The sequence below is a fragment of the Pantanalinema sp. genome, from assembly GCA_036704125.1.
GTDB lineage: Bacteria > Cyanobacteriota > Sericytochromatia > S15B-MN24 > UBA4093 > JAGIBK01.
This window is the reverse complement of record DATNQI010000004.1, coordinates 56,197-111,197: the sequence shown is the minus strand read 5'-3', so window position 1 is coordinate 111,197 and position 55,001 is coordinate 56,197. Positions and strand designations below refer to the sequence as shown.

Below are 55,001 nucleotides of genomic sequence, written 5' to 3'. Positions count from 1 at the left end.
TGGATGCCGTCGGCGACGATGGCCTCCAGGGGCTTGGCGACGGGCTCCATCTCATCGGTCTTTCGTCCGATGACGGCTCCGGCGACGATGGCGGAGATGCCGCCGGAAGAGATGCTCGTGTTGCCCATTGCCTTGCTCCTTAATCGCTCCGATGAGGGGCGCCTGCCTCGTCGAGGCGTCGATTATCCTTTCGAGGCGTCGGCGAACCAGACGTCCTCGGTCACCTTGGACTGGCCATTCTGGGTGAAGCTCGAGCGCATGAGGTCTTCGCCTCGCTCGTTCTGCTGCAGCTTCATGACCACCGAGATCTCCGTGATGCCCAGATCCCGCAGGCTCTTAAGCTCGCCCTGGCCGAGACGGGCATCCCCGTCGTCCACCCAGACCTTGAGGCCGTTCAGCTCGGCTCCGGTCAGCTTGCCGTCCCCGTCCTTGTCGAAGCGCTTCAGCTTCTCATAGCCGTTGTCGAACTTGCCGCCTTGATCCCCGAAGAGCCGGGTGCCGTCGATCTCGCCGTCCGTGTTGAGGGCCTTGGTCGCGCCGCCGTCCGAGTCATCGACGAGCATCCCGTCGCCGTCGCCCTTCATCCACTCGATGTTGTCCTTGGTGCCGTCGCCGTCGATGTCGAACTGGACGGTCTTGCCGATCTCGCCGGTCATGCGCTCCTTGGCGGTCGAGACGCCGGTGGTCCCGAGCTTTCCGTCGCCGTTGAGATCGAGCATGATGGGCGAGACGGTCTTCGAGGCGGTCTGGTAGCACTGCTTGGCGCCCGCGATGTCGCCCGCGCAGAGCTTGTCGTAGGCTTCGCTCAGGTGCATGCCGCCAAAGGGGCCCGCCGCGTTGCGAGGATTGGTGTTGCGCCCGATGCCGTGGAATTTGCCGAACTCCGCCTCGAGGGCGTCCATCTTGTAGCCGGGGATCGCGCGCTGCCTGTCGCTGCCCTTCGCGCCCGGGCCATAGAGGCCGCTGCTCTTCCAGTTGTCGTTCTGGCGGGGGGCTGCCTTGTTGGCGGTGATGGGCGAGGTATCGACCTCGCCCTTGAGGGCCGCATCGCGCTTGCGGTAGATCTGCGCGAGCAAGTCGGAATCGACGTTCGGAGCCGGCGCGCCGCCGAGCAGCGTGTCGAGCCAGCCGCCCTGCTTGGTGTCGTTGGAGGCCGGGGCGGGCGCGGAGAGGCTGCCGAGCTTGAGGTTGCTGTCTTGGCCGATCGGCACGATGTCCTTGTGGTCCGGCACGGCCGGGGCCGAGCGATCCTCGATGGCACCGGCGGCGATCGCCTCGATGGGCTTGGCGACGGGCTCCATCTCTTCGGTCTTACGGCCGATGACCGCCTCGGCGAAGATGGCGTTGATGCCTCCCGAGGAAATGCTGGTGTTTCCCATGCAGACGCTCCTTTCCTCTTCGCTTGTTATGGTCGCAGGCGTGTTAAGGGTTGTCGAATAGTATCAAGCCCTTGTTAAATCTCCATCGTTCTTACGATAAGTGCGCAGCGCGCAAGACAGAAGCAAGGGTTTGTAAAGAAATATTTCGAATCTTTTCACGGCTCCAAACCGTTGCGTTGAGCCGCTTTTACCCACAACGAGCAGGATTCACAAGCAGGCAAGTTTACAAAGGTTTGTGTTTAAATATGAAGTGAACCGGGAAGATACCCTCCAGGAGGATGAATCCATGATCAAGACCGCTTTCAGCTGCCCCTTCTGCCACCGGCCCCTCAAGGCCGACACCGTCAGTGGTGAGGAGTTCTCCTGCGCGGGATGCAACGTCATGGTCGATGTCCTGGACGAGGACCTGAGCATGGTCTCGGTGGCTCCTCACTCGGATGTCTTCTTCATCGCGACCAGCGAGATCCAGGTCGGATCGGCCGTCCCTTCGGTTTTCTAGGACTTCAGCCAGCGATCCAGGTAGGCCTCGGGATCGGGTTGCTTGGCGACCCGGTCCCGAAAAAATTGCACCATGGCCGGCAAGTCCCGCCCCAGGCGCTCGTACACCTTCTCGAAGCGATCCGCGTTGGACTGGTAGGTCAAGAGGGTCATGAGGAAGGCGTTGTTGAGCGTCGCCTTCCCGAACCAGGCATTGTGATCGGTCTCGAAGGGGATCAAGGCGAACTGGGCCCGGGCCTCGGCGAAGACCTTCTCGCGCTCGGCGAGCTTCTCTGCCGGCGTGCGCGACGAGGCGTAGAGCTCGCGCAGCCGAGCGCCGAGCGTCTGCAGGAAGGCCGTGAATTTTCGCTCGTCCCTGACCATGCCCTCCGCGTAGCGGGCCTCCGCCGAATCGGCGCCGTAGCGCTCGCGCATGAAGCCGATTCCTCCCTGGTTTCCCACGAAGGTGGCGAACCCCTCGTTGAAGCTCGCTTCCCCCTTCAGGAAGACCGTCCCGTGCGTCAGCTCGTGGATGATGGTGTTGGCGAGCACCGGCGCCTCGTACTTCAAGAGGGGCGAGTAGAGCGGGTCGGGGATCCAGCCGAGCAGGCTGAAGGCGGCGACGCCGCGCAGGTACGCGTCGAACCCCTTGGCCTCGAGCCCCTCCTTCTCCGCGATCGCCTCGGCGCGATCGAAGAAGCCCTTGTAGGGCACCGCCCCGACCACGGGGAAGTGCCAGAGGTAGGGCTCGAGCTTGTCCTTGGGGGCCCCCGCGACCACGTAGGTGACGGCCGAGCGATCGAGCACGATCACCTGGTCGTAGCTTCCGCTCTGCTTGAGGCCGATGGCCCGGATGGCGTAGGCCTTCGCTTGGCTCACCACGTCGAGTCGCTGCCGCTCTTCGTCGCTCAGGCGCGAGTCGGTGCGCGCGGCGGCCATGGATTCGCGCTGGAAGAGCAAGGAGGCCTGGCCATAGCCTTGCTTGAGAAGATAGCCCGCGCTGCACCCGTTGAGCATGAGGATGGCCCCCGCGATCGCCGCTCCAAATCTCGCCTTTGACCCTGCAAGCATCTGCTTCTCCCCTCGTCGTGCCCCCTCGTCTCGATGCTCATTTTAGACCGAAACCCGCCGGGATGATTTGTCCGAGCCACCGATTGGGTATACTCTTGCTCGGAGAATGGCGTGCCCCATGCGGGGCATGGTGCCGTGAGGCGCGGTGAAGGGGGAACACGTTGACCACGCAGAAAGAAGCCTTCATTGAAGAGATTCAAGCCGGGTTCTTTGGCGACTTCCTGATTTCGAAGTCCCTCATCACCTCGGAGCAACTACGAGCGGGCCTCGCCCTCCAGGAGACCAAGATGCGTCACCTGCGCATCGGCGAGATCATGGTCGAGCTCGGTTGCCTTCCTTTCGACCAGCTCATCCCTTGCCTGCGCGAGTACAAGATCCAGATCCGGCTGGGCGAGCTGCTCGTCTCCAACGGCGAGCTGCGCTACCTGCAGTTGCTGGACGCCCTCGACGAGCAGCGCCGCCACGGCGGCCAGCTGGGCGAGATCCTGGTGCGCCTCGACTTCTGCACCCCCGACGTGGTGGAGGAGGCCCTGGAGCTGCAGCGATCGCTCTCCACGGACGAGCTGCTCGCGTGAGCCTCCCGGCGCTCGGCGACCTGCCGCTCGCCGTCAAGGTCGCCCAGCTCTTCTGCCTGGCCCTTCCCTCGTCGGATGCCGAGGCGTGCGAGAGGGCGTGTGACGACCTCGAGGCCCACGCCTGGGGCGGCTTCATCTTCGACAAGCGACGCGACGACCGTGCCCTCCTGGACCGGTTGCGCGCCGCGGCGCCCATTCCCCTGCTCGTGGCAGCCGACCTCGAGATGGGGGCGGGCCAGCACTTCGACGAGGGCTCGCGCTTCCCTCACGCCATGGCCTTCGGGGCCACGGGCGATCCCGACCTCGCCCGTCGCCTCGGCCGCCTGACGGCGCTGGAGGCCCGGAACGCCGGGGTCAACTGGGTGCTCGCGCCGGTGGCCGACGTGAACAGCAACCCCGACAACCCGATCATCAACGTGCGCAGCTTCGGCGGCGACCCTTCGCGGGTGGCGGCCTTCGTCGCGGCCTTCGTGAGGGGCTGCGAGGAGAACGGCGCGATCGCATGCGCCAAGCACTTCCCCGGCCACGGCGACACCTCCGACGACTCGCACAGCCGCCTTGCGACGGTATGCGCCAGCCCCGCGCGCCTTTCGGCCCTGGAGTGGGTCCCCTTCGAGGCGGCGATCGCAGCCGGAGTGGGGAGCGTCATGTCGGCGCACGTGGCGGTGCCGGCCCTGGATCCCTCGGGTCGCCCGGCCACCCTCTCGGCGCCGATCCTGCAGGGCGGTCTGCGCGGCACCCTGGCTTACGAGGGCCTCGTCGTCTCGGACGCCCTCATCATGGGCGGGGTGACCGGCGCCTTCGGTCCGGAGGAGGCCGCGGTCGAGGCCCTGAAGGCCGGCTGCGACGTGCTCTTGATGCCGCCCGACCCCAAGCGGGCCCTCTCGGCGGTGCTCGGGGCCATCGAGACAGGAGAGCTCGACGAGGCCCGGATCGATCGCTCACTTGCAAGGGTCTTCGCGCTGAAAGAGCGCGTGATCGCGATGATTCCCGGCGTGGACCCGGCGACCCTTCGCCACGAGGCGCAGGCCCTGGCGCGCGAAGTCGCCGAGGGGGCGCTGAGCGTGCTCCAGGCGCGAACCGGAGCCTTGCCGCTCGACCCTGGCCTGGCCTTTCACCTGGTCATCGACGACGACGATGACGCCGAGGCCTTCGCCCCCTGGGTGTCGGCGCTCTCGGCGCGCGCTCTGCCGGCGCCCCGGGTGCTGAAGCGCGAGAGCACCGACGCGGACTTCGAGGCGATCGCCTCGCGCCTGAACCCCGGCCAGCCGGTGCTGTGCGCCGTCTTCAGCACCATCAAGGCCTGGAAGGAGCGCATCGATCTCGCCCCCGCGCACGCGGCCTTCCTCGAGCGCCTCGCGGGGGCGGGGCATGCGGTGGTCGCGCTCAGCTTCTCGAACCCCTACCTCGCGAACCAGCTGCCCGGCGCGGCGGCCTTCGTCTGCGCCTACTCCGACCATCCCGCATCCCAGCAGGCCGCGCTTTCGGGCGTTGCCGGCGAGATCCCGATGCCAGGCCGCCTCCCGGTGGCGCTGGGGGTGTAGTGGCGCGCCTTCATCGCTGCCTGGCGCTCGGGCTCGCGCTGCTCGCGGCCGGATGCATGCCCCCGGACGAGAGGGCCATCCGGTTCGCCACCTGGGGCAGCGTGGACGAGGTGGCGCTGCTCAAGCCCTTGATCGCCGAGTTCGAGCGGACGCACCCCGAGACGCCGGTCGAGCTGGTCCACGTCCCGGACGGCTACTTCCAGAAGCTGCCGGTGATGGTCGCAAGCGGCCAGATGCCCGACGTGGTCTTCCTCAACAACTGGAACTTGCCCGCCTACGCCTCGTCGGACGCCCTGGCGGACCTGGGGCCGCTGCTCGCGAAGGACGCGGATCTTGCGGCCTCGGACTTCTTCGCGCAGGCGCTCGACGCCATGCGCTACCGGGGCAAGCTCCACGCCATCCCACGCGACCTCTCGAACCTGGTGGTCTACGTCAACACCGATCGCCTCGCGGAGGCGGGGCATTCGCTGCCCAAGCCGAGCTGGACCCTCGACGAGATGCGCCGACTCGCCCGGAGCCTCACCCGCGACACGGACGCTGACGGCGCGCTCGATACCTTCGGGATCTCGTTCGACAAGCGCCCCTTGTTCTGGATGCCGTACGTCTGGAGCGCCGGAGGCGACATGTTCAGCGCGGACCTCTCGCGCAGCACCCTGGCCTCTCCCGAGGCGATCGCGGCCTTGCAGGCCTACGCCGACACGCAGCGCGCGCCCCATGCGGCGCCGAACGAGACCCAGACGGGCAACGCCCCCATGGCCCAGCTCTTCGCCCAGGGCAAGCTCGCCATGTTCGTCAGCGGCCGCTGGAGCGTGCCCGGCTTCCGCAAGAACCTGACGTTCGGTTGGGACGTGCTCCCCTTCCCGCGGGGCAAGGCCGGCTCGGTGGTGGACGTGGACGCGTCGGGGTGGGCGATCGCCCGCGAAAGCCGCCACCCCCAAGCGGCCTGGGAGCTGGTGAAGTTCCTCGCCTCGCGCAGGGCGAGCGAGACCTTCGCCGGGGGCGGCCTGATCGTGCCCGCGCGCCGGGACGTGGCCGAGAGCCCCCGCTTCCTTGACGCCGCCCAGGCCCCGAAGGGGGCGCGGGCCTTCGTGGACGCGATCGAGACCGGCCGCCCCATGCGCACGCCGCCGAACTGGAACGAGGTCTCGAACGAGCTCGACCAGCAGCTGGAGCCGCTGTGGGCGGGGCGAGAGGCCGCAGCCCCCGTCCTGAAGCGCGCAGCAGCGCGCATCGACGAATTGCTGGGGCAGCCGTGAGCGCGAAACGAACGGTGCAGCGCCTACTTGGGCCGGACGCGGGCTGGGCCTGGCTGTTCTTGCTGCCCAGCGTCGTCGGGATCGCCGTGTTCAACCTCTTGCCGGTCATAGGGTCGTTCTGGCTGAGCCTCACGCGCTGGAACCTGCTCGGGACGCCGCGCTTCGTGGGGCTTGCGAACTACGCGGACCTCTTCGCGGACAGCCGCTTCTACCGGGTCATGGGGCAGACCCTCGGCTTCGTGGGCCTGACGGTGACCCTGGACGTGGCGCTCGGCCTCTTGCTCGCGGTGGCGCTCAACCGGAAGCTGAGGGGGCGTGGCCTGCTGCGGACGGCCTACTTCTTGCCCTACATCACCTCGATGGTGGCGATCGCGATCGTCTGGGGCTGGCTGTTCGATCCGCGCTTCGGGGCCCTGAACCTGGCGCTCAAGGCCTTCGGCCTGGCCCCGGTCTACTGGCTCTCGGACCCGCGCTGGGCGATGCCCTCGATCGTGCTGGTCACGGTCTGGAAGGGCCTCGGCTACACGATGATGCTGTTCCTCGCGGGGTTGCAGGCCATCCCCGGCCACTACGAGGAGGCCGCCATGCTCGACGGGGCCTCGGCGCCCCAGCGCTTCTTCGGGATCACCCTGCCGCTCTTGTCGCCGACGGTCTTCCTGGTGACCACCGTGTCCTTGATCAACGCCTTCCAGGCCTTCGACGCGGTGTACATGCTCACGGGCGGCGGCCCCATGAACCAGACGAACGTCATCGTCTACTGGCTCTACCAGAACGCCTTCACCTACTTCAACATGGGCAAGGCGTCGGCGATCGCCTACGTCCTCTTCGCCGTGATCCTCGCCATCACGCTGGTCCAGTGGGGGCTGCGCAAGCGCTGGGTGGTGTACGAATGAAGAAAACACTTGCTTACTTGGTCCTGTTCGCGGGAGCGGCCTCAATGGCCCTGCCCTTCGTCCTGATGGTCGCGACCTCGCTGATGACGAACGCCCAGGCCATGGCCTACCCGCCGCGCCTGTGGCCCGCCCCCGTCGCCTGGGAGAACTACGCCAGGGCCCTCACCGCCACCCCCCTGTGGCGGTACTTCCTGAACAGCGCGCTCGTCTCGGTCACCACGGTCCTGGGGCAGGTCGTCACCGGCGCCATGGCGGCCTACGCCTTCGCGCGCCTGAACTTCAGGGGGCGCGACGCCCTGTTCCTCGTGTTCCTCGCGACCATGATGGTGCCGCCGCAGGTCAACGTGGTGCCCCTCTTCGGGCTGATGTGCCGGCTGGGGTGGGTGAACACCTACTGGGCCCTCATCGTGCCGGGGCTGTTCGGGGCCTTCGGGGTCTTCCTCTTGCGCCAGTGGTTCCTGAGTTTCCCGGCCGAGCTCGAGGAGGCCGCGAAGCTGGACGGCTGCACGCCGTGGGGCACCTTCTGGCGGATCGCCTTCCCGACGGCGGTGCCCGCGATCGCGACGCTTGCCATCTTCGCGTTCATCGCCAGCTGGAACTCGTTCTTCTGGCCGCTGGTCGTGACCAACTCGGACGCCATGCGGACCCTGCCGGTGGGACTTGCCGCCTACCGCGCCTCGTTCCGGGAGATCACCGACTGGGGCACCCTGATGGCGGCCACCACGCTCGCGATCCTGCCTGCCATCGGGGTCTTCCTCGCGGGGCAGCGCTACTTCATCCAAGGGATGCTCGCCGGTAGCCTCAAGGACTGAGCATATCTTGCCTGAATCGAACGTCTGCCTGGTCCTCCCCGCCCCCCGGTGGGGCGGGGAAACAAGCGAACGCTTCGTTTCACATCGATCTGCTTAGCCCCCACGCTCCTTTCCGCTCGCGCCCGATCTCAAGCGAGCCGGGAGGTCAGATGAAGGCTCCTTTCGGGCATATAGAACCTACGCTCGTTTTTCGCCGACAGGGGGAAGCCATGGGGAAAGCCGTCAACAACGCCAGCAACTCGCCATCCGTCTCCGCTGCGCGCCCGCGGGCAAAGACGGAAGCCCCCGCCCCCCAGCCCGAAACGCTCGCGCTGACTAGCGATGCGCTGGCGCTTTCCTCGCGCGCCGCGAGCGAGGCGAACGCAGGCGATGCGATCGCCGATGAGATCGTCAAGCTCGCCCTGGTCCCGGGCGTGGAGCGCACGCAGGCCTCGCTCGTCGATGGTCTCCCCGATATCGGGGGCTCGGCCCCCTTCAAGCGCCCCCCGCTCAGCATCGAGCACGTCCGTTTCGCCGACCTCTCCGGTGGCGGGAGGGAGTACACGGTCTCGCCCGGCCAGCGCTACGCGCCGCTGCCGCCCATCGGGGTGAACCCGGTGACCGGCGAGCGCGACGTCGCCCTGCGGGAGATGGCCTTCTGGGTGGCCGGCGGCGGCTACGAGGTGCAGCTCAAGATCGACGGCAGCGGCCAGCTCGGCTTCGACCGGATCCTCAAGGACGGAAAAGACGTCACGGACATCGCCAAGGACGCCCTCAAGGCGAAGTTCGAGGAAGATCCGGTCCTGGTGGGGGCCCTCGCCTCAGTCGCCGTGGCGGGAGCCGCTTACTATCTCCATGACCGGGCGGGTCGCACGGGCAAGCCCATCTCGTTCAACGCGGCGAGCGGCACCCTGTTCGAGAGCGACACCCTGAAGGTGAGAGGCCGCTTCGACGCGGAGCTGACCGGCGACAAGTCCGTCGTGCGCCCGCATGCTGCGGGGCTGCGGCTCGACTACACTTCGCCCGAAGGCGACCTGACCGCCTTCGCCGAGGAGCGCTACCGCTTCCAGGACAAGGGCCTCGAGACGAGCCTCGGGGTGGACTACCGCATCAACAAGGATTCGAGTCTCACGGCCCGCGCCTTCCACGACAGCAAGACCGGCCAGAGCGGCGGGGCCATCGAGTACAACGCTCGCTTTTAGCCGCCGTTCGCTGGACTCCACCAGATCTCGCAGGTCCCGCACAGCCACCAGCCCTCCTTGAGGTTGATGCCGCGCTTGAGGCGCTCGAACTGGCATGCCGGGCAGCAGGCAGTCTCGATGAAGTACTGGGCTTGCGCTTGGGTCATGGCTTGATGCTGCATGCCACCATGACGCAATAGAACCGACCAAACGTCAAGGGGTCTCAAGGCCGATCGTCCCGGACCCGCCGGGCATTGCCCACCGCGGCAAGACTCCGGATGGTTCGGCTGGGGCGGTTCCCACTTGCGCGAGGCCCGATCAGAAGCTCAGCGCGAAGCCGAGATTGGGATTGAACGACCAGATGGTGCCGGCGGCGCCGTTAGCCCAGAGGACGGCGGGCGAGACGTCGAACGTCAGGCGCTTCGAGACCGGGAAATTCAGGCTGACACGGATGCCGCCGTTGGCGAAGCCGCCGATCGGGTAGTTGACGAACTGCTCCTCGTAGAGGCTCAGGCCGTCCATGGGCAGGGTGAAGTTGAGGTTGCCCGCCGCGAGGTTGGTCCCGCTCGAGAGCCCCTTGGCGTAGCCGAAATTGACGCCGCTCGTCACCGGGCCGCAGCCCCAGTCCACCAGGCCCGTCACTCCCGGCAGGGCTTCGCTGGTGGAGTTGATGCCCGGGATGAGGGTGCCGAGCGCCACCCCGGTCTTCAGGGAATCCCTGCCAAGTGGGAGCGACGCTTTTAGCCACGGGTAGACCGACTCGAGCGAAGTCCGGTTCGTCGCACCGAGGTCCGAGACATTCAGGCCGGTGCCGACGCCGAACTCGAGGCCCTCAGCGAGGCACGTGACCACGCTGACGACCGGCACGGCCAGGGAGTTGGGGCTGACGAAGTTGATGCGGCAATCGAGAAGGGCGGTGCCCCTCGTGAGGGGCACCGCACCGATGCCGTCGGAGGCGCCGTAGCCGGTGACCGCGCTCGCGTAAGCAGGCGTTGCCGGCAGCATGGCAAGCAAAATGGCGCCGATTCTTTTCATCCGGGAACCTCCGAGGGTGCGAATCGCGCGCCCGCTGGTGAGAAGGATCAGAGGGTGACGACCGGACGAGGCCCTCAGGCGAGCGGATCGCCAATAACGGCGCGCAGCCGACCTCTTGCGTCCTCGAGGCGCGCGCGGGCTTCGGATGCCCCCAGCCCCGCACGGGCCATCACGACCGCGGTCTTGACCTGGCCGCCGGCTGCTTCGAGGAGGACCTCGGCCCGCGCGGCGCTCACCCGCCCCAGCTCCTGCACCAGGCCGAGGGCCCGGCGGGTGAGCTTGGCGTTGGAGACCCGGACATCGACCATGCGGTTGCCGTAGACCTTGCCGAGTCGCACCATGGCGGCCGTCGAGACCATGTTGAGGGCGAGCTTGGTGACGGTCCCTGCCTTGAGGCGGGTCGAGCCGGCCAGCACTTCGGGCCCCACCGGCAGCTCCACCAGCTCGTCGACGTACGAAGGGCGCTCCGCGAGGCGATTGCAGGCGATGAGGCCCGTGCCCGCACCCTGCTCGCGCGCGTAGGCCAGCGCGCCGTGGACGTAGGGGGTGCGGCCGCTCGCGGCGATCCCCACCACCACGTCCAGGGCGTTCAGGCCGCGGCTCGCGAGATCCCTGGCGCCGGCCTCGCGGTCGTCCTCGGCCCCTTCGACCGCGTTGCGCAGGGCGAAGTCGCCGCCGGCGATGAGGCCCTGAACCCGCTCGGGCTCGGTCGAGAAGGTCGGCGGGCACTCGGAGGCGTCCAGTACCCCCAGGCGCCCGCTGGTGCCGGCCCCCACGTAGAACAAGCGGCCTCCCTGAGCAAGCGCGCCTTCCACTCGCTCGACGAGCGTCGAGAGCTGGGGCAGGGCAGCGGCGATCGCCTCGATGCAGCGCTCGTCCTCCCGGTTCATGACCTCCAGGATCTCGGGGATGGCCATGAGGTCCAGGTCCCGGCTCAGGGGGTTGGGGCTCTCGGTGCCGGCTTCGGGTGCCGACGCGGCTCGAAGCCTGACGCCCGCGAAGTTGCGGCCGGGGGCGATCTTGCCGAGGACCAGAGGGGCGTTCGCTCCGGTGGCGTCGGGGGCATGGTTGAAGAGGCCTCTGGCTGCCTGGTAGGCGAAGAGGGCGAAGGCGAGGGCCTCCTTGGCGTCGCCCGAGACGCCACGCGAATCGAGCGGCACGACGCTCACCGGGGAAAGGGCCTCTTCGAGGAAGCCCATCATGACGGGGTTGCGCGCGCCGCCTCCGCTCACGAGGATCTCGGCGGGCCGCAGGGAGGGCGGGGCGAAGGCGCGCAGGGCCTGGGCCACGCTGTGGGCGGTGAGGGCGGTGGCCGTCGTCACCAGATCGGGCGCGCTCACCCCCGCGGCCAAGCCCTCGTCGTAGCGCGCGTCGGCGTAGGCGTGGCCGAAGTCCTCGCGCCCGGTGGACCTGGGGGGCTGGCGCAGGAAGAAGGGGTGCTGCAGCCAGTGGTCGAGCAGCCCGGGGCGGACCCGGCCAGAGCGTGCGATCCGGCCCTCGGCGTCGTAGCGCTGGGCGCCTCCGGTCATGCGCTGGACGAAGCGATCGACGACCATGTTGGCGGGGCCCGTGTCGAAGGCCATGAGGCGATCGCCGCCGGGACTCATCAGGGTCACGTTGGCGATGCCGCCCAGGTTGAGCAGGGCGATCGCACGATCGCTTCTCGCGAACAGCGTCCGGTCCGCGTAGGGCACCAGGGGCGCGCCCTGGCCGAGCGCTGCCATGTCGGCCATCCGGAAGTCGCTGATGGTGGTGATGCCCGTGCGCACGGCGATGAACGAGCCGTCGCCGAGCTGCATGGTCGAGGGGTGGGGCCCGTGGGGCAGGTGGTAGATCGTCTGACCGTGCGAGCCGACGAGGTCCACCGCCTCGGGCGCGACGCCCGTCTCGAAAAGCAGGCGCAGGACGGCGTCCGCGAAGAAGGCGCCGAGCTCGGCGTCGAGGGCGCACAGGGCGTCGACCCGGCTGGTCTCGGGGCGCATCTGCGCAAGCACCCGGGCCACGAGGGCCTCGGGGAGGGGGTAGGTCTCGAAGGCCTCGACCTCGAAGAGGACGCGGCCCGCCACCGAGGAGAAGCGGACCATGCAGACGTCCACGCCGTCGAGGGAGGTGCCTGACATCAGGCCGATCACGCGCATCATGCCGACGATCATAACACCCGGCGGCCATGACTTGAGAACGAACGTGACGCAAGAACCCGAGCGAGGGTGCTATAATCGGAGCGACGCCCCCTCGGTTGCGTGAGGATCCCTCGGTGGCCCGGACGATCACCCTCGAACTGCACGCCCCGACGCTTGCCAAGCAGCAGGCGTTCCGGCAGATGCAGGTCGAGTTCAACCGGATCGCCAACGAGCTGGCCGTCGCCATGGTCCGGGGATCGCTGGATGCGATGGAGACGGTCTCGCCGACCCCCGCCCTGGCCCGCAGCGCCTTCGAGCTTCTGGAACGCGGCGCCTTCGAGGCCATCGAGCGCCTCTTCCCCTCGGGCCTCGACCACCCCCTGACCCGCATGATCCAGGGCCAGCTCAAGGCCGCCAAGTCGCGCACCGAGCGATCGCCCCTTCCCAGGTTCAAGCCCTACGCCCCGGTCGTCTTCGGCGACCAGGACTGGCAGCTCACCTGCACCGAGGGGCGCTGGAAGCTCACCATCCCGGTGCTCGGCCACCCCATCACCGTGCCGGTGCTCGTGCCCATGGCCCAGACCGAGGCCCTGCAGCGCCTGATGCACGCGGGCATCCCCCTGGAGGGGCGCCTTTACCAGCGGCGCGGGCGCTGGTTCTTCGCGGCGACCTACCTCAACGACGTGCCGGTGCCTGACGCGAGCCACGCGGTGGTGGGCGTCGATCTCGGCCGCAGGCACCGCGCGGTGGCCGTGGCCCCCGGCTCCAACCGCCGCCTCTTCCTCTCGGGCAGGGCCCACGAGCACCGCCTGAGGCGCTACGACAAGGTGATCGAGCGCCTCGAAGCGGGCGGCAACCGCCGCGCCCTGCGCCACGTCGTGGCCAAGCGCGAGCGCTACACGGTCCACGCCGATCGCACCCTCGCCAATGCCCTGGTGGCCTTCGCCTCGCGCGACAAGGGTGCCCTCATCAAGTTCGAGACCTTTGCCTCGCCCCCCCCTTTACTCCCTCCCCAAACGACTCCGGGTTCCGCCCGCGAGATCGACGCCTACCGCCGCATCCAGCGGCTGGTCTCCCGCAAAGCCGAGCTTCGCGGGATCCCGGTCATGGCGGTCAACGGCTTCGAGTCCTCGCAGCGGTGCTATGCCTGCGGGGTCGTTCAACCGGGCAACAGGCGCGGCCGCGCCTACCGGTGCGCGTGCGGCTACCACGCCCACGCGGACCTCAACGCGGCCCGCAACATCGCCCAAACCGCGATCTGGTCGGAGACGATCCGGTTCGCAGGCGTCGGGTACAACCCCGGCGCCCAGGCCGACGGCACGGCTGCAGCTCAGGTGGTCGATCTGATCAAGGGACAGGCCGACCGCATGAGAAGCGCGCTCACCTCGCTTGGCGAGGCGGTCTCGCATGCCACCCTCCCCACCTCTCCAACCCTTGGTGTCAACGCATCAACAAGTACATACCAGATGGAGGGTATTGAAATGGCTAGCTTGGTCAAAGATCTCACGGAGTCCAGCACGAAGTTCGTCACCGGGAGCCTCGACAACCTGAAGACGTACGTCGATCGCACCTCGGAAGAGATGAGCCGCGTCGATATCGTCGGCGTGACCCGCCGCGTTCTCGACACGGCGATCGACAACACGAAGAAGGTCGTCAAGCTGAGCGCCGAGCCCAACGGGCTCGACTTCTTCGGCAAGGCCAAGGCCGTCGCCGACGGCAGCCTCGAAGCCGCCAAGGAAGTCGTCAACACGATTTCCGAAGAGGGCAAGAAGGCTGACTTCATCGGCGTCAGCACCCGCATGACGATGGAGGGCATCGCGTCCCTTCGCAACCAGGTGGACCTGACCTTGGAAACCACCAAGACCGTCACCAACCGCCTGATGCCGCTCGCCACGAGCACGAAGCCGGTCGCCACCCGCGCACCCCAGGTGACCCGGGTCGAGATCGAAACCGAAAAGCCCGCCGCTCCTACGAGCAGCAAGGCTTCCAAGTAGTCCCTTTCAAGGGAAGGGGGGCGGCGCTTTCGCGCCGCCCCCTTCGTTTTGCCCCCCAGAGGTCGCCTCACCTTGCAGCCCGAGCCGCGAATAGGCCAAATGGCGTACCTGCGATCGCGGAAATGGCGGTTGTTCGGCTTTTTGGGCGATGCTATAAGAGTTGCAGCGAGGGATTCGCGCCACTTTCAAAGGAGGATGCAATGTTGAAGCGGCTTTTCGGCCTCACTCTTGCCGGTTCCATCGTGATCGTCGCTGGATGCACGAGCCTGCCTGGAACGTCTGGCGCTCCTGAGAGCAGCGCGACCGGGACGATGAACTTCGGCTTCGCCGGCGAGGGGTACACGGTTCAGGCTGCGAACGATGCGGCCAACAACAAGCCTGCCACGGGCAACTTCGCGGCGACCGAGCTGACCTTCAACACCATTCTCTTCAAGCCGACGAAGATCGAGCTGCACTACGCCGGCGAGCTCGCCGATGCGCAGAAGCAGCAAGCGCCTGCCGATATCACGGGAACGTCGGCGGATCAGAGCGAGGTGAACGCCTCTGATGCCGGTGACACCGAAGCCACGGCGGAGGACGGCAAGTGGATCGTCCTCCCGGTCGAGAACGCGAACGCCATCGACCTGGCCAAGCTGGCGGCCAATTCGGTATCGTTCGGTGAGGATCCCCTGAAAGCGGGCAAGTACGACCAGATCCGCCTGACCGGTGGCGGCTCCTACGACGCGGTGGATGCAAGCGCCTCCGTGAAGACCGGCGAGTACTTCCTGCCCTCCGGGCGCCTTTACATCAAGCAAGGCTTCGAGATCCGGGAGGGCTACAAGACGGACCTGAAGTTCGCCTTCAATGCGAAGCAATCGATGGTGAGCGCGGGCAGCAAGGTCATCCTCAAGCCCAACGCCGTCAAGGTCTACGCGGATTACAGCAAGGTCGAAACCGCCACGGCTTCCGCCCAGTAACGCCCAGTCGAACGCCCTCGCGTGTGCGCGAGGGCGTTCGACTATTGATTGCCCTTTTGATTAGAAGAGCTGCTCCATCACCCCGGTGAGATCCAGGGTCTTCTTGCCCTGGCCGAGAACCTCGTAGCTGCCCAGCCACTTGCCGGTGCCCAGGTTGATCTGGCCGACGTAGGTGCCGGTCTTGTCGCCGCGCGGGTTGCGCAGCTCGCCCTTGACGTCGATGGTCCTGAAGTCGGGGTGACAGACGAAGTCCTTGACGACCAGATCGGAGATCGCGACGCCGCCTGCGTCCTCGCTCGACAGGGTGACGTTCCCGGCAAGGGCGCTCGGGACGCGCGCGCGCTCGGCCACGGTGGCCTCCAACTTGCTTGCGACCTTGAACTTTCCCGCCCCGCCGAGGGCCACGTCGCCCTCGAAGGTGCGCACCTGGCCGGTGGCGGTGGTAAGCCGGACCTGCTTGAGGTAGACGGGCTGAGCGTCAGGAAGGGTCCCTCGCACGGTGATGGCGCGGGCGGTGCGCGCCCCCCGGCCTGCGATCCGCGCGGCGAGGTCGATCCCCTCGCCCGCCTCGTAGCGATCGATCGCAGCCACGGTCAAGGAGGTGCTCGCGGCCCCTTCAGGCTGGTGATAGACGGTCATGGCGCGGATGTCCTCGGTCGCCGTCAGGGTCTGAGTGCCGAAGGTGCCGTAGACGCCCGGCAAGCGGCGCATGGAGGTCGTGACCTTGCGCGCGTCGAGGACCTCGAGGGTGAAGCTGGCCGTGCGCTGGGACAGGTCGAAGCGGCGCACCGCCGTGCCCTGCTCGACGGTCTCCTCGCCCGCGTTGCGGGTGGTGTAGGTCGCATGGCGCTCGCTGCGGTAGACGCCGCTCGGAACGAGACCGGGAGCACTCTGGCTCGTGCCCTCGAAGACCTGGGTGAAGGCGTAGCGGGTGCTGTACGGGCCCTCGTCCTCGACCTCGGGCTCGGGCAGGCCCGCGACCCGGTAGGGGGCCACGGTCGTGAGCGGCGCGACCGTGGTGAGGGGGGCGACGGTCGTGAGGCCCGCGCTGGTGGCGTCCCCCGACATGCCCGCGGCCTGCTGGAGGGCGGCCGCCCCGCGCCCGACCTGGGAGAAAGGGTCGCTCGAGAGCGTACTCGCGGGAAGGGGAGGATTCTCGGCGCAGGCCGTCACGGCCAGCAGCGAGCCGGCAAGGGCGAGGCCATGGAGGCAGCGGGAAACGGATCGCGCCATGCGAGGCACCTCCTCGAAGGGTCGTTCTAGCGAACTATACCCGACGAGGAGGCAAGCCATTCGCCCAAGCGCGCCGGACCGCTCAGCGAATGCTCAGGATGCGGTCCAGCCCGTGGCGATGCGTGGGGAAGCCCGCCTCGTCCGCCACCCCGACGGCCACCAGGGCAGGGATCGAGACATGAGCGGGCAGGCCGAGGAGCTGCTTGACCTTTTCGGGCTCGAAGCCCCCCATCACCGAGGTGGCATAGCCCAGCGACTGGGCCGCGAGCACCAGGTAACCCAGCGCGATGTGCCCCTGGGCGGCGGCCCACGCCTCGCGCTCGCCCTCGCTCTTGGCCGCGAACGAGGAGGTGATGCCGGCCTTCGTGGCCGCCCTGCGCTCCTCCGGCAGGCCCGGGTGAAGGACCTCGTCGAGGGTCGCCAGGGTGTCCTCCATGTCGGTGTAGAGCACCATCACCGCCGGCGCCGAGAGCACCTGCGCCTGCTTGAACGCCGCCTCGTGCAGCTGCGCCTTCAGAGCGGAGTCCTGCACCGCGACGAAGCGCCAGGGCTGGGCGTTGAAGGCCGAGGGGGCGAGCCCCGCCAGGCGAACCATCTCGCGCAGGTGCTCCTGCGGCACGGGAACGGGCTGGTACTTGCGGATGGAGTGACGCTGCTCGGCGGCTTCGAGGACGCTGAGCGCCCGGGTGGCGATCGCCTCGGAGGGCAGAAGGGAGGGCGGCGGGGTCATGGGGTTCACCTCTCGATCACTTGTCTCGATCATGTGCTTACTTCATGTAAGCGATAACTTACGAAGCGTAAGCGAGCCGCCTGCCAAAGTCAAGCGGGCGGCTCGCCGGATCTTTCTCAGTCGAAGAGCTCGGCCGGGTAGATCATCACCCGGCGGTTCGGCTCCTCGCCGGTGCTCTGGGTGGTGAGCTGGTAGCGACTGGCGAGCTCGTGCTGGAGCTTGCGCAGGTGCGAGCTGCGCGGGCGCAGCTCGACGGTCTGGCCGCTGGCGAGCGCATGGTCGATGGCCTGGCGGGCCTCCTTGAGGGCGTCGGTCTCGTCGCCGCGCTCGAGGACCTGCACGTCCAGGTGAAGGACCTCGCGCAGGCTCTTCTGGATCTGGGGGATGGTGTTGGCCTTGACCACGTAGGTCGGGATCTGGCGCTCCTCGGCGTCGGAGAGCACCCGGCTGGCGCTCTTGACGTAGGCCTTGAGGATCAAGAGGGCGTCCGCGTCGCGCAGGCTTCGGGTCAGCTCGACCGGCATGCGCAGGCTCTTCACCACCCGCTCGAGCTGCGAGCGGCTCACGGCGTAGGGGTAGATCCGGATGGTCGCCCCGACCTCGCCGGTCAGCGCCGTCGCCAGGCGCGAGAGGTCCTCGACCTTCGCCTGCTGGATCTCGACCTTGCCCGCGCTGGTCACCTGACGCAGCTCGGGGCTCGGCAGGTAGCCTCTGAGCATCTGGTCGATCACGTCGCCCACGTCCTGGTGGACGGCCAGCCGGTCCCGGTCCTGGAGCTCGACGGCGATGTCGAAGGTGGGCGGCGCCTTGCGCTCCTGGATGCTCTTGGTGGTGCCGCGGCGGCGGGCCTCCTCGTCGGAGAGGGTGACGGTGTGGATGCCGCCGACCAGATCCGAGAGGGTGGGGTTCATCAGGAGGTTCTCGAGCGAGTTGCCGTGGGCGGTGCCGATGAGCTGGACCCCGCGCTCGGCGATGGTACGGGCGGCCAGGGCCTCCTGCTCGGTGCCGATCTCGTCGATGACGATGACCTCGGGCATGTGATTCTCGACGGCCTCGATCATGACCGCGTGCTGCAGCGCCGGGGTCGGCACCTGCATGCGCCGGGCGCGGCCGATGGCCGGGTGGGGGATGTCGCCGTCGCCTGCGATCTCGTTGGAGGTGTCGATGACGACCACGCGCTTCTTGAGGTCGGTCGAGAGCACCCGCGCGATCTCGCGCAGCTTGGTCGTCTTGCCGACGCCGGGGGGGCCGAGCATCAGGATGGATCGGCCGCTCTCGACCAGATCGCGCATGATGTCGATGGTGCCGAGCACCGAGCGGCCCACGCGGCAGGTGAGGCCCACGATAAGCCCCTGCCTGTTGCGGATGGCCGAGATGCGGTGCAGGGTGCGCTCGATGCCCGCCCGGTTGTCGCCCGAGAAGGCGCCCACCCGCTTGATGACGTGGTCCAGGTCCTCGCGGGTGACCGGGGCCTCGCCCAGGTCCACCCCGTGATGAGGCAGGCGCGCCTCGGGGATGCGCCCCAGGTCCATCACCACCTCGACCAGCTGCTCGCGGTCGCTCAGGGCCTGGAGGTGGCTGGCGAGGGCCGGGGGCAGGATCTCGAACATCTGGGTGAGGTTGTCGGTGATGTTCTGCTCGCGTTGCTTGGACATCCTACGCCTCCTGGTCTTCTAAGCCGCGGGCGCTTCGGTTCACCGACTGGACGAGCTGGCGGGCGCGCTGGATGTCCGCGAGCGTCACGGCATCCAGCGGCGCGCCGGGATCTCTTCGTTGCAGGGCCCGCTGCGCCTCGGTTTTGCCGGCGATTATACACCTCGCGTAGCTGCCGATGCCAACGCCCGCGATCGCGGCCTGACGCTCGCTCGCAACCAGCCCCGTCTGGTCGTTGGCGCCGCCCGCGGGCTGGACCGCGTCGCTCAGGCCGGTCGCCAAGAGCGCCTCGGAGAAGGCGATCGCAGGCAGGGTCGACTCGCGCCCGGCGGTGCCGCTGATGGGCTTGCCGTCCGCCTGGATCACGATCCGGTCGTGGGGGAACCACTCCCCCAGGTGCGAGGCGAGCGAGGCGGCCTCCTGGGGCGTCATCTGCACGGCGTTGAGGCTGAGCGAGAAGAGGCCGCCCTTCTCGACCCATTCCTGGCAGCTCTTTTGCCAGGTGGCGAGCTCGGCGCGATCGCCGGCGCCCGTGTGAAGCTCGAGCGCACGGGCCCCCCTCTCCCAGAGCTGGGTCAAGGAGGGGTTGAAGGGGACATGGGCCATCTCGATGGCCTCGTAGGGGCAGGCGCTGACGCACAGGTCGCAGCCGACGCACTTGTCGGCGAGGATGTGGAACCCCTCGTCGATGGCGCCGTGCGGGCAAGCGTCGCGGCAGTGGGGGCAGACCCACGAGCAGCGCTCGGCGATCTTGACGGCGAGCCGGCAGTGGGGATCGTCCGAGGCGGTGACGCTGACCATGACGACGGGCTCGGTGGCCCCCGGGAAGGCCGCGGCGATCGCCCTGGCGTCATCGAGGCCGGCCATGGCGGCATCGACCGCCTCGGGGGTGGCCGCCACGTCGATCAGGTCGCAGCCGGCCAGCGCGTACACGGCGCTCAGGTAGCGCAGCTGGGGATAGTCGGTGAGGTTCGCCCCGCAGATCAGCTTGAAGTAACGGCGATCGGGCTTCAGCAGGGGGTGAGAGCGGTGCGGGGCGCGCATACTTGCAGGGTCTCCAGGTCGGGGGCTTCGGGGCCGACGAACTCGGCGCCGAGCGCTCGAAGGGCATTCAAGTATTCTAGCACCTGCCTGGTGATGCGCTCGCCCGGGATGAGGGCCGGCACGCCGGGAGGGTAGGGGCAGACCCACTCGGCGGCGATCTCGCCTTCGGCCTGGGCGAACGGGACGCCTCGCGACGGCCCCAGGTGCGCGTCGCGCGGCAGCACGACCAGCTCGGGATCGGGGGGAACCTCGGGGAAGGCGCCGGCCTTCTGCGCGGGCAGAAAAAGGGCCGAGAGGATCCCGTCCACCAGCCGATCCAGCTCCTCGCGGGTGTTGCCCGGGCCCGCGAGGGCCCCCAGGTAGCGCGGGGTGGCGAGCTCGACCTGCACGTGGAAGAAATCGTGCAGGTGGTCGGCCACCCCGTAGCCGTCGTGGCCGGTGCCCGAGAGATCCACGATGAGCTTGGCGGGGTCCCACTCGCCCGCCGGGCCGTGGCCGGGGCCCAGGCAGGGGACGCCGTGCCGGTCAAGGCGCTCGCGGGCCTCGTCGATCAGCGCGATCGCCTCTTGCCATTCGGCCGCTCCGCGGGTCTGGCGGTGGCGCCGGGCCGCGTCGAGCGAGGCCATCAGGAGGTAGGACGGGCTGGTGGTCTGCAAGAGGCGCAGCATCTTGCGCACGCGCGCGCTCGCGAGGCGATCCCCCTTGAGGTGCAGCATGGAGGCCTGGGTCAACCCCGAGAGCAGCTTGTGGGTGGACTGCACCGCGGCGTCCGCCCCCTGAGCGAGGGCCGAAGCGGGAAGGCGCGGATCGAGCCCCAGGTGCGCCCCGTGGGCCTCGTCCACCAGCAGGAGGCGGTCGTGCCTGCGGCAGGCCTCGGCGTAGGGCGAAAGCGACACCGCGCGCCCGAAGTAGTCGGGGCGCGTGACGAGCACCGCGCGCAGGCCCGCTTGCGCCTCGAAGGCGGCCTCGAGCGCGGCGGTCGAGGGAGGAAGGGGAAGCTGCCAGTCGGCATCCCAGCTCGCCCCCGCGAAGACGGGCCGAGCCCCGGCGAGCACCACGGCCCCCAGGACCGAGAGGTGGGAGGCGCGAGACAGGGCGATCGCCTCGCCGGGCGCCACCGCGGCCATGACCATGGCGTGGATGCCGCCGGTCGAGCCGTTGACCAGGAAGTGGGTCTGGTCGGCGCCGAAGGCGCGCGCGGCGAGCACCTGCGCCTCGGCGATGACCCCCTCGGGGGCATGCAGGCTGTCGGTCTCGTCCAGCTCGGTCAGGTCGCGCGCGAAGGCCCCTTCCCCCAACAGGCGAAGGGCGTCGGGGTCGGCCGCGCGACCGTGCTTGTGGCCGGGGGTGTGGAAGGGGGCCCAGGGATGATCGTGGTAGCGAAGGAGGGCGTCGAGCAGCGGCGCGCTCAGATCTCGATCTCCCCTTCGACGAAGCGGGCGGTGGCCGCGAACTGCTTGTTCACGATGCGCTGGGCCCGCTCGCCTTCGCGGGTGACGAAGCGCACCGTGACCCCGGGGAAGAGCTCGCTCTTGACCACGAAGCGCGGCTGCTCCAGCCCGGACTCGCGCTGGGTCATCTGCTTGTGGCGCGTCTTGAGCTGCGCCAGCTGGAGGTTGAGGGTGATCTTGACGGGGGTCAGGCGCTGGAGGTCGGCCGGACCGCCCGCCTTGGGGTCGCGCATCAGGGCCTGGATGCGGCCAGAGACCTGCGAAAGCTTCTGCTCGACCTCGGCGATCGTCTCGTTCAGCTGCTCGAGCTCCTCCTGGCTGCCGACCTGGACCAGCTCCACCGTGGTGGGGGTCTCGGCGCGGGTCCCGGCGATGCTCGCCTGGATGTACTCCCCCGCGCGGGCCGTGCCACCGATCAGGCGGTTCTCCACCACGATGCGCAGCCCCGCCTTGAGGGTGCAGTGCAGGGAGTCGCCCTTGACGAGGATCCCCCTCTGCGCCTCGAGGATCGACTCGGAATCGCAGAACCGCACCTCCACATCCTCCTGGGCCTGAAGATGCGCGGCCGAGCGGACGCCGCCCCGGACCCGGATCGTGCCGCCGGACTCGATGGTCGCTTGCTCCACGTTGCCGTCGATCGTGACGTCCTCGGTCGCCTTGACGGCGAAGCCCGGGTTGACGCTGCCGCGGATCTGGACCGAGCCCTGGAAGTTGATGTTGCCCGTCGAGAAGTCCACGTCGTTGACCTGGAAGATGGGCAGGACGTTGAGGCGGTTCTTGGCGACCTTGGGGATGCCCGTCACGGTCGCGTAGGCCTCGAGCTTGTTGGCGGAGAGCTCGACGTTCTTGCCGGCGAGGATGTGGACGTCCTTGCCGGGTGCTGCGGGGATGGGCTCGCCGGTCACGGCGCGCCCGGCGACGCCCGCGGTGGGCGGGGTCTTGCGGGCGAGCAGCTGCCCCGGCACGACGTTCTGGATCAGCGCGACCTCGCGGTAGTCGGCCCGGTCGAACTGATCGACCAGGGGGTTGAAGCCCGCGTCCTCGGTGAGGAAGAGGTAGTCGATCCGGGCGTTCTCGCCCGGCGTGGGCGGGACTCCGTTCGCGACGAGGGTCTCGCCGTTCTCGGGGGCCTCGCACAGCGCGGCCAGGGCGGCCTCGTCGATGCCCTCGCGCACTCCCTGCTCGCGCAAGGCCGAGCGAACCACGTCGTAGGAGACGGGCTCGGCGGGGGTGATCTTGGCCCAGGCCTCGAGGCCACGCTGCTTCAGCGTGACCTTGACGGTGGGGGCTTTCGGCTTCGAGGTTTCCATCACGCACACGCTCTTGTGATCGGGGTCTCCGGCTGCAAGCAGACAGTATAACGAAAACCTGCACCGTTGTCCCGTGTTCGCATGATCAGGCTTCGACTACATCCGGTCGGGCGCCTGGACGCCGAGGATCCCCCCGAGCGCGCTGGCGAGCGTGATGCGGCTCGCCACCGAGAGCGAGAGGCGCGAACGGGTCAGCTCCGGCTCGGCGGGGTTGAGCACGCGGCAGTTGGTGTAGAACTGGTGGAAGTCCGCGGCCAGGTCCTGGGCGTAGCGCGCGATGCGGTGCGGCTCGCGGGCCAGCGCGGCCTTGGCGATCTCGTCGGGGTAGCTCGCCAGCCGAAGCATGAGGCTGCGCTCGTCCGGGTGGATCAGCAGGCTCAGGTCGGCGCCCTCGAGGCTCTCGGGCGCAAAGCCCGCCTCCTCGGCATTGCGGAGGATCGAGCAGATGCGGGCGTGGGCGTACTGGACGTAGAAGACCGGGTTGTCCGAGGTCTGCTGCTTGGCGAGCTCCAGGTCGAAGTCGAGCGGGGTGTCCGCGCTGCGCATGACGAGGAAGAAGCGCGCCGCGTCGGGCCCGACCTCGTCGATGACCTCGTCGAGGGTGACCATCTCGCCGGTTCGCTTGGACATGCGCACCGGCTCGCCCGCGCGGTAGAGCGAGACGAGCTGGCCGATCACGACCTCGAGGGCGTCCTCGGGATAGCCGAGGGCCTGGACCGCGGCCTTCATGCGGGGCACGTAGCCGTGGTGGTCGGCGCCCCAGATGTTGAGCAGCTTGGGGGTGCGCTGCAGCTTGTCCAGGTGGTAGGCGATGTCGGCCGCGAGGTAGGTGGGCATGCCGTTCTCGCGGATCACGACCCGGTCCTTGTCGTCGCCGAAGGCGGTCGAGCGCAGCCAGAGGGCGCCGCCCTCCTCGAACATGTGCCCGCGCTCCTTCAGGATGGCGATGGCCTTCTGGACCTCGCCCTTCTGGTGCAGGGTGGTCTCGCTGTACCACACGTCGAAGCCGACCTTGATCCGCGCAAGCGTCGCCTTCTGGGCGGCGAGGAAGTAGTCGCGGGCAAAAAGGGTCAGGCGCTGGATCTTGGCCGCCTCGTCCAGGCCCTCGAGCTCCCCTGCGATCTGGTTCTTGGCGGCTCCAGCCACGTCGAAGATGGTGCTGCCGCCGTAGAATTCCTTGCCCGCCTCGCCCTCGGGGATCGCGCGGCCCTCCATGCGGTAGAGGACCGAGCGGCCCAGGTTGAGCATCTGGTTGCCGGCGTCGTTGATGTAGAACTCCTGGCTGACCTTGTAGCCGGCGGCGCTCATGAGGTTGGCGAGCGTGCTGCCCAGCGCGGCCCAGCGGCCGTGGCCCACGTGCAGCGGGCCGGTGGGGTTGGCCGAGACGTACTCGATCATGACCGCCTGGCCATGGGCCACGTCGGTCTTGCCGTAGGCCTCGCCCGCCTCGAGGATCGCCTTCACGTTGCCCTGGAGCCACGCGTCCTCGAGGGTCACGTTGATGAAGCCGGGGTTCGCGATCTCGACCTTCGAGAAGAGGCCGTCCTCGCCCATGCGATCGACGATGGCCCGGGCGATCGCGGCCGGCGCCTTCCTGGCGGGCTTGGCGAGGGTCATGGCCACGTTGGTCGCGAAGTCGCCGAACTTGGGGTCGCGGGGCTTCTCGATGGTGGGCTGGGTCATGGCCTCGGCGGGCAGAGCGCCCTCCTCGACCGCCCGGCGCAGGGCGTCCGAGACGGCGTCGGCGATGAGGGTCCGGATGGTCGCCGTGGGGCGGGAGGGAGTCGCATTAGCCATGGGTTTCGTCCACCTCGTGAGTCGTCAGTTGGATGATCAGCGTGAAGTTCCCGATGAGGTCGGGCCCGGAGGTCAGGGTGTAGTCGAGCGACAGCTCGCGGCCCCGGGGAAGGGGCGTCACCTGCATGCGGTGGGTGACGGTTTTCAGCGGCAGGGTGCTCGTCTGGATCCGCAGCTCGGTCTCGGTCGGCTGCTCGAGGCGGAAGAGCTGGAAGCCCTCGAGGTCCGCCCCGCGACGGAACAGGCGCCACTCGTCCGCGTCCCAGCGCAGGGTGGTCTGGACGCCCTCGTCCTGGTAGACCACGTAGTCGGAGCTGTCCTGCTGGTACCAGGTCCCCTCGTAGCGGTTTTCGAGCCGGGCCTCGGTGCCCTCCGCATCGAGCTGGCGGCTCTCGACCCGGATCGAGACGGGGTGTTTCATCATGCGCCTAAGCCTTGTGGTAAGGCTCGCCGCGCCTCAGCGTCTCGCAGCGGTAAAGCTGCTCGACCAGGACCAGGCGCGCGAGCTGGTAGGGGAAGGTCAGACCCGAGAGCGAGAGCTCCCAGTGGCAGGACCGGATGAAGTCGGGGTCGAGGCCCTGCGGGCCGCCCAGCACGAACGAGAGGTGAGGGACGCCCTGCCCCTCGAACTGCGCGAGCTTGTCCGTGAGCTGGCTGGTGGTGACGCGCGCGCCGCGCTCGCTCAGCGCGATGCGAAGGCCCGGCGGGCAGGCGTCAGCGATGCGCTCGGCCTCCTTGCGCATCACCTGCGCCTCGCGGCCGGGAATCAGGCGCTCTTCGGCCACCTCGATCATCGCGAACGGGCGATAGTGCTGGAGCCTGCCGTGATACTCCGCGATCGCGTCGCGGTACCAGCTCTCCTTGACGCGCCCGACGGCGACCACCGACCACTTCACCTTCGACAACCCGCCTTGACCCTCATCGGGTGCTCTTAACCCACGATTAGCCAGAATTTCCACTCTACCCAGTCGGGGGGTGAGCGTCAAGGAAGCGGGCGAATGGTAGAATAACCCTTGTACGCATAGAAGCGCCCGGCTGACCGGGTGAGCGCCCAGAACGTCTCGCGGAGATCACGTCAAATGTCCAAAGAATCGTCGTTCGACATCGTTTCGCAGGTCGACATGCCCGCGATGACCGATGCCATCCACCAGGCCAACAAGGAGATCGAGACCCGCTTCGACCTGAAAGGCACCGGCTGCGAGCTGACGCTCGAGAAGGAGACCATCTCGGTCAAGGCCCCCGACGAGCTCAAGCTCAAGAACGTCGTCGACATCCTCGAGAACCGCATGATCAAGCGCAACATCCCGCTCAAGGGCCTGGAGCACGGCAAGGTCGAGGCGGGGCTCGGCGGCACGGTCAAGCAGACGCTGACCATCCGCCAGGGCATCGACAAGGACCGCGCCAAGAAGATCACCAACCTGATCAAGGAGAAGAAGCTCAAGGTCCAGGCGCAGATCCAGGACGACCAGATCCGCGTCACCGGCAAGAGCAAGGACGACCTCCAGTCGGTGATCGCCGCGCTGAAGGGCGTCGACCTCGACATCGAGCTGCAGTACGTCAACTACCGCTAACCATCGCTAGATAGGGAGACCACTCATGCGCGTCATCCTCAACAAGGACGTCAAGGACATCGGCAAGGCCGGACAGGTCGTGGAGGTGTCGGAGGGCTACGGCCGCAACTACCTCATGCCGCGCAACCTCGCCACCGAGGCCACCGACGCGGCCCTCAAGGCCGTGGCCGACAAGGCCAAGCGCGACCAGGCAAAGGCGGACAAGCTCAAGGCCGAGATGCAGGAGTACGCCGCCAAGATCGCCGAGAAGACCGTGACCATCCCGGCCAAGGCGGGCGAGGGCGGCCGCCTCTACGGCGCCATCACCTCCAAGGAGATCGCCCTCGAGACCAAGAAGCAGACCGGCTTCGAGATCGACAAGCGCAAGATCGAGATGGAGGGCACCATCCACGCCCTCGGCTACTACGACCTCGCCGTCAAGGTCCACCCCGAGGTGACCGCCAAGCTGCGCGTCCACGTCGTCGAGGCAAAGTAAACACCCCGGAAGCGAGGGTTAACGCCTGCTTGAGGCGGGTACATGGCCCTCGCTTCCTCTGTCCATGCCCCTTTTCGCCGGAGCCGAGATGAACGATCCTCTTCTAGAGCGCATCCCCCCCCAGAGCATCGAGGCCGAGCAGTCGGTGCTCGGCGCGCTCCTCATCTCGGCCGACGCCCTGGTGCGGGTCTCCGAGATCCTCAAGCCGGAGTCCTTCTACCGCCACGCGCACGCGACCCTCTACGAGACGATCCTCATGATCGCCGAGCGCGGCGAGCCGGTCGACCTGGTCACGGTCTCGACCGAGCTGCGCACGTCCAATCGCCTGGACGAGATCGGCGGCTACACCTACCTGATGGACCTCGCGGCGTCGATCCCGACCGCCGCCAACGCCGAGTACTACGCCCGCATCGTCGAGGAGAAGGCCGCCCTTCGCGCGCTGATCACCGGCGGCACCAAGATCGTCGAGCTCGGCTACTCCCAGAAGGGGAAGCTCGACGAGACCATCGACGAGGCCGAGCGCATCATCTTCGACGTGGCCCAGGGCCGGCGCACGTCCAAGGACATCTCGCACATCAAGGACATCCTGCGCGACACCTTCGAGACCATCGAGCACCGGTACGAGAATCAAGACAACGTCATGGGCTACGCGACCGGCTACTACGACCTCGACTACATGATGAGCGGCCTGCACGCCTCCGACATGATCGTGCTCGCGGCCCGCCCCGCGATGGGGAAGACCTCGTTCGCGCTCAACCTGGCCCAGAACATCGCCAAGCTCAACGACCTGCCCGTCATGGTCTTCAGCCTGGAAATGTCGAAGGAGCAGCTGGCGCAGCGCCTCATCTGCTCCGAGGCGCGCATCAACGCCCACCGGATCAAGACCGGCTTCCTGTCCGAGACCGACTGGCCCAAGCTGACCGAGGCCATCGGCACTTTGGCCTCCAGCCCCATCTACATCGACGACACCCCGGCCATCACGGTCATGGAGGTGCGCGGCAAGGCCCGCCGCCTCAAGGCCCTCGAGAAGAAGGAGCTGGGGCTGATCGTCATCGACTACCTCCAGCTGATGAGCGGCGGCGGCAGCAGCTCGGACGGCAACCGCGTGCAGGAGATCTCGGCCATCTCGCGCAACCTCAAGGCGCTGGCGCGCGAGCTGAACGTGCCCATCATCGCCCTGTCCCAGCTCAGCCGCGCCGTCGAGAGCCGCACCGACAAGCACCCGATGCTCTCGGACCTTCGCGAGTCGGGCGCCATCGAGCAGGACGCCGACATCGTCATGTTCATCTACCGCGACGAGTACTACAACCAGGAGAGCCTGGACAAGAACGTCGCCGAGGTCATCATCGCCAAGCACCGTAACGGCCCGGTGGGCACGGTCAAGCTCTTCTTCGAGAAGGAGCACACCCGCTTCGAGAACCTGACCGCCCAGCCCACCATGGCCGAGCCGGCCTAACTAGCCAGAAAGCAGGAAGCATCGTGGCCAACGTCGCAGTCGTCGGGGCCCAGTGGGGGGACGAGGGGAAGGGCAAGATCACGGACCTGCTCGCGGAGCGCGCCGACGTGGTCGTTCGCTACGGCGGCGGCAACAACGCCGGCCACACGGTCGTGGTGGGCGATCGAACCCTCAAGCTGCACCTGGTGCCCTCGGGCATCCTCTACCCCGAGGTGCGCTGCTTCGTGGGCAACGGCACGGTGCTCGATCCCGAGGCCTTCATCACCGAGCTGGACGGCCTCTGGGCCCAGGACCTCTCGCTCGACAACCTCTCGGTGAGCCCGCTCGCTCACGTCATCATGCCCTACCACAAGCTGCTGGACCGGCTCGACGAGGAGCGCCGCGCCAACAAGATCGGCACCACCGGCCGCGGCATCGGCCCGGCTTACGGCGACAAGTACCTGCGTCGCGGCTTCCGGGTGATGGACCTGCTCAAGCCCGAGCGGTTCCGCGCCAAGCTCGCCGAGGCCCTCGGGCGGGTCAACGAGATCCTCGAGAAGATCCACTGCCACGCGCCGCTGTCGCTGGAGCCCATGGCGACCGACCTGCTCGCCATGGGCGAGCGCCTGCGCCCCCACGTGGCGGACACCTCCTTGCTGCTCCACGAGGCCCTGAAGCGGGGCGATCGCATCCTGTTCGAGGGGGCCCAGGGCGTCCTGCTCGACATCGACATGGGCACCTACCCCTTCGTGACCTCCAGCTACCCGGTGGCGGGCGGGGCCGCGGTCGGCTCGGGCGTCGGCCCCGGCGCCATCGACCGGGTGCTCGGCATCTCGAAGGCCTACGCCACCCGCGTGGGCGGCGGCCCCTTCCCCACCGAGCTGTTCGACGAGCAAGGCGATCGCCTGCGCGACGTGGGCCACGAGTACGGCACCACCACCGGCCGGCCGCGCCGCTGCGGCTGGTTCGACGCGGTCGCCATGCGCCTGGCGGTGCGCGCGAGCGGGCTGGACGCCCTCTGCATCACCAAGCTGGACGTGCTCGACGGCTTCGACGAAATCAAGGTGGCCGTGGCCTACCGCCTGAACGGCGAGACGATCACCGAGCTTCCCTACGACGCGGAGGACCTGGCGGCCTGCGAGCCCGTCTACGAGACCCTGAGCGGCTGGAATGCCCCCACCGGCGCTTCGAGGCGCTACGAGGACCTGCCCGCCAACGCCCGGGCCTACCTGGAGCGCCTCGAAGCGCTCTCGGGCGTGCCGATCGCCATGGTCTCGGTCGGCCCCGATCGCGAGGCCACGATCGTCCGGGCCGATCTGTTCGCCTGACAACCCCGGTTTATCCTGCCGTAGCCGCCGCGTCGCCGTTCCTTGTGGGATGGCGACGCGCTTGGTAGAATGGACGCGACGCGCTCGAAGCGGCACAGCCCTCTTCTTGAGCGCCACATCGCCCCATCATGACCAGGGAGATCCCCACCACATGAAGATTCATGAGTTCCAGGCCAAGCAGGTCCTCGCCAAGTACGGCGTGCCCACCCCGCGCGGCCAGGTCGCCTATTCGCCTGATGAAGTCAAGAACATCGCCACCGAGTTCGGCAAGCTCGTCGTCGTCAAGGCCCAGGTCCACGTCGGCGGCCGCGGCAAGGCCGGCGGCGTCAAGCTCGCCAAGACCCCGAACGAAGCCTACGACATGGGCAAGCAGATCCTCGGGATGGACCTCAAGGGCCTCATCGTCAAGAAGGTCCTCGTCGAGGAAGGCGTCAACATCGACAAGGAATACTACCTGGGCATGATCTTCGACCGCGATGCGCGCAAGGTCGTCGTCATGGTCAGCGCCGAGGGCGGCATGGACATCGAAGAGGTGGCCGAGAAGACCCCCGAGAAGCTCGCCAAGATCTGGGTCGACCCCGCCCTGGGCCTCACCGACTACCAGATCCGCCAGCTGATCTTCGACGCCAAGCTCGATCGCGCCTACATCAAGGAATACACCAAGTTCCTGAAGCTCCTCTACAAGGCCTTCATCCAGTCGGACGCGACCCTCGCCGAGATCAACCCCCTGGTCGTCACCAAGGAAGGCACCGTCATCGCTGCCGACTGCAAGATGGACATCGACGAGAACGCCCTGTTCCGTCAGCCCGAGCTCGCTGCCTGGCAGGAGTCGGAAGAGGACAACGCCATCGAGGACGAGGCCCGCACCCGCGGCCTGACCTACGTCCACCTGGACGGCGACATCGGCATCATGGGCAACGGCGCGGGCCTGGTCATGACCACGCTCGACGCGGTCGGCCGTGAGGGCGGCGCTGCCGCGAACTTCCTCGACATCGGCGGCGGCGCCAAGGCTTCGGTCGTCAAGAACGCCCTCGAAGTCGTCATGATGGAGAAGCCGAAGGGCGTCCTCATCAACATCTTCGGCGGCATCACCCGCTGCGACGAGGTCGCCAAGGGCGTCCTCGAGGCGACCTCGGGCATGGAGATCAAGGTTCCCATCGTGGTTCGCCTCTCCGGCACCGCCGAGGAAGAGGGCCGCAAGCTCCTCGCCGGATCCAACCTGATCCCGGCCGCCACCATGCAGGAAGCCGCCAAGAAGGTCGTCGACCTGGCCTACGGCCGCTAACGACTGCCCCGAGCAAAAGGATTACGACATGAGCATTTTCATCAACAAGGATACCCGGGTGCTCGTCCAGGGCATCACCGGCCGCGAGGGCGGGTTCCACACCCAGCAGATGATGGCCTACGGCCCCAACACCATCGTCGCCGGCGTCACCCCCGGCAAGGGCGGCCAGGAGGCCTTCGGCCTGCCCGTGTACGACACGGTCAAGGACGCCCTCAAGGCCCATCCCTCGATCAACGCCAGCATCATCTTCGTGCCCCCCGCCTTCGCCGCGGACTCGATCCTCGAGGCGCTCGACGCCGAGATGCCCCTCATCGTCTGCATCACCGAGGGCGTTCCCCTGCACGACATGATCAAGGTCAACCAGGTGCTCCAGCGCTCGCCCAAGTCGAAGCTGATCGGCCCCAACTGCCCCGGCCTCACCACCCCCGACCAGTGCAAGATGGGCATCATGCCCGGCCACATCTTCAAGCCCGGCACCGTGGGCGTCGTCTCGCGCTCGGGGACCCTGACCTACGAGATCGCGGCGGACCTGACCAACCGCGGCTACGGCCAGAGCTCGATCGTCGGCATCGGCGGCGACCCCATCATCGGCACCCGCTTCATCGACGTCCTCAAGGCCTTCGAGGCCGACCCCGCGACCGAGCTGGTCGTCATGGCCGGTGAGATCGGCGGCGAGGACGAGGAGATCGCGGCCGAGTACATCAAGACCATGACCAAGCCGGTCGTGGGCTTCATCGGCGGCCGCACCGCCCCCAAGGGCAAGCGGATGGGCCACGCCGGCGCCATCGTCTCGGGCAACAAGGGCACCGCCGAGGCGAAGGTCGCGGCCCTCGAGGCGGCGGGCGTGCCCGTCGCCAACACCACCGCCGAGATCGGCGACCTGGTGGTCGAGCGCCTCAAGAAGCTCGCCGCGGTCAAGTAAGACCCCGAACAAGCGAAACACCCGCCGGCATTCGTGCCGGCGGGTGTTTTTTTGGTTACTGGGGAAGCGCGGGCTCGTCGATGGAGTTCGGGGCAGGGGTCGTCTCGTCGATGCCCGGCATCGCCGGGGTCGCGACGGGCTCGTCCACGCCCGGCGGGGCCTCGGCGGGCGCCTCGGTGGGCGCCGTGCTCGGCACGGCCGACGGGACGGGCGTCTTCTTGGGGCGCGGCTTGCGCTTCTTGTGGTGGAGCTGGTACTCGTCGAGGGGAGGCGGGGGCGAGAAGAGCATGGGGGGGCTCGCCTTGTCCGAGATCCGCAGCATGTAGGGCATGTTGTAGCGCGGGGTGTCCTCGACCCGCCCGGGCACGATGAAGCGCGCCTTGTTGCCCTGGTCCAGGTAGTAGGCCTCGACCAGGCCCTTGCTCTTGGCAAGCCAGCTGGCGGTCGTGAGCGGCATGGGCAGGGTCTTCATGACCACCAGGTGTCCCTCGGCGTCGCGTCCCACCAAAAGGCGCTCGCGCGGGATCATGTTGTGGAGCTCCTGCTTGAGGCCGGTGTAGGGGTCGCTGTAGTCGGGAGCCACGTCGTAGGGGCTGTAGAGGTAGCCGAGGCCGCCGATGAAGGCCACGTACTTCTCCTCGTAGCCGGGGCGCCAGCCGCTGTAGCCGAACTCGATGCTGCCAGAGCGCCTGAGGGCCATGTAGTACCGGCGATCGGCGAAGCCGCGGCTGGCGGGGGTCGCAAGCTCCAGGTGATCGTCGAAGTAGAGGTCCCCGATGGCGCGGGCGTAGTAGTCGTTCTCGCCCTTGCGCTCCTCGAAGAACGGGCCGCTGAAGTACAGCAGGCCGGTGGGGTCCTGGAAGGCGACGCGCTCGTGCTCCCAGCCGCGGGCGAGCTCCATGCGGATGGAGGCCGGGTCGAGGACGGCGATCCGCGCCTCGTTGCTGAGATCGAGCCTGATCTGATCGGCGCTGCTGGCTGCGAGCGGCGAGTCCGAGGACATCTCGACCACCCGGGTCGAGACCATGGACTTGGCGATCTCGCCGGCGACCATGCCGCCGACGAAGAACACGGGCAGCGCGGCCAGCGCCCCGATGATCGGCCAGATCGGGCGCTTGGCGGAGCTTCGGCCGGCGCCGGGCGCCGGGCGTTTGGATGGGATGGAGCGTCTCACGGGCGCATCAATTATCGGGCCAAACCCCATTGGTCGCGGAAACACGGGCCCATGACGGGCCCCCCCATTCTAGCACACCCCCGAGCGGGTGGCGCGCTGTCGGCCCCTGCGAGGCGAGGGGCCGTGTGATACGATAACACGGACGTTTCCTTCGCTACGAGGTCCTAGCCGCATGCGCGACACCATCTTTCGAAAGAAGTCCCTCCAGGCCATGAGGCGCGAGCAGGCCGAACACGCGCATGGTCTCAAGCGCGTGCTCGGGCCGTGGTCCCTGATCGCGCTCGGGATCGGCTGCACCGTGGGGGCCGGCATCTTCATCATGCCGGGCGAGGTGGCCGCGATGCACGCGGGTCCCGCGGTGGTCCTCTCCTTCTTGCTGGCGGCCCTCGCCTGCGCCCTGGCCGCCATGAGCTACTGCGAGCTGGCGGCGATGATCCCGATCTCGGGCAGCGCCTACAGCTACGCCTACGCCACCCTCGGCGAGGTCGTCGCCTGGTTCATCGGCTGGAACCTCCTGCTGGAGTACGGCCTGGCCAACGCCGCCACCGCGGCGGGGTGGGCGGGCTATCTCAACCGCCTGCTGTCGACGGTGGGGTGGCAGATCCCCCCGCAGCTGATGTTCTCGCCAGGCCAGGCGATCCCGGGCACCGAGCTGGTCGGGTGGTTCAACCTGCCGGCGGTGCTCGCCGTGGTGCTGGTGACGCTGCTTTTGCTGCTCGGGATCCGCGAGAGCGCGCGCGCCAACGCCCTCATCGTGCTGGCCAAGATCCTCGTGCTCTTCATGTTCCTCGCCCTTTGCGGCCCGAGCGTCCAGCCCCAGCACCTGCAGCCCTACATGCCCTTCGGCTGGCAGGGCGTGGTCTCGGGGGCGGCGGTCCTGTTCTTCCTCTTCGTGGGGTTCGATGCGGTCTCGACCGTGGCCGAGGAGGCCAAGGACCCCCAGCGCAACCTGCCCATCGGCATCCTCGGGGGGCTGGGGGTCGTGACGATTCTGTACGTGGCGGTGGGCTCGGTCCTGACCGGCGTGCTGCCGCTCGATCGGCTCAAGGTGGCTGAACCCCTCGCGATCGCCCTCTCCGCCATGCAGCACCCCCGGGCCGCCTCGCTCCTCTCGTTGGTGGCGGTGGTCGGGATCTTCAGCGTCCTCTTGGTCGGCTCCATCGGCCAGACGCGCATCCTCTACGTCATGTCGCGCGACGGGCTCATGCCCCGCTTCATGGCCAGGGTCCACGCCCGCACGGGCACCCCGGTCCAGACCACGCTGGTGCTCGGCCTGGTGACCGCGGTGCTCGCCGCGGTGATCCCCCTCAGCGCCCTGGCGGACCTGGTCAGCATCGGGACGCTCGCGGCCTTCATCGCCGTCTCGGCGGGGGTCATCGTGCTGCGCAGGACCGACCCCGACGCGCCGCGGACCTTCCGCTGCCCGTGGGTGCCGGCCCTGCCCCTGGCGGGCATCGCCATCAACCTGTACCTGATGAGCGGGCTGAGCATGCAGGTGTGGATCCGCTTTCTGGTCTGGCTCGCGCTGGGCGGGGTGCTCTACTGGTTCTGGGGGTACCGCTCCGCCGGACGGGTGATCGCGGCGCGCGAGGCGGCCGTGCCCAGGGCGGACGAGGCCCTGGTCGAGCCCTCATGAGCCGGTCCGGCATGGGCCTGGTGCTGAAAGCGGCGGTCTTCGCCGCCGAGGCGCACGTGGGCCAGCGCCGCAAGGGGCTCGACGAGCCCTACATCAACCACCCGCTTCGGGTGGCCGCGGCGGTCGAGGAGTGCGGCTTGCCGCCGGAGGCCGTCGCGGCGGCCCTCTTGCACGACGTGGTCGAGGACACCCCGGTCTCCCAGGAGCGAATCGCCGCCGCGTTCCCTGCGCGGGTGGCGCACCTGGTCCACCTGATGACCAAGTGGTGGCCGGACGACGCGCCGGCGGAGATCAAGCGCCAAGGCAACCCCAGGTACTACGGGGCGCTCGGCGCGGACCCCGACGCGCTGGTCATCAAGCTGCTGGATCGCGCCGACAACCTGCGCGACATGGCGCGCATGCTGCCCCGGGCGCGCGACTGGGCGACTCGCTACCTCAAGAAGACCGAGCTCGAGTTCGCTCCGCTCGTGCCCCTCACCTCCAACGACCAGGCCCGCAGGCGCTTCGAGGAGGCCGTCTTCGCCCTGCGTCAGGCGCTCGGGAAGTAACGCGCCAGGTAGTCGGCCAGATCGAGCGGCAGCGGGGCCTCGAACGTCGTCTCTTCGCCGGTGCGCGGGTGCCTGAAGCGCAGCGTTCGCGCGTGCAGGGCCTGGCGCTGGAGCGCGGGGTGGGGGGCGCCGTACAGCTTGTCGGCCAACAGCGGGTGCCCCACGTGCGCCATGTGGACCCGGATCTGGTGGGTCCGGCCCGTCTCGAGCGTCAGGCCCAGGAGGGTCTCATCGCGCTCGGCGCTGCGCGCGAGGACCCGGTACCGGGTGAGGGCAGGCTGGCCGTGGTCGGCGACGACGCGGTACCCGCCGGGCCCCGGAAGCCTCGCGATGGGGGCCTCGACCACGCCGCTATCCTCGCGAACCAGGCCCACGACCAGGGCGAGGTACTCCCGATCCAGCTTGTAGGCGACCAGTTGCTCGGCGAGCTGCTGGTGGGCGTAGGCGTGCCGCGCGAAGACCACCAGGCCCGTGGTGTCGCGGTCGATGCGGTGGACCGGGTGACAGCGGAAGTACAGGCCTCGTGCCTGGTACCAATGGGCGAGGCCGTTGGCGAGGGTGCCGTGCTGGCAGCCGTAGGACGGGTGCACCACGCACCCGGCGGGCTTGTTGAGCACGACGAGGTCCTCGTCCTCGTACAGGACGTCGAGAGGAATGGGCTCGGCATCCACGCCCGTGGAGGCCGGCTCGGGAAGCGCGAGCTCCAGGGCGTCGCCCGCGCGCGCGCTCGTGCGGACCTTGACCGGGATGCCGTTGAGGAGGATGCCGTCACAGGCCTTGAGGCGCCGGATCAGCGCCCGGGACGCGCCCAGCTGACGGGTGAGCACGCCCCCTACCGTGGCGCACTCGGGGGCCTCTTGCACCGTGTAGCGAAAGTGCGCGACGTCCGGTGCGCTCATGCCTCGAAGCGCTCCGAGAGGGCCAGGTTGTGCTCGCTGCCGAAGGTCGGGAAGGTCAGCCGGAAGCACGAGCCCTTGCCTAGCTCGCTTTCGACCTCGATGCGGGCGTGGTGCTTCTCGAGGATGCCGTGGCAGATGCTGAGGCCGAGGCCGGTGCCGGTGCCCGGGGGCTTGGTGGTGTAGAAGGGCTCGAAGATGTGGCTCTTGACCTCCTCGGACATGCCCTGGCCGTCGTCGGCGATCTCGATCTGGCAGGACTCGCCCGCGTAGCTCAGACGCACCGAGACCTCGCCCGGCCCCTCGATGGCCTGGCACGCGTTCACCAGGAGGTTCATGAAGACCTGGTTGAGCGGTCCTTCGGCCCCCGGGATGGCCGGGCCGTCCACCAGGTCCAGGTGGATGCGCGCGTGGCGGTGGATGGCCTGGACCAGGGACGCGGTGGACTCCAGGCAGGTGCGGGGGTTGACCTCCTGGTAGTCGTAGGCGTCCTGACGAGAGAAGCTGCGCAGGTTGCGCACGATGTCGCGGACGCGGGTGGCGCCGTCCTGGAAGGCGCGGGTCAGGAAGTCCAGGTGCAGGAAGGCCGAGTCGAGGGCGAACTCCTCGTCGATCGCCTGCATCTGGTCGGCGGGCAGGGTCGCCTCCAGGTGGGTGCGCAGGCGGCGCAGGGTGTCGATGTTGCTCTCGAGCAGCCCGACGCCGCTGTAGATGAAGCTGATCGGGTTGTTGATCTCGTGGGCGACCCCCGCGACCAGCATGCCGAGCGAGTTCATCTTCTCGCCGTGGATGAGCTGGGCCTGGGCCTTCTTGAGGTGGCGGTAGGCCTCCTGGAGCTCGCGGGTCCGCTCGTAGATCTTGGACTCGAGGGCATGGTTGAGGTTCTGGATGGTACGGTAGGCGCGCGCGTGGCTGAAGGCGATCGCGCTGTGGGCCGCGAGCACCCGCAGCCGGTCCCGCTCGTTCTCGCCGTAGGCCGTGCCGTCCTGCTTGGGGCCGAGCAGCATCAGGCCGTGCACCTTGCGCTCGAAGGCGAGCGGCACCACCAGGTCGCATCCCGGCGGCAGGTCGAAGCCCTCGAGGTCCGAGGCCGCCATGAGCACCTGCTTCTCCAGGATCTCGAAGGCCAGAGGCGAGTCGATGCCCAGGGAGGGGGCGTCCATGCCGCCGAGGCTCGCGAAGGGGAGGAAGGCCGAGTCCTCCGCGTTGACGATCATCACGACCCCCGAGGCGGGCCTGAACGCGCCCGCGACGGTACGCAGCAGGCGAGAGGCGATCGCGTCCAGGTCGTGCATGGTGATGAGGGCGAGCCCCTCGCCTTCGAGCAGCGGGTCGTTGAGTGGTTTCGTGTCGCGCATGGCGGGCTCCCATCATTTCTCGCCCGAGTGCTTCGAGCGAGAAAGCCTGTTCTTGGCAGATATACCCGCCAGGTCCCTCTTGCTCTACCATCTGAGCCCCGAACCTTCGATCGTTTTTCCCGTGTGCGGCCAATGGGGACCATGCCTGTGCGCCAAAAGCCTGTGGTGGAAGCCTGGGCCATCCCGACGGCACTGCTCCTTCTCGCTTCATGCGCCATCAACCCTCCACCGACCGAGACGGCGCCCCCTCGCGAGCCCCTGCCCCTGCCTGTGGCGGACGAGGGGCCCCCGAGGCAGCTCCTGCGCCTGCGCGCCTCGTTTCGCGACGCGCTGAGCGATCGCGCGATCCCAGGGGCCCGCCTCGACGTGGACGGGGTGACGTGCGCGACCGACGCCGAGGGGTTTCGCACGGCCTACGTCCCGCTCGCCGCTCAGCGCGCGCTGCGCGCCTCGGGGGGCAACTACCTGCCGCTCTCGTGGAGCGGGGCGATCGAGGACGGGGCGCAGGTCGTCTTTCGCCTCACGCCGAGCGTCGTGCGAATGGTCGCCTTCGGAGACAGCCTGACGGCGGGCGCCAAGGTCAGCGAGCCTGAGCGCTTCGTCTACAAGATCCCGCGAGCGCTCAGGCGCTCCTCGAGCGGGGTGCGCGTGGACGTCTACCCGCGCGGCCGCTCGGGCGACACCTACCGCGGCGCGCGCGATCGCCTGATGGAGGACGTCCTCTCGGTGCGTCCCGACGTGGTGCTCGTCGCCTTCGGCACCAACGACGTGGCCGCCACCCCCCTGCGCGACTTCGCCGGCACCGTGGACGCGGTCCTCGCGCCGCTCTCCGGCCGCTGCCGCGTCATGGTGGCCGACATCCCCTACAAGCCCCGCTGGGCCGGCCAGTGGAACGCCCAGGCCGCCCCTTTCAACCGGGCGATCGCCGAGGCGGCGGCGCGCCACGGGGCGACCCTCGTCTCCTGGTCCGCGCGCTTCAAGGACGCGGGCGATCGCGGCGACTGGGACCTCTTCTATCACCAGGCCCCCTACGACCTTCGCGCCCCCGAGTCGCGCGCCCAGGGGGACCTTCACCCCAACGGCGCGGGCAACGACCTGATGGCCTCGGCCTGCGCCGAGGTCCTCGCGGGCTGGCTGACCCCCGAGGCCAGCCTCAGCGTGGGCGCTCCTTGATCGGGGCGTTTCGTCCAAAGTGACCAATGCTCCCTTGCTTGCTCGGGAGCTATAACGGGTAACCGACCGTTATAGCTCTCGAAACGGGGGGCCCCATGACCGAGACCAAGCCCGTCTCCCGCCTCGCTTACGTCGACGGCCTTCGCGCCCTCTCGGCGCTGTGGGTCATCCTCTACGACGTGTGGCGCTTCAACCGCGAGCCCGACCTGGGCGTCCTCACCCCCCTGTGCGCCAGCGGCCACCTGGGGGTCGAGGTGTTCATGGTGCTCAGCGGCTTCTGCCTCTTCTACCCCATGGCCCACCTCTGGCGCCTGCCGGCAGGTCACTGGCGCACCTTCTTCGTGCGACGCGCCAGGCGGATCCTGCCGCCCTACTACGCGGCTCTGCTCTACGCCATCGTCCTGCCGCACCTGCTCGCCCCTCTCTTCGGGGCCGCGGGCCTGAGCCTGTCGCCGGGCTCGCTGCCCGACGCCGCCTCGCTCTTCGTCCACGTCACCATGCTCCAGAACCTGGTCGATCTGCCCGCGCTCATCAACCCGAGCTTCTGGTCGTTGAGCCTGGAGGCCCAGTACTACCTCGTCTTCCCCCTGCTCGCGCTCGCCATCATGCGCCGGCGCTGGAAGGGGGTGCTTGCGATCCTCGCGGCCTGCGCCGTCTATCGCCTCGGCTTTTTGGCGCTGCTGGGGTCGGACCTCTCGCGCCAGGAGTTCCTGCTCTTGAACTCCATCGTGGGACGCCTGGCCATCTTCACCGCCGGCATGGTCGCAGCCCTCGTGATCCGCGAGTCGGGGGGCAAGCGGGGCGCCGGCCTGCTCGACGCGATCTGGGGCCTCTCGACGGTGCCCCTGGTGATGCTCGGCTTCTACTGGTACTTCCACCCGGTGGGGCCGTGGCCCCTCTCGGACGTGTGCCTGGGGGTGGCGGCAGGCGGCATCCTCCTGCGCCACGCCGACGCCCCGCGCGGCCTCGGGCGGGTGCTTGCGATGCCCGGGCTGGTCGCCATCGGCGAGCGGTCGTACAGCTTCTACCTGATCAACCGTCCCACCTGCTACTACGTCAACCACGCCGTGACCCAGCTGGTGCCGGGCAGCCCGGCGCTCCAGATGGGGGTGACCCTCGCGCTCGGCGTGCCCCTGAGCCTTGCGATCGCGGCCCTCTTCTACCGCGGGGTGGAGAAGCCCTTCATGGTGCGCCGCAAGCCCCCCGAGCTGCGGCCGCAGGCGGCCACGGGGTGAGCGAGGGAACCGCCTGCTTGCTTGCGTCGTCCATGGAACACAGGAATCCCGTTCGGACGATGAAAGGAACATGTCATGCAACGCCCCCTGATTTACGCCGCCCTGCCCCTCGCCTGCGCCTTCTTGCTGGCCCCGAGCGCCGAGGCGCGGGTCAAGCGCGACCTCTCGACCCTGGACCTCTCGCAGGCCGAGCAGTCCCTGGGCCGGGGCGGCCCCGAGCTCAAGGTGATCGCCAGCAAGGGCGGCGACGTGGGGACCTTCTTCGGGGGCCGCGGGGTCGGCTACCTGACGGACTCGCTCTACATGGGCGGGGCGGGCTACGGCGGCACCATGAGCGGCACCGGGGTCGTCGGCGGCTTCGGTTACGGCGGCCTGGTGGTGGGGGCCGAGGGCAAGATCGCCGGGCCCTTCGGCTACGAGGCGAGCCTCTTGCTGGGCGGGGGCGGGGGCAGCGGCACGCGCACCAGCGGCGGCAGCTTCGTCCTGGAGCCCAGCGTGTCGCTTCGCCAAGACTTCGGCGGGGGCGTGAGCGGCGCCCTGTCGGCAGGCTACCTGTTCGCGCCCAACGCCGACGCCCTGTCGGGGGCCATCGTGGGCCTGCGCCTCGACTTCAAGACCCTGACCCTCACCCTTCCCGTGGAGAACTGAGCAAGCGAAAGGACCCCCTCGATGCAAAAGCCCGCGTACGTTTTCTTCAGAGGTGACCACGTCCCCTTTGACGAGGCCAAAATCAGCGTCATGACCCATGGCCTCAACTACGGCACGGGATGCTTCGAGGGGATCCGCGGCTACTGGAACGAAGAGCACCAGGAGCTCTACGTCCTCAAGATGGTGCCCCACTTCGAGCGAATCCACCAGTCCGCGCGGATCCTCCACCTGCACCTCGCCTACTCCGTCGAGGAGCTCGGCGAGATCGCCCTTTCGCTGATCCGCCGCAACGCCTTCAAGCAGGACGTCTACATCCGGCCGCTGCTCTACACGGCCGACGAGCTGATCGGCGCCCGGCTGCACAACCTGACGTCGGACTTCACGATGTTCGCGATCCCCATGAGCGCGGCGATCAAGCCCGAGGGCATCAAGGTGACCGTCTCGAGCTGGCGTCGCATCGACGACAACGCCATGCCGGCCCGAGGCAAGGTCACGGGCACCTACGTCAACTCGGCGCTCGCGAAGACCGAGGCGTACCACCACGGCTTCGACGACGCGATCTTCCTGACCATGGACGGCCACGTCTCGGAAGCCAGCGGGATGAACCTCTTCCTCGTGCGCAACGGCCGGCTGATCACCCCCGGCGTCCAGCAGAACATCCTCGAGGGCGTGACGCGCCAGGCCGTCATGGACATCGCCAGAGAAGCCCTCGGCATCGAGACGCTCGAGCGCGCGGTGGATCGCACCGAGCTCTACGTCTGCGACGAAATGTTTCTCTGCGGCACGGGCGCCCAGATCACGCCGATCGCGACGATCGACCACCGGCCGGTGGGCGGCACGGGGGTCGTGGGACCCATCACGCGGCAGATCATGGACCACTTCGGCCGGGCGGTGCGTGGCGCCCATCCGCGCTTCGCCGACTGGGTCACGCCGGTCTACGGCAGCCGGCACCGAGCCTGAACGACCGGCACCCCAAAACCCGCCCCCAGAGCGGATTTCCGCCAGAAATAGCTCGTTTGACCGATAGCGCGTTTTCATGTTAAAGTTCCTGGCCACGCGAGACGACGCAGGGCGCTTGAGGTCGCTGGCCCCAGGCCCCCGTGCTTTTCCCGACGGATAGGAGGCCCCCATGGTGACGTCCTGCCGCGGCGTACGCGGTGCCACCTCGGCCGACCAGAACACCCCCGAGGCCATCCTCGCGGCCACGCGCGAGCTGCTCGCGACCCTCGTCGAGGCCAACGGCATCTCCCCGATCGACGTCGCCAGCATCTTCCTCACGGCCACCCCCGACCTCACGGCCGACTTTCCCGCCCAGGCCGCCCGCCAGATGGGCTGGGCCGACGCGGCCCTGCTCTGCGCCCAGGAGATCGCGGTTCCCACGGCGACGCCGAGGCTCATCCGCGTGCTGATCCACTGGAACACCCCCAAGACCGCCGCCGAGATCCGGCACGTCTACCTCAAGGAGGCGCGTACCCTGCGCCCGGACCGCGCCCTCACCTGATCCCCCCCACCCACAGGAGGGTCCCCATGATCGTCGTGATGCGCGCGGACAGCACCGCCCAGGACCTCGCGGGCGTCGTCGCCCTGCTCGATCGCCAGGGCCTGAGCGCCCACGTCTCCCAGGGCGAGGCCCACACCATCGTGGGCGTGGTCGGCTCGCCGATCGACCATGGCGAGCTTTCCCCGGCGCTCGAGGCGCTCTCGGGCGTCGATCGGACGGTCAAGGTCTCCAAGTCGTACAAGCTGGCGAGCCGCCAGTTCCAGCCGGCGGACACCGTGATCGACGTGCGAGGCGTGAAGATCGGCGGCCCCGAGGTCGTGGTGATCGCAGGGCCCTGCTCGGCCGAGAGCGAGGAGCAGTGCCTGCGCATCGGCGACGCCGTCGCGAGCGCCGGCGCGCGCTTGTTCCGTGCGGGGGCCTACAAGCCGCGCACGAGCCCCTACGCCTTTCGCGGCCACGGCGAGGCGGGCCTCGAGATGCTCGCCAGGGTGCGCGAGACGATCGGGCTGCCCATCGTCACCGAGGTGCTGACGCCGGCTCACGTGGCGCTCGTGGCGAGCTACGCCGACGTCTTCCAGATCGGCGCGCGCAACATGCAGAACTACCTGCTGCTCGAAGAGGTGGGCCGCACGGAGGTGCCGGTCCTGCTCAAGCGAGGGCCTTCGGCGACGATCGAGGAGTGGCTGCTCGCGGCGGAGTACGTGATGGCGCAGGGCAACCGCAAGGTGATCCTGTGCGAGCGCGGCATCCGGACGTACGAGACGGCCACGCGCAACACCTTCGACGTCAACGCCGTGGCGTACGCCAAGCGCGAGACGCACCTGCCGGTGATCGCGGACCCGAGCCACGGCACCGGCGTGCGATCGCTGGTGTCGCCGGTGGGCCTCAGCGCGATCGCCGCCGGAGCCGACGGCCTGATCGTCGAGGTGCACCACGACCCGGACAAGAGCTGGTCGGACGCCGCGCAGGCCCTGGGGCTCGAGACCTTCGGCGAGCTGATGGCGAAGGGGGAGGCCGTCGCGCGCGCCGTCGGCCGCGACTGGGCGGGCGTGCCGGTCTAGCGGATGCGCGTCGCGCTCATCGGCCTCGGCCTCATCGGGGGCTCGCTGGGTCTGGCGCTGCGCGCCGAGCGGGCGGATATCGAGGTCGTCGGCTGGGACCTGGATCCCGCGAGCATCGCGCTCGCGCTCGCGCGCGGGGCGATCGCGCACGGGGCGCTGGATCCGCAGACGGCGGCGGCCGCGGCCGATCGCGTCGTGCTGGCGACCCCCGTGGGGGCCTTCCCTGCGATCTTCGCGGCGATCGCGCCGCGCCTTCGGCCGGGCGCCGTGGTCACGGACGTCGCGAGCACCAAGTCCGCGGTGAGCGCCTGGGCCGCGGCCACGGGCCTGAACTTCGTCGGCGGTCACCCCATGGCGGGAACCGAGCAGGTGGGAATGTCGCACGCGCGAGCGAACCTGTTTCGCGGCGCGACCTGGTGCGTCACGCCGGCGCCCGGCTCGGACCCCGCGGCGGTGCTTGCGGTCGAGGAGCTGGCGAGTGCCGTGGGCGCAAAGCCCATGCGGCTCGATCCGGCCACCCACGACGCGTTCGTGGCCGCCGTCAGCCACTTGCCCTTCCTGGCGTCGGCCGCGCTGGTCGCGCTGACGACCTCGGACCCGCGCTGGGCCGAGATGGCGCCCGTCGCGGCGACGGGCTACCGGGACGCGACGCGCCTGGCCTCGGGGAGCCCCGAGATGTACCGCGACATCTGCACCACCAACCAGGCGGCGATCGCCCCCTTGCTGCGATCGCTCGCCGCCACCTTGGCTTCGCTGGCCGATCGGCTCGACGAGCCCGAGGCAATGGAGGCGTTCTTCACCCGCGCGCGCGACGCACGCGCGGAATGGCTGGCAAGGCGGGGGCCCTTCGGCCCGCCAGGGCGATCGGGCCAGGCTTGAGATTGACGAGCGCTGGCTTCCCCGCCCCACCGAGGGGCGAGGAGACGTCATGAACTCAGCCAGGACTTGCTTAGCCAGCTTCTTGGAGGGCCTCGAACTGCAGGCGCCAGAGCTTGTGGTAGAGCCCCTCGCGCTTGAGGAGCTCCGCGTGGGTGCCCACCTCGCGGACCTCGCCCCGGTGCAGCACCACGATCCGGTCCGCGTGCTGGATGGTCGAGAGGCGGTGGGCCACGACGAGGGTGGTGCGCCCCGTGCTGAGGCGCGAAAGGGCCGCCTGGATCACCGCCTCGGTCTCGCTGTCGATGCTGGCCGTCGCCTCGTCCAGCACCAGGATCGCCGGGTCGAACGCGAGCGCCCGGGCAAAGGCGATCAGCTGCCGCTGGCCGGTCGAGAGGGTCGTCCCGCGCTCCGAGAGCACCGTCTCGTAACCCTTGGGCAGCTGCCGGATGAAGGCGTCGGCGCCGACCGCGCGAGCGGCCTCTTCCACCTGAGCGTCGGTGATCGTCGGGTCGTTCAGCCGGATGTTGCTGCGGATGTCGCCCGCGAACAGGAACACGTCCTGGAGCACGAAGCCGACCCCTCGCCGCAGGGTGGCCTGGGGCAGGTCGCGCACGTCGTGGCCGTCGAGGCGCACGCTCCCCTCCTGAACGTCGTAGAAGCGCGCCAGGAGGCTGAGAATCGATGATTTGCCCGCCCCGGTGTGGCCGACGAAGGCCACCGTCTCGCCGGGCTTGACCACGAAGCTCACGTCCTTGAGGACGGGGTGGCCCTCCTCGTAGGCGAAGTGGACGCGATCGAACTCCACCCCGCCCACCAGCCCCGGCGACGACACCGGGGAGGCGGCATCCTGGATGTCGCTCCGGGTGTCGAGGAGCTGGAAGATGCGCTCGGACGAGGCCATGGCCGATTGCAGGAGGTTGAACTTCTCGGCCAGCTCGTTGATCGGCTGGAAGAGCTGGCGCACGTAGCTGGTGAAGGCGTAGAGGGTGCCGAGCTGGAGGGCCCCCTGGGCGCTGAGCGCCCCGCCGCGCCACAGCACCAGGGCGAGCGCGAGGGCCCCCAAGAGGTCGAGGGCCGGCCGGAAGACGGCGAAGATCTGCAGGTGCAGCCACGTGGCCTCGAAGTACGAGGCGTTCACGGCGCGGAAGCCGTCAAGCTGCCGGTTTTCGCGGTTGAAGATCTGGATGGTGCGCATGCCCGACAGGTTCTCGGCGATGAAGGCGTTGACCCGCGCGAGGCGCGTGCGGTGCTCGCGGAAGTTCTCGCGCGCCAGCCGCCTGAAGAACGCGACCACCGCGACCACCAGCGGGACGACCCCGCACGTCACCCACGCGAGGCGCGCATCCAGCCAGAACAGCATCCCGAGGATGCCCGCGATCGAGAAGCAGTCGCGAAAGAGGTTGACGAGCACGCTCGTGTACATCTCGTTGAGGGTCTCGGTGTCGTTGGTGACGCGGGTGACCAGGCGGCCCACCGGATTGGCGTCGAAGTAGGAGAGCGAGAGCTTCTGGAGGTGAGCGAAGACGTCCTGCCGGATCCGGTAGATGATGCGCTGGCCCGCGCTCTGCAAGAGCCAGGTCTGAACATACGAGACGCCGAAGCTCGAAACCAGGAGCGCCGCGTAGGTCCCGACCAGCCACCAAAGCCGGGCGATCGCCTCGCCCCGCCCCGCCACCTCGAGCTTTTCCGCAGGCAGGATCACCTGGTCGATGGCGAGCTTGACCAGGTAGGGCTGGGCGAGCTGGGCCGCGCTCAGGAAGGCGAGCAGCCCGACGCACAGTGCGAGGGTGCGGGCGTGGGGCCTGGCATAGGCCAGAAGCCGGCGCATCAGCTCCGCGTCGTAGCCCTTGGCGAGACTCTCCTCTTCGTGGAAGTTGCGGCGGCTCATGCATCCTCCGTGGCGAGGGTGGCCTCGAGCGCCTGGCGCTCGTAGATCCGGCGGTACTCGCCGCCCAGGGCGAGCAGCTCGGCGTGCGTCCCGCGCTCGATCACCCGTCCTGCTTCGAGCAGCAGGATCTCGTCGGCGTGCTGCAGGGCCGAGACGCGGTGCGAGGCGATGATCGTGGTGCGGCGCTCGGCGTGCCGCTTGAGGGCCGAGAGCAGGCGCGCCTCGGTGTGAGTGTCGACCGCCGAGAGGCAGTCGTCCAGGACCAGCACGCTCGCATGCTTCAAGAGGGCGCGGGCGATGCCGACCCGCTGGCGCTGGCCGCCCGAGAGGGTGATGCCGCGCTCGCCGAGCACGGTCGAGAAGCCGCGGGGCATGGCATCGATCTCGCCCTCGAGCTGGGCGGCGGCCGCCGCGGCGCGCACGGCCCCGGCGTCATGGGGGGCGGGGTCGAAGGCCACGTTGGCCTCGAGGGTGTCCGAGAAAAGGAACGCGTCCTGGGGCACGTAGGCGATCGCCCCGCGCAGGGCCGAAAGCGAGAGGTCGTTCACGTCGTGGCCGTCCAGCAAGACCGTGCCCGCGGGCGGGTCGTAGGCCCTCACCAGGAGGTTGGCGAGCGTGGTCTTGCCGCTGCCCGTGCGGCCGATGAGGCCGAGGGTCTTGCCCGGGGGCACCTGGACCGAGAGGCCGTCCAGGGCGCTCGGCAGGTCCGGGGCGTAGCGGAAGGTGAGGTCCCGGATCGAGAGGCCCCCCTCGATCCGCTGCGGGGCGCGCACCTGGGCGCCGTCCCTCACCTCGGGGACCTCGTCGAGGATGGCCTGGATGCGCTCCATGCTGGCGGTGGCGCGCTGGGCGAGGTTCACCACCCAGCCGAGGGCCAGCATGGGCCAGACCAGCATCCCCAGGTAGCTATTGAAGGCGATGAAGCGACCGAGCGAGAGCTCGCCGCTCATGACCAGCGACCCGCCGTAGCCGAGGGCGATGACCGCGCTCAGCCCGGAGAGAAAGGTGATCATCGGGTCGGTGAGCGCCTGGAGGCGCGTCATGTGCATGTAGCGGTCGTAGTAGGCCTGGTTGACGGCCCCGAAGCGCTCCTCTTCGGCTGCTTCCTGGACGAAGGCCTTGACCACCCGCACCCCCGAGAGGTTCTCCTGGACCCGCTCGGACAGGGTGCCGAAGGTGGCCTGCACCTCCTTGAAGCGGTGGTGGATGGTGCTCGCGAGGCGCCACTGGATCAGGGCGAGGACGGGCAGGGGGATCATGGCGGCGAGGGTGAGGCGCCAGTCGATGGCCCCGGCCATGGTGACGACGGTCAGCGCCAGCATGATGGTCGTGTCGAAGCCCGCCATCACCCCCTCGCCCAGGAGCCCCCGGATCGCGTTGAGGTCGTTGGTGGCGTGGGCCATCAGGTCGCCGATGGTGCGGCGCTGGTAGAAGCCGCTTGAGAGCGAGAGCAGGTGCTTGAAGAAGCGCTCGCGCAGCGCGAACTCGATGGTGCGGGCCGTCCCGAAGATGGCCATGCGCCAGGCGTAGCGGAAGACGGCGACGACGATCGCGACGCCGAGCACCATGAGGCCGAACCTCAGCGCGCCGGCCGCGTCGATGCCGCGCGCGCGGGCCGCGTCGATGAACTGCCCGATGAGCCAGGGGATGCCGAGGTTGCCGAGGTCGGTCACCAGCAGGGCGCCGAATCCCAGGGCGTAGCGGCCCCGGTGGGGCCAGGCCAGACCGGCGATCCGGCGCAGTTGTCGTCGCACGCCGTCATTCCTTGCTAGGGCAGGTGCTGCCGCTCGGAGTCGTCTCTCAATGACAGGCCATTGTACCCGCTGCTTGGCGGTCCAAAAACCCCCGAGCAGAGAGACGATGGCGCTCGCGGTCCTGACCCCGACGCCGAGCCGGATCTCGCTCTTCGTCCTTGAACAAATCATGGCCAATTGTTAATCAGCCGTTATCCAAGCGGGCGCAAGGATGCCGCATGGGCAGGCGATAGATCCCCCAACAGCGCAAGTTTTTCACTCACCAGAAGGGGGTTCTCATGGGTCTTCATCGCGTTTGGCGCTCCGCGTCAGTCCTGGCCGCCATCGTGGCGCTCGCCGGTTGCGGATCGCCCGCGACCACCGCGACGTTCTCGACGGCCCAGACGTCCTCGATCGTCGAGGCCAAGGCGGTCCCCGTCGCGTCGGCCTTCGACACGATCACCGCCACGGTCACGGAGATCCTCCCCGCGGACAGCCACGGCCTGCCCCACCAGAACTTCATCGTCTCCGAGATCAGCCCCCGCCAGGGCCTCAAGGTCGAGGTCAACAACGACACCAAGTACGGCTCCGAGGTCAAGGGCCTGAAGGTCGGCATGAAGCTCGTGATCAAGGGCGTGCGCTACCACGACGACAAGCGGGACAAGGACGGCATCCACTGGACCCACAAGGCCACCAAGGCTGGAGATGCGGGTTACATTCAGACTCCCGACGGCAAGAAGTACGAGTAGCGATCGCGCCGAAGCGTGAACGGGGACCCGGCCGAATTGGCCGGGTCCCCGTTCACGCGGGGTGAGGACTGATCGTCGCGCGCGCCTTCGTGGAAGCCTACGCCCCCGGCCTCATGACGATCGAACGACCGACGGCCGTCCAAGCAGATAGTGGTGAAGCGAAAGCACGTTCCGCTTAGCCCTGGAGGAACGGGTTCGATTTGCGCTCCTCGCCGATGGTGGTGGCCGGGCCGTGGCCCGGGATCACGACCGTGTCGTCGTCGAGCGAAAGCAGGCGCTCGTGAATCGAGCGCATGATCGTGGGGAAGTCGCCGCCCCACAGGTCGGTGCGGCCGATGCCCCCCGCGAACAGGGTGTCGCCGGTCAGGACCAGCTTGCGATCGCCCACGTGCAGGCAGATGCTGCCCGGGGTGTGGCCGGGGGTGTGCATGACCTCGCCCGTGCCCTGCCCCCATTCGAGGCGCTCGCCGTCCTTGACCAGCCGGTCCGGCTCGGGGGGCGACGCGAGGGTCATCCCGAAGAGGCGCCCCTGCATGGGGACGCTCCGGTACAGCTCCAGGTCGCCCTCGTGCAGCGAAATTTCGCCGCCGCGCGCCTCCTTGAGCGCGCCGGTGGCGAGCAGGTGGTCGAAGTGGGCGTGGGTGTGCAGGATGCGCGTGACCTTCAGCCCGTGCCGGTCCAGGACCTCCTGGATGAGTTCGAGGTCCCCGCCCGGGTCGACCACCACGGCCTCTCTTGTCTCGGGGCAGCCAATGACGGTGCAGTTGCAGCCCAGGGGGCCGACGGGGAAGGTCTCGACGATCATGGGAAGGGCCTTTCGGGGGAAAAACGCGTCACGTCTCGATTCTATCGAATCCCATCGGGGATGCTCTATGATAGCAGGCGGACAACCCCATTCAGGAGACTTCCCCATGAGCAACCAGCAGCCCGCCATCCGCGTCATGTTGATGCCCAAGGACACCAACGCCTTCGGCACCATCTTCGGCGGGGTGATCCTCAGCTATATCGACATCGCAGGCGCCATCGAGGCCCGCCGTCACACCCGCCACCGCGTCGTCACCGTCGCCATGCGCGAGGTGGTCTTCCACCAGCCCGTCTACGTGGGCGACAACGTGAGCTTCTACACCTCGCTGGTCAAGACCGGCAAGACCTCGATCACCGTCAAGGTCACGGTCGAGGCCCAGCGCGTCTCGGACCCCAGCGTCACGGTGAAGGTCACCGAGGCCGAGACGGTCTTCGTGGCCATCGACGACGAGGGCAAGAAGACGGCCATCGCCTAGGCGGCCGCCGAGACTTTCAGCAAGACGGCCCCCGCGGATCGCGGGGGCCGTCTTGCGGGTAACCTACGCCCGCGCGCTCAGGAAATCCACCAACAGGCGGACACCGTGGCCGGTGCCGCCCTTGGGCTCGTAGGGGCGAGGCGCGTCGAGCCAGGAGGGCCCGGCGATGTCCAGGTGCGCCCAGGGGCGCTCGCCCGCGAACTTCTCCAGGAACTTCGCCGCGTTGATCGCGTCTCCGCGCCGGGGATCCGCGTTCTTGAGATCGGCGATGTCGCTCTCGGCGCGATCGGCGTAAGCCTCCCAGGTGGGCATGGGCCACACCCGCTCGCCCGTCGCCTGGCCCGACTGGTAGAGGCCGTCGCTGAGCGCCTGGTCGTTGCTGAAGAGGCCCGTGACGTGGCCGCCGAGCGCCACGATGATCGAGCCGGTGAGCGTCGCCAGGTCGATGGTGGCCTTGGGGTCGTAGTGCTTGTCGGCGTAGGCCAGGGCGTCCGAGAGGACGATGCGGCCCTCGGCGTCGGTGTCGATGACCTCGACCGTCAGGCCCTTGTAGCTCGTGAGGATGTCGCCCGGGCGGTAGGCGCTGGCTCCGGGCATGTTGTCGGTGCTCGCGATGAGGGCCACCACGTTGACGGGGACCGAGAGGTCGCTGAGCGCGCGGATGGTGCCGAGCACCGCGGCGGCGCCGGCCATGTCGGACTTCATCTCCTCCATGCCGCCGGCGGGCTTGATGCACAGGCCGCCCGCGTCGAAGGTCAGGCCCTTGCCGACCAGCGCGTAGGGCTTGTCGCCTGGCTTGCCGCCCATGTACTCGACCACGATGAAGGCGGGGGGCTCGGTGGAGCCGGCGTTGACGCCGAGCAGGCAGCCGAAGCCCATGGCCTGGAGCTCCTTCTTGCCGAACACCCGGCTCGAGAGGCCGCGCGAGACCGCCATGGCGGTGGCCTCGGTCGCGAGGTTCGTGGCCGTCAGCTTGTTGCCGGGACGGTTGACGAGGGTGCGCGCCCAATTGACCGCCTCGCTCAGGAGCCGGCCCTTGCGAAGCGCCGCCTCGGCCTCGGGCGTCACGGCAACAAGCGAAAGGGTCAGGTGCGAGAGGCTCGCCTTGTCAGCGGCGCTGCGGCACTCGTCGAAGGCGTAGAGGGCGAGCTCGGCGCCCTCCGCCACGGTCTGCACCAGGGCCCTCGTGTCGGCCCATTCGAGCCCCGCGAGGGCGGCACGCGAGGCCTTGAGGTCATTGGCGGCCTTGACGCCGCTGCCCGCCGCCTGGCGGATCTTCTCGAGGGTCAGCTCCGAGCGCTTGCCGAGGCCGAGCAGCACGAGGCGCTTGATGTCGCCCTGGAGATAAAGGGGGAAGGTCTCGTTGAGCTCCGGCTTGAAGTCGCCGAGCGCCAGCAGATTCGAGACCGCGCCGCCGAAGGCCGCGTCGATCGCCTTGGCGGCGGTCGAGAGGGCCTTGTCGTCCTCGTGGAGACCGAGGATGAGGGTGTCGACGGGCAAGGCGGCCACGGGGCCGGCGTTAAGCTGGATGTTCACTTGGGTTAATCCTCCGTTAGGGCGAGCGTTCAATTTTAACATACGCCGAGGGCTCTGCCCGGTCCGGGGGAGGCACACGCTGACTTGACCGCACCGCCACGGCATGGGATCGTATCCGGTTGTTTCCGGCCCGGCGGGGCGATGGGCCGGCGCCAATGGGCCCAAGGAGGAGCGCGATGACGATGCGAAGCCACCCCGCTCATGCGGCCGAGCTCGAAGCCGTCTTGAAGGCGAGGGACATCCGGGCCGATGCCGAGCTCGAATCGCTCGAACAGGCGCTTCTCGAGCGGGACCAGGCCCTGTCCGCCCTCCAGGATCTGCACGATCGCTACGAGGCGCTGCTGCGGGCTCAGAGCGAGGTCGGCGAGTGCTTCGCCATCGTCCGTGATTCGCGGATCATCTACGCCAACGAGGCCTACTGCGCGCTGACGGGCTTCTCTTCCGAGGAGCTGCTCGCGCTTCCCGACGTGGGCGATCTGCTTCATTCGAGCGTCCGGGACTCCTACCAGGCGCATGTCTCGTGCCGGGATCCCGAAGCGCCGATCAAGGACCGCTACGAGACCCTGCTTGCGCGCAAGGACGGCACCCCCGTCGAGGTCGAGGTCGTCGTCCGGGGGACGCAGGCGGGTCCGTACGCGCTGCATTTCACCATCATCCGCGAGATCACCGAGAAGAAGCGGGCCAGTGAGCGCCTGCGCGAGAGCGAGGCGCGCTATCGCCTGCTCTTCGAGCACAGCAGCGATGCGGTGCTGATCGCCTCTCCCGAGGAGGGGGTCCTGACCGCCAACCCCGCCGCCTGCAAGGTCTTCGGCTACACGGTCGAAGAGTTCCGCCGCCTGCGCCGCGCTCAGCTGGTGGACGCGAGCGATCCGCGCTTCACCGACGCGGCCGTCGCGCGCGAGCTGACCGGCCAGTTCCGAGGCGAGCTGACGCTCATCCGCAAGGGCGGTGAGCGCTTTCCGGCGGAGGTCGCCTCGGCGAGCTTCGAGGACCAGGACGGGCGCCTCACCAGCGGCATGATCATCCGCGACATCACCGAGCGCCGCATGGTCGAGCGCATGAAGGACGAGTTCATCTCGGTGGTCAGCCACGAGCTGCGGACCCCTTTGACCGCGCTGCGCGGGGCTCTGGGCCTGCTGAGCGGCGACCGGCTCGGTTCCTTGTCGGCGCAGGGCGATCGCATGCTCGCGATCGCCCTCGGCAACGCGGAGCGCCTGATGCGGCTGGTCAACGACATCCTGGACGTGGAGCGAATGGCCACGGGCCACTTGGCGCTCGCGTTCGCAGAAGTGGACGCGGGGGCCCTCCTCATCCGGGCGGCGGAGGCCATGCGGGCGCTGGCGCTGGAGGCCGAGGTCACGCTCGAGGTGCGCCCCGTGGCACACGGGGTGAGAGCCGACGAGGATCGCATCATGCAGGCCCTCACCAACCTGCTCTCCAACGCCATCAAGTTCTCGCCGCCGGGGGGCATCGTGACCCTGGGCGCGGAGCCCCAGGGCGACCTGCTTCGCTTCTCGATCGCCGACGAGGGGCGCGGCATCCCCTTCGAGATGCAGGAGGCCGTCTTCGAGCGCTTCCGGCAGGTGGACGCCTCGGATTCGCGCGAGAAGGGGGGGACCGGCCTCGGGCTTCCCATCTGCCGCAGCATCGTCGAGCAGCACGGCGGCCGGATCTGGGCCGCGAGCCGCGTCGGGGCGGGCAGCACCTTCCACTTCACCCTGCCCCGGGTGGCTCGAGGAGAAAACCAGCCGTGAGCGACCGAACGGTCCTCATCGTGGACGACGAGCCCGACATCCGGGAGATTGCCGCCCTCTGCTTCGAGCTCGCCGGGGGCTACCGGGTGCTGAGCGCGCGCTCGGGCCAGGAGGCCATCGCCGTGGCGCGAGCGGAGCAGCCGGAGGCCGTCCTCATGGACGTCATGATGCCCGAGATGGACGGCCCCACGCTCGTGCGTCACCTCCGAGCCGACACGGCGACCGCGCGGATCCCGGTGGTGCTGCTGACGGCCAAGGCGCTGCCCCAGGACCGGTACGACCTGCAGGCCATGGGGGTCCAGGGGGCCATCGTCAAGCCGTTCGACCCGCTGCGCCTGGTGGCCTCGGTGGAGGAGGCTCTGGGCTGGGGGGTCTGACCCCGGCTAGGCGTTGCTGATCCGGCCGAAGCCGAGGACGTTGTCCAGCGAGTTGCCGATGGCGCGCTCGCGGGCGGGCAGGTTGAAGTCGTACGACTCCCTGATGCGGGTCGGGCGGCCCTGGCCGTCGACCTCGGTCACCACGGCCACGTGGTCGGGCCCCGGCCCGCCGTCCCAGCTGAAGAACACGGTGTCGCCGACCCTGGCGCCGGAGTTGCCCTTGACGTAGGTCTGGTGCTCGCGGAAGTACTGGATCATCGAGGGGCAGTAGTGGGGGTTCATCCCCAGCCGCTTCATGACGCCGTTGAGGTCGAAGCCGGCGCGGCGGTTGGCATCGCAGACGAAGTCGGCGCAGCAGCCCACCTTGTCGGGCGAGTGATAGTACCTGTCCGTGAGGTTGGGCGGGTACTTGTAGCCGCTGTCGATGAGGGCATCCGCCTGCGAGGCGACCTTGCCGCCGAAGCCGCTCGGCGTGCTCGCCGAGGGGGCGGAAGGGGCCGCGCTCCTCGCGCCCTGGGGCAGCTTGAGGACCTGCCCCTCGCGGATGACGTTGGGGTTCGCGATCTGGTCCTTGTTGAGCTCGTAGATCTCGGGCCAGCGGTTGCCGTCGCCCAGGGCGCGCTGGGCGATCCCCGAGAGGGTGTCGCCGCTGCCGACGGTGTAGGTCCCGCCGGAGGCCGCGGGGGGCTTCGGAGCCGGGGCGCTCGGGGCAGGGGCGCTCGTGTTCGCGCCGCCGGGCAGCTTCAGGACCTGGCCGGGGTGGATGACGTCGGGGTTCGAAAGCTGGTCCTTGTTGAGCTCGAAGATCTCGGGCCAGCGGTTGCCGTCGCCCAGGGTGCGCCTGGCGATCGCCGAGAGGGTGTCGCCCTCCACCACCGTGTGGGTCTTGGCCGCAGGAGCGGGCTGCGGTGCGGGAGCGGGCTGGGGCGCAGGCTGAGCGGGCGCGGCGGGCTCGGGCTTCTTGCCGAAGAGCTTTTCCATCAGCGCGTGGAAGTGGCTGACGACGTCCTTGAAGAGGTTCTGGGCCTCGGGCGGCACGACGGCCGGCGCCGGCTGGGCGGGCTGGACGCTCGGAACGTAGGTGTCCTGGCCGAGGCCGGGCGCGGGGGCCTGCGGCTGCGCGGCGGTCAGGACGTCGAGCTGGTTCAGCAGCTGGCGATAGCCTTCGGCGGTGGCGGGAGTCGGGCTGGATTTGATCGTCGTCATCAGGAGACCTCGCGCGAACAGGTACCTTGATGGTTGTCCGGGATCCCCCCCGAAATTCGATAAAGATGCGGTAATGAAAGCCTTAAATCAAAGCCTCGCTCACCCCTGCCGGGACAGCCATCCCAGGAGCTCCCCATCGAAGGCCTCCGGCTCTTCGTACTGCGGCGTGTGGCCGCTGCGCTGGAAGAGGCGCAGCGTGAGGTCCTTGAACTTCGAGCGGAGCGGGTTCCAGGTGAAGTGCGGCGGCACGAGGAAGTCGTAGAGGCCGAGACCGAGAAACACCGGCTTGTCGAACGCGTCCAGGCCGCGCGCGATGTCGATGTCCCGGAAGACCGTGCCCCACACGTGGTCGAACATGGCCATGTTGACGTCGACCCCTTCCCACAGCGGGGCCGCGTCGAAGTCGTGATCGAACCAGCTTCGCGCCCCCAATCTGACGCAGAAGGTGATGAAGCGCTTCTCCGGAGCCGCCTCGATCTCGGCGGGCAGGAGGCGAAGATCCCGCTCGAGCGTCGCTTTGCGCTCCGGGGCGACCAGGTCCTCGAAGTACCGATCCGCGGCCCGCGAGCTGGCCTCGCCGTAGTCGGGCCCAGCCCCGATCAGGACGACGTGGGAGACGTGCTGCGGATATTTCTTGGCGTACTCGAGCGCCATGAAGGCGTGGCCGGAATGACCGATGACCACGATGCGCCCGAGGCCGAGCTCCTGCCTGACCCGTTCGACGTCGTCGAGCAGCAGGTCCAGCTCGAAGGCGGCGGTGTCGGTCGTCCTCGCTTCCGGCGCGAAGCCCCGGTGGTCCATGAACACCAGTCGCAGGTGTTCGCGCAGGCGCTGCGAGAAGGTTCGAGGGTAGTAGATCGCGC

General features: G+C 68.7%; 51 protein-coding genes (1 of these 51 running past the window's edge). 28 read left to right on the top strand and 23 right to left on the bottom strand.

The window, feature by feature from the left end:
- Window positions 1–182: 182 nt before the first annotated feature.
- Window positions 183–1,379 (bottom strand): hypothetical protein, encoded by a 1,197-nt coding sequence (locus V6D00_00795; protein ID HEY9897692.1) that lies wholly within the window; start codon window positions 1,377–1,379, stop codon window positions 183–185.
- Between the two features lie 286 nt (window positions 1,380–1,665).
- Between V6D00_00795 and V6D00_00790 the strand changes: the two genes are divergently transcribed.
- Window positions 1,666–1,878 (top strand): hypothetical protein, encoded by a 213-nt coding sequence (locus V6D00_00790; GenBank protein HEY9897691.1) that lies wholly within the window; start codon window positions 1,666–1,668, stop codon window positions 1,876–1,878.
- On the opposite strand, the gene V6D00_00785 is transcribed toward V6D00_00790, so the two are convergent.
- Window positions 1,875–2,927 (bottom strand): aminopeptidase, encoded by a 1,053-nt coding sequence (locus tag V6D00_00785; GenBank protein ID HEY9897690.1) that lies wholly within the window; start codon window positions 2,925–2,927, stop codon window positions 1,875–1,877. The two genes, V6D00_00790 and V6D00_00785, sit on opposite strands and share 4 nt — an antisense overlap.
- 161 nt (window positions 2,928–3,088) lie before the next feature.
- On the opposite strand from V6D00_00785, the gene V6D00_00780 reads away from it, so the two are divergent.
- The 6 genes from V6D00_00780 (at window position 3,089) to V6D00_00755 (ending at window position 9,188) form a co-directional block, all read left to right on the top strand.
- A complete protein-coding gene (locus tag V6D00_00780; GenBank protein ID HEY9897689.1) occupies window positions 3,089–3,502 on the top strand; it encodes a hypothetical protein in 414 nt (137 codons plus the stop codon).
- Window positions 3,499–5,046, top strand: coding sequence for a glycoside hydrolase family 3 protein (locus tag V6D00_00775; GenBank protein ID HEY9897688.1), 1,548 nt, complete (start codon window positions 3,499–3,501; stop codon window positions 5,044–5,046). Before V6D00_00780 ends, V6D00_00775 begins: the two co-directional genes overlap by 4 nt.
- The gene (locus V6D00_00770; GenBank protein HEY9897687.1) at window positions 5,046–6,302 is read left to right on the top strand and encodes a sugar ABC transporter substrate-binding protein; all 1,257 of its coding nucleotides are present in this window, start codon (window positions 5,046–5,048) and stop codon (window positions 6,300–6,302) included. The genes V6D00_00775 and V6D00_00770 overlap by 1 nt, the downstream gene beginning before the upstream one ends.
- Window positions 6,299–7,195, top strand: coding sequence for a sugar ABC transporter permease (locus V6D00_00765; GenBank protein HEY9897686.1), 897 nt, complete (start codon window positions 6,299–6,301; stop codon window positions 7,193–7,195). The genes V6D00_00770 and V6D00_00765 overlap by 4 nt, the downstream gene beginning before the upstream one ends.
- A 44-nt stretch (window positions 7,196–7,239) precedes the next feature.
- Complete coding sequence (locus V6D00_00760; GenBank protein HEY9897685.1) at window positions 7,240–8,007, top strand: carbohydrate ABC transporter permease; 768 nt, start codon at window positions 7,240–7,242, stop codon at window positions 8,005–8,007.
- 209 nt (window positions 8,008–8,216) lie between these two features.
- Window positions 8,217–9,188 (top strand): hypothetical protein, encoded by a 972-nt coding sequence (locus V6D00_00755; GenBank protein HEY9897684.1) that lies wholly within the window; start codon window positions 8,217–8,219, stop codon window positions 9,186–9,188.
- Here the strand turns inward: V6D00_00755 and V6D00_00750 are convergent.
- From V6D00_00750 to V6D00_00740, 3 genes are all read right to left on the bottom strand, one after another.
- Window positions 9,185–9,334: a hypothetical protein gene (locus tag V6D00_00750; protein ID HEY9897683.1), complete on the bottom strand. Its 150-nt coding sequence runs from the start codon at window positions 9,332–9,334 to the stop codon at window positions 9,185–9,187. The two genes, V6D00_00755 and V6D00_00750, sit on opposite strands and share 4 nt — an antisense overlap.
- Window positions 9,335–9,485: 151 nt before the next feature.
- Window positions 9,486–10,172, bottom strand: coding sequence for a hypothetical protein (locus tag V6D00_00745; protein ID HEY9897682.1), 687 nt, complete (start codon window positions 10,170–10,172; stop codon window positions 9,486–9,488).
- Between the two features lie 104 nt (window positions 10,173–10,276).
- The gene (locus tag V6D00_00740; GenBank protein HEY9897681.1) at window positions 10,277–12,355 is read right to left on the bottom strand and encodes an anhydro-N-acetylmuramic acid kinase; all 2,079 of its coding nucleotides are present in this window, start codon (window positions 12,353–12,355) and stop codon (window positions 10,277–10,279) included.
- A gap of 101 nt (window positions 12,356–12,456) precedes the next feature.
- Here V6D00_00740 and V6D00_00735 point away from each other — a divergent pair, with 101 nt between their 5' ends.
- Both V6D00_00735 and V6D00_00730 read left to right on the top strand, forming a co-directional pair.
- Window positions 12,457–14,316 carry a transposase gene (locus V6D00_00735; protein ID HEY9897680.1) on the top strand — a complete coding sequence of 620 codons (1,860 nt, stop codon included), beginning with the start codon at window positions 12,457–12,459 and terminating at the stop codon, window positions 14,314–14,316.
- Window positions 14,317–14,516: 200 nt separating this feature from the next.
- On the top strand, window positions 14,517–15,272 hold the full coding sequence (locus V6D00_00730; protein HEY9897679.1) for a DUF4382 domain-containing protein: 756 nt from the start codon (window positions 14,517–14,519) through the stop codon (window positions 15,270–15,272).
- 60 nt (window positions 15,273–15,332) lie between these two features.
- On the opposite strand, the gene V6D00_00725 is transcribed toward V6D00_00730, so the two are convergent.
- From V6D00_00725 to V6D00_00685, 9 genes are all read right to left on the bottom strand, one after another.
- Window positions 15,333–16,505: a hypothetical protein gene (locus V6D00_00725; GenBank protein ID HEY9897678.1), complete on the bottom strand. Its 1,173-nt coding sequence runs from the start codon at window positions 16,503–16,505 to the stop codon at window positions 15,333–15,335.
- Window positions 16,506–16,587: 82 nt separating this feature from the next.
- Window positions 16,588–17,268 (bottom strand): nitroreductase family protein, encoded by a 681-nt coding sequence (locus tag V6D00_00720; GenBank protein HEY9897677.1) that lies wholly within the window; start codon window positions 17,266–17,268, stop codon window positions 16,588–16,590.
- A gap of 83 nt (window positions 17,269–17,351) precedes the next feature.
- A complete protein-coding gene (locus V6D00_00715) occupies window positions 17,352–18,890 on the bottom strand; it encodes a R3H domain-containing nucleic acid-binding protein (protein ID HEY9897676.1) in 1,539 nt (512 codons plus the stop codon).
- Window position 18,891: 1 nt separating this feature from the next.
- Complete coding sequence (locus V6D00_00710; protein HEY9897675.1) at window positions 18,892–19,932, bottom strand: LdpA C-terminal domain-containing domain; 1,041 nt, start codon at window positions 19,930–19,932, stop codon at window positions 18,892–18,894.
- Window positions 19,899–21,332, bottom strand: coding sequence for an aminotransferase class I/II-fold pyridoxal phosphate-dependent enzyme (locus tag V6D00_00705; protein ID HEY9897674.1), 1,434 nt, complete (start codon window positions 21,330–21,332; stop codon window positions 19,899–19,901). Before V6D00_00705 ends, V6D00_00710 begins: the two co-directional genes overlap by 34 nt.
- Before the next feature lie 8 nt (window positions 21,333–21,340).
- Window positions 21,341–22,693, bottom strand: coding sequence for a FapA family protein (locus V6D00_00700; protein HEY9897673.1), 1,353 nt, complete (start codon window positions 22,691–22,693; stop codon window positions 21,341–21,343).
- Window positions 22,694–22,789: 96 nt separating this feature from the next.
- Entirely contained in the window at window positions 22,790–24,490 is a 1,701-nt protein-coding gene (argS, locus tag V6D00_00695; protein HEY9897672.1) for an arginine--tRNA ligase, read from the bottom strand.
- Window positions 24,483–24,911, bottom strand: coding sequence for a DUF1934 domain-containing protein (locus tag V6D00_00690; GenBank protein ID HEY9897671.1), 429 nt, complete (start codon window positions 24,909–24,911; stop codon window positions 24,483–24,485). The genes argS and V6D00_00690 overlap by 8 nt, the downstream gene beginning before the upstream one ends.
- 7 nt (window positions 24,912–24,918) lie before the next feature.
- Window positions 24,919–25,386 (bottom strand): 23S rRNA (pseudouridine(1915)-N(3))-methyltransferase RlmH, encoded by a 468-nt coding sequence (locus tag V6D00_00685; protein ID HEY9897670.1) that lies wholly within the window; start codon window positions 25,384–25,386, stop codon window positions 24,919–24,921.
- Between the two features lie 183 nt (window positions 25,387–25,569).
- Between V6D00_00685 and V6D00_00680 the strand changes: the two genes are divergently transcribed.
- The 6 genes from V6D00_00680 to sucD all read left to right on the top strand — a co-directional run bounded on the left by V6D00_00680 (window position 25,570) and on the right by sucD (window position 31,506).
- Window positions 25,570–26,061, top strand: coding sequence for a YajQ family cyclic di-GMP-binding protein (locus tag V6D00_00680; GenBank protein ID HEY9897669.1), 492 nt, complete (start codon window positions 25,570–25,572; stop codon window positions 26,059–26,061).
- Window positions 26,062–26,086: 25 nt separating this feature from the next.
- Window positions 26,087–26,536 carry a 50S ribosomal protein L9 gene (rplI, locus tag V6D00_00675; protein ID HEY9897668.1) on the top strand — a complete coding sequence of 150 codons (450 nt, stop codon included), beginning with the start codon at window positions 26,087–26,089 and terminating at the stop codon, window positions 26,534–26,536.
- An 88-nt stretch (window positions 26,537–26,624) separates the two neighbouring features.
- Window positions 26,625–27,992, top strand: a complete 1,368-nt coding sequence (dnaB, locus tag V6D00_00670; protein ID HEY9897667.1) for a replicative DNA helicase — start codon at window positions 26,625–26,627, stop codon at window positions 27,990–27,992.
- Window positions 27,993–28,015: 23 nt separating this feature from the next.
- Complete coding sequence (locus V6D00_00665; protein ID HEY9897666.1) at window positions 28,016–29,299, top strand: adenylosuccinate synthase; 1,284 nt, start codon at window positions 28,016–28,018, stop codon at window positions 29,297–29,299.
- Window positions 29,300–29,450: 151 nt separating this feature from the next.
- Window positions 29,451–30,584, top strand: coding sequence for an ADP-forming succinate--CoA ligase subunit beta (sucC, locus tag V6D00_00660; protein ID HEY9897665.1), 1,134 nt, complete (start codon window positions 29,451–29,453; stop codon window positions 30,582–30,584).
- A 28-nt stretch (window positions 30,585–30,612) separates the two neighbouring features.
- Entirely contained in the window at window positions 30,613–31,506 is an 894-nt protein-coding gene (sucD, locus tag V6D00_00655; GenBank protein ID HEY9897664.1) for a succinate--CoA ligase subunit alpha, read from the top strand.
- 55 nt (window positions 31,507–31,561) lie between these two features.
- Here sucD and V6D00_00650 read toward each other — a convergent pair whose 3' ends face one another.
- Window positions 31,562–32,680 carry a hypothetical protein gene (locus V6D00_00650; protein ID HEY9897663.1) on the bottom strand — a complete coding sequence of 373 codons (1,119 nt, stop codon included), beginning with the start codon at window positions 32,678–32,680 and terminating at the stop codon, window positions 31,562–31,564.
- A 172-nt stretch (window positions 32,681–32,852) separates the two neighbouring features.
- On the opposite strand from V6D00_00650, the gene V6D00_00645 reads away from it, so the two are divergent.
- Both V6D00_00645 and V6D00_00640 read left to right on the top strand, forming a co-directional pair.
- Window positions 32,853–34,316: an amino acid permease gene (locus tag V6D00_00645; protein HEY9897662.1), complete on the top strand. Its 1,464-nt coding sequence runs from the start codon at window positions 32,853–32,855 to the stop codon at window positions 34,314–34,316.
- Window positions 34,313–34,864 carry an HD domain-containing protein gene (locus V6D00_00640; protein HEY9897661.1) on the top strand — a complete coding sequence of 184 codons (552 nt, stop codon included), beginning with the start codon at window positions 34,313–34,315 and terminating at the stop codon, window positions 34,862–34,864. Before V6D00_00645 ends, V6D00_00640 begins: the two co-directional genes overlap by 4 nt.
- Here V6D00_00640 and V6D00_00635 read toward each other — a convergent pair.
- Window positions 34,846–35,763, bottom strand: a complete 918-nt coding sequence (locus tag V6D00_00635) for an RluA family pseudouridine synthase (protein ID HEY9897660.1) — start codon at window positions 35,761–35,763, stop codon at window positions 34,846–34,848. The genes V6D00_00640 and V6D00_00635 overlap by 19 nt on opposite strands.
- Complete coding sequence (locus V6D00_00630; protein ID HEY9897659.1) at window positions 35,760–37,118, bottom strand: ATP-binding protein; 1,359 nt, start codon at window positions 37,116–37,118, stop codon at window positions 35,760–35,762. The genes V6D00_00635 and V6D00_00630 overlap by 4 nt, the downstream gene beginning before the upstream one ends.
- A 147-nt stretch (window positions 37,119–37,265) precedes the next feature.
- On the opposite strand from V6D00_00630, the gene V6D00_00625 reads away from it, so the two are divergent.
- From V6D00_00625 to V6D00_00595, 7 genes are all read left to right on the top strand, one after another.
- Window positions 37,266–38,291, top strand: a complete 1,026-nt coding sequence (locus tag V6D00_00625) for an SGNH/GDSL hydrolase family protein (GenBank protein ID HEY9897658.1) — start codon at window positions 37,266–37,268, stop codon at window positions 38,289–38,291.
- A gap of 95 nt (window positions 38,292–38,386) precedes the next feature.
- Complete coding sequence (locus V6D00_00620) at window positions 38,387–39,526, top strand: acyltransferase (GenBank protein ID HEY9897657.1); 1,140 nt, start codon at window positions 38,387–38,389, stop codon at window positions 39,524–39,526.
- Window positions 39,527–39,601: 75 nt separating this feature from the next.
- Window positions 39,602–40,174: a hypothetical protein gene (locus V6D00_00615; GenBank protein ID HEY9897656.1), complete on the top strand. Its 573-nt coding sequence runs from the start codon at window positions 39,602–39,604 to the stop codon at window positions 40,172–40,174.
- Window positions 40,175–40,195: 21 nt separating this feature from the next.
- Window positions 40,196–41,134: a branched-chain amino acid transaminase gene (locus V6D00_00610; protein ID HEY9897655.1), complete on the top strand. Its 939-nt coding sequence runs from the start codon at window positions 40,196–40,198 to the stop codon at window positions 41,132–41,134.
- A gap of 169 nt (window positions 41,135–41,303) precedes the next feature.
- On the top strand, window positions 41,304–41,675 hold the full coding sequence (aroH, locus tag V6D00_00605; protein ID HEY9897654.1) for a chorismate mutase: 372 nt from the start codon (window positions 41,304–41,306) through the stop codon (window positions 41,673–41,675).
- A gap of 26 nt (window positions 41,676–41,701) precedes the next feature.
- Complete coding sequence (gene aroF / locus V6D00_00600; GenBank protein HEY9897653.1) at window positions 41,702–42,736, top strand: 3-deoxy-7-phosphoheptulonate synthase; 1,035 nt, start codon at window positions 41,702–41,704, stop codon at window positions 42,734–42,736.
- Window positions 42,737–42,739: 3 nt separating this feature from the next.
- Window positions 42,740–43,615, top strand: a complete 876-nt coding sequence (locus tag V6D00_00595; protein ID HEY9897652.1) for a prephenate dehydrogenase/arogenate dehydrogenase family protein — start codon at window positions 42,740–42,742, stop codon at window positions 43,613–43,615.
- A gap of 70 nt (window positions 43,616–43,685) precedes the next feature.
- Here the strand turns inward: V6D00_00595 and V6D00_00590 are convergent, their stop codons facing one another.
- Together V6D00_00590 and V6D00_00585 are read right to left on the bottom strand one after the other, a co-directional pair.
- Window positions 43,686–45,503: an ABC transporter ATP-binding protein gene (locus V6D00_00590; protein ID HEY9897651.1), complete on the bottom strand. Its 1,818-nt coding sequence runs from the start codon at window positions 45,501–45,503 to the stop codon at window positions 43,686–43,688.
- Complete coding sequence (locus V6D00_00585) at window positions 45,500–47,257, bottom strand: ABC transporter ATP-binding protein (protein ID HEY9897650.1); 1,758 nt, start codon at window positions 47,255–47,257, stop codon at window positions 45,500–45,502. The genes V6D00_00590 and V6D00_00585 overlap by 4 nt, the downstream gene beginning before the upstream one ends.
- 278 nt (window positions 47,258–47,535) lie before the next feature.
- Here V6D00_00585 and V6D00_00580 point away from each other — a divergent pair, with 278 nt between their 5' ends.
- Window positions 47,536–47,985 (top strand): DUF3465 domain-containing protein, encoded by a 450-nt coding sequence (locus V6D00_00580; protein HEY9897649.1) that lies wholly within the window; start codon window positions 47,536–47,538, stop codon window positions 47,983–47,985.
- A gap of 175 nt (window positions 47,986–48,160) precedes the next feature.
- On the opposite strand, the gene V6D00_00575 is transcribed toward V6D00_00580, so the two are convergent.
- The gene (locus V6D00_00575; protein ID HEY9897648.1) at window positions 48,161–48,790 is read right to left on the bottom strand and encodes an MBL fold metallo-hydrolase; all 630 of its coding nucleotides are present in this window, start codon (window positions 48,788–48,790) and stop codon (window positions 48,161–48,163) included.
- Between the two features lie 106 nt (window positions 48,791–48,896).
- Between V6D00_00575 and V6D00_00570 the strand changes: the two genes are divergently transcribed.
- Window positions 48,897–49,265, top strand: a complete 369-nt coding sequence (locus tag V6D00_00570; protein ID HEY9897647.1) for an acyl-CoA thioesterase — start codon at window positions 48,897–48,899, stop codon at window positions 49,263–49,265.
- 63 nt (window positions 49,266–49,328) lie between these two features.
- On the opposite strand, the gene V6D00_00565 is transcribed toward V6D00_00570, so the two are convergent.
- Window positions 49,329–50,801, bottom strand: a complete 1,473-nt coding sequence (locus tag V6D00_00565) for a leucyl aminopeptidase (protein ID HEY9897646.1) — start codon at window positions 50,799–50,801, stop codon at window positions 49,329–49,331.
- Window positions 50,802–50,977: 176 nt separating this feature from the next.
- Between V6D00_00565 and V6D00_00560 the strand changes: the two genes are divergently transcribed.
- Window positions 50,978–52,555: a PAS domain S-box protein gene (locus V6D00_00560; protein ID HEY9897645.1), complete on the top strand. Its 1,578-nt coding sequence runs from the start codon at window positions 50,978–50,980 to the stop codon at window positions 52,553–52,555.
- On the top strand, window positions 52,552–52,932 hold the full coding sequence (locus V6D00_00555) for a response regulator (GenBank protein ID HEY9897644.1): 381 nt from the start codon (window positions 52,552–52,554) through the stop codon (window positions 52,930–52,932). Before V6D00_00560 ends, V6D00_00555 begins: the two co-directional genes overlap by 4 nt.
- 6 nt (window positions 52,933–52,938) lie before the next feature.
- Here the strand turns inward: V6D00_00555 and V6D00_00550 are convergent, their stop codons facing one another.
- Both V6D00_00550 and V6D00_00545 read right to left on the bottom strand, forming a co-directional pair.
- Window positions 52,939–54,138 carry a LysM peptidoglycan-binding domain-containing protein gene (locus V6D00_00550; protein ID HEY9897643.1) on the bottom strand — a complete coding sequence of 400 codons (1,200 nt, stop codon included), beginning with the start codon at window positions 54,136–54,138 and terminating at the stop codon, window positions 52,939–52,941.
- A 99-nt stretch (window positions 54,139–54,237) separates the two neighbouring features.
- Window positions 54,238–55,001 carry the 3' portion of an alpha/beta hydrolase gene (locus V6D00_00545; GenBank protein HEY9897642.1) on the bottom strand. The gene runs 115 nt beyond the window's last position, so only the last 764 of its 879 coding nucleotides appear in the window; its start codon lies beyond the right edge, outside the window — the gene reads right to left on this strand; its stop codon occupies window positions 54,238–54,240.

Bases quoted from the DNA above. Each gene is read 5' to 3' on its own strand.
- V6D00_00750 (HEY9897683.1), bottom strand. From the start codon at position 9,334: ATGACCCAAGCGCAAGCCCAGTACTTCATCGAGACTGCCTGCTGCCCG.
- V6D00_00785 (HEY9897690.1), bottom strand. From the start codon at position 2,927: ATGCTTGCAGGGTCAAAGGCGAGATTTGGAGCGGCGATCGCGGGGGCC.
- V6D00_00710 (HEY9897675.1), bottom strand. From the start codon at position 19,932: ATGCGCGCCCCGCACCGCTCTCACCCCCTGCTGAAGCCCGATCGCCGT.
- V6D00_00725 (HEY9897678.1), bottom strand. From the start codon at position 16,505: ATGGCGCGATCCGTTTCCCGCTGCCTCCATGGCCTCGCCCTTGCCGGC.
- V6D00_00755 (HEY9897684.1), top strand. From the start codon at position 8,217: ATGGGGAAAGCCGTCAACAACGCCAGCAACTCGCCATCCGTCTCCGCT.
- sucD (HEY9897664.1), top strand. From the start codon at position 30,613: ATGAGCATTTTCATCAACAAGGATACCCGGGTGCTCGTCCAGGGCATC.
- V6D00_00760 (HEY9897685.1), top strand. From the start codon at position 7,240: ATGGCCCTGCCCTTCGTCCTGATGGTCGCGACCTCGCTGATGACGAAC.
- aroH (HEY9897654.1), top strand. From the start codon at position 41,304: ATGGTGACGTCCTGCCGCGGCGTACGCGGTGCCACCTCGGCCGACCAG.
- V6D00_00795 (HEY9897692.1), bottom strand. From the start codon at position 1,379: ATGGGAAACACCAGCATTTCCTCGGGAGGCATCAACGCCATCTTCGCC.
- V6D00_00720 (HEY9897677.1), bottom strand. From the start codon at position 17,268: ATGATCGAGACAAGTGATCGAGAGGTGAACCCCATGACCCCGCCGCCC.
- V6D00_00690 (HEY9897671.1), bottom strand. From the start codon at position 24,911: ATGAAACACCCCGTCTCGATCCGGGTCGAGAGCCGCCAGCTCGATGCG.
- V6D00_00700 (HEY9897673.1), bottom strand. From the start codon at position 22,693: ATGGAAACCTCGAAGCCGAAAGCCCCCACCGTCAAGGTCACGCTGAAG.
- V6D00_00620 (HEY9897657.1), top strand. From the start codon at position 38,387: ATGACCGAGACCAAGCCCGTCTCCCGCCTCGCTTACGTCGACGGCCTT.
- V6D00_00615 (HEY9897656.1), top strand. From the start codon at position 39,602: ATGCAACGCCCCCTGATTTACGCCGCCCTGCCCCTCGCCTGCGCCTTC.
- sucC (HEY9897665.1), top strand. From the start codon at position 29,451: ATGAAGATTCATGAGTTCCAGGCCAAGCAGGTCCTCGCCAAGTACGGC.
- V6D00_00645 (HEY9897662.1), top strand. From the start codon at position 32,853: ATGCGCGACACCATCTTTCGAAAGAAGTCCCTCCAGGCCATGAGGCGC.
- aroF (HEY9897653.1), top strand. From the start codon at position 41,702: ATGATCGTCGTGATGCGCGCGGACAGCACCGCCCAGGACCTCGCGGGC.
- rplI (HEY9897668.1), top strand. From the start codon at position 26,087: ATGCGCGTCATCCTCAACAAGGACGTCAAGGACATCGGCAAGGCCGGA.
- V6D00_00595 (HEY9897652.1), top strand. From the start codon at position 42,740: ATGCGCGTCGCGCTCATCGGCCTCGGCCTCATCGGGGGCTCGCTGGGT.
- argS (HEY9897672.1), bottom strand. From the start codon at position 24,490: ATGGCTAATGCGACTCCCTCCCGCCCCACGGCGACCATCCGGACCCTC.
- V6D00_00575 (HEY9897648.1), bottom strand. From the start codon at position 48,790: ATGATCGTCGAGACCTTCCCCGTCGGCCCCCTGGGCTGCAACTGCACC.
- V6D00_00790 (HEY9897691.1), top strand. From the start codon at position 1,666: ATGATCAAGACCGCTTTCAGCTGCCCCTTCTGCCACCGGCCCCTCAAG.
- V6D00_00550 (HEY9897643.1), bottom strand. From the start codon at position 54,138: ATGACGACGATCAAATCCAGCCCGACTCCCGCCACCGCCGAAGGCTAT.
- V6D00_00740 (HEY9897681.1), bottom strand. From the start codon at position 12,355: ATGATCGTCGGCATGATGCGCGTGATCGGCCTGATGTCAGGCACCTCC.
- dnaB (HEY9897667.1), top strand. From the start codon at position 26,625: ATGAACGATCCTCTTCTAGAGCGCATCCCCCCCCAGAGCATCGAGGCC.
- V6D00_00570 (HEY9897647.1), top strand. From the start codon at position 48,897: ATGAGCAACCAGCAGCCCGCCATCCGCGTCATGTTGATGCCCAAGGAC.
- V6D00_00560 (HEY9897645.1), top strand. From the start codon at position 50,978: ATGACGATGCGAAGCCACCCCGCTCATGCGGCCGAGCTCGAAGCCGTC.
- V6D00_00640 (HEY9897661.1), top strand. From the start codon at position 34,313: ATGAGCCGGTCCGGCATGGGCCTGGTGCTGAAAGCGGCGGTCTTCGCC.
- V6D00_00635 (HEY9897660.1), bottom strand. From the start codon at position 35,763: ATGAGCGCACCGGACGTCGCGCACTTTCGCTACACGGTGCAAGAGGCC.
- V6D00_00610 (HEY9897655.1), top strand. From the start codon at position 40,196: ATGCAAAAGCCCGCGTACGTTTTCTTCAGAGGTGACCACGTCCCCTTT.
- V6D00_00745 (HEY9897682.1), bottom strand. From the start codon at position 10,172: ATGCTGCCGGCAACGCCTGCTTACGCGAGCGCGGTCACCGGCTACGGC.
- V6D00_00580 (HEY9897649.1), top strand. From the start codon at position 47,536: ATGGGTCTTCATCGCGTTTGGCGCTCCGCGTCAGTCCTGGCCGCCATC.
- V6D00_00590 (HEY9897651.1), bottom strand. From the start codon at position 45,503: ATGAGCCGCCGCAACTTCCACGAAGAGGAGAGTCTCGCCAAGGGCTAC.
- V6D00_00630 (HEY9897659.1), bottom strand. From the start codon at position 37,118: ATGCGCGACACGAAACCACTCAACGACCCGCTGCTCGAAGGCGAGGGG.
- V6D00_00730 (HEY9897679.1), top strand. From the start codon at position 14,517: ATGTTGAAGCGGCTTTTCGGCCTCACTCTTGCCGGTTCCATCGTGATC.
- V6D00_00715 (HEY9897676.1), bottom strand. From the start codon at position 18,890: ATGTCCAAGCAACGCGAGCAGAACATCACCGACAACCTCACCCAGATG.
- V6D00_00680 (HEY9897669.1), top strand. From the start codon at position 25,570: ATGTCCAAAGAATCGTCGTTCGACATCGTTTCGCAGGTCGACATGCCC.